Origin of the sequence: Paenibacillus filicis, from assembly GCF_038070315.1 — a bacterium.
In the GTDB taxonomy this organism is placed as follows: Bacteria; Bacillota; Bacilli; order Paenibacillales; family NBRC-103111; genus Paenibacillus_G; species Paenibacillus_G filicis.
The window spans coordinates 1-54507 of record NZ_JBBPCC010000035.1 but is presented as its reverse complement, the minus strand read 5'-3'; the positions used below and the strand labels follow the sequence as shown (position 1 = coordinate 54507).

Here is a 54507-nt window from a genome sequence, read left to right as displayed (position 1 = left end):
AAGCATCTCGGCTTCGACCGAGCAGGCAGCGGCAGCCAGCGAGGAAACCGCTTCGGCCGCTCAATCGTTGGCGCTGCTCGCGGAAGAATTGAACAGTGCGGTGGAAATTTTCAAAATCAGGTGATGGAGGAGGACACCCGGGTGGCAGGGGTTGGACGGGAGCAATACATCGAGGTCGGAATCGAATCAGAACGGTATGCCCTCAGAATCGAAGACGTTCATGAGATTATCAAGATGCAGGCCGTCACGGAAATTCCAGGTACCCGTCAAGATGTAAAGGGTGTGGTGAATGTAAGGGGCAATCTGATCACGGTCATCAGCTTGCGCTCGCGCTTCGGTTACCCGGAGGAGGCATATACGAAAGCGACGCGGATTGTCGTCGTGCCTCACCGAGAAGGCATGATGGGTATTATTGTAGACTGCGTGCATCAGGTCACCTCCTTCAGCCGAATTCAGCCCCCTCCTGCGCAGATTACGGGAGAGGACATGGCGTTTTTCTCAGGTGTGGGACAGGGGGATGCTGGTCTTGTATGCATCTTGAGGATGGATGCTTTGCTGCAGCATTCTTAGATTTACAATGATTTTTTACTTGGTCAAGTGCGGCGGACTCATGATAGAATAGCGGTACGGTAAGAAAGAGGGGGGAAGCATGGGGAAAAGTAAAGCATTGCCGCGTATTCCGGTGGGCGAGTACCTCTCGCTGTTCCGCAACTATCTGAGGCCGCAGCGCAAGCGGATGGCGCTGTTGTCGGTGCTGCTGCTGTTCGGCATAGCGCTGCAGCTGGTGAATCCGCAGATTATCCGCTATTTTATCGATACGGCCCAATCGCTATCAAGTGGAACGCCGCTCATCTGGGCGGCTATTCTGTTTATTGGGGTTTCTTTCGTCCAGCAGCTCGTAACTGTATACGCTTCCTATCTGGGAGCGAATGTCGGCTGGATGGCGACCAATCAGCTGCGGAGCGATGTGGCTGCGCACTGTCTGAAGCTGGATATGGCCTTCCACAAGACGCAGACCTCAGGCTCGATTATCGAAAGGGTGGACGGGGACATCAACAACCTGTCCAACTTCTTCTCTCACTTCGCCATCATGCTGGTCAGCAATATGCTGCTGGTAGCCGGGATGCTGGTGCTGCTGTTTCGGGAGGGCTGGCAGATTGGTGGGGGCATGCTGCTCTTCGTTATACTCGCTCTGCTGGCAATCCGCTACATACGCCGGTTGGCCGTACCTCACTGGGGCAAAGTCAGAGAGGTAAGCGCCAGGTTCTACGGGTTCCTGGGCGAGCACCTGGAGGGGACGGAAGATACGAGAGCAAGCGGTGCGACGGGATACGTGATGCACCGTTTTTTTACCCTGATGCGAGAGTGGCTGCCGCTACGGGTGCGGGCGTTCTTCGGCTGGGCTTCGATGTGGATCACGACGATCATCGTATTTACGATCGGCAACGCAGTGGCCTTTGCGGTCAGTTATTTGTTATTTAAGCAGGGCTCCATTTCGCTGGGTACGGTGTATATGATTTTCTATTATACCGAGCTGATGGCCAAGCCGATCGAGCAGATCCGCACGCAGCTGGAAGATTTGCAGAAAGCCGATGCAAGCATCGGGCGTGTGCGCGAGCTGCTGCAGACGAAGTCGTCTATCCGGGACGGAGAAGGGGCTCCGCTGCCTGCCGGCCCATTATCCGTCGCGATGGAGCGAGTGTCCTTCTCCTACGAAGGAGAACAGGCTACGCTGGCGGAGGTGGATTTCCGTCTGCAGCCGGGTCAGGTGCTGGGACTGCTGGGGCGAACCGGAAGCGGGAAGTCGACGCTCGCCCGGCTGCTGCTGCGCTTCTACGATCCGGCTGGCGGACGGATTATGCTCAGCGGCATCGATATCCGGCAGCCCAAGCTGCGGGAGCTGCGCAGCCGGGTAGGGATGGTCACGCAGACCATCGAGCTGTTCCAAGGGACGATTCGGGATAATCTGACCTTTTTCGACGAGAGCGTTGACGATGAGCGGATCATCGGGGTACTCGGCGAGCTGGGATTGAGGGAATGGCTCCTGTCGTTGCCTCAGGGACTGGATACGAGGCTGGATTCCGGGGGCGGAGGACTATCGGCCGGGGAAGCCCAGCTGCTGTCCTTTGCCCGCGTCTTCCTGACCGATCCGGGGCTTGTCATCCTCGATGAAGCCTCATCCAGACTCGATCCGGCAACCGAGCAGCGCATCGAGCAAGCGATGAACAAGCTGCTGCAGGGCCGTACCTGTATCATCATCGCCCATCGGCTGGCTACGATCGAGCGCGCGGACCGTATTCTGGTGCTGGAGCAGGGCCGTGTCGTGGAGGATGGAGAACGGGCTCGTCTGGCTGCCGATCCCGGCTCGCGTTACAGCCGCATGCTGCAGATCGGAATGGAGGAGATGCTGGCATGACGACATTCCGTTTTTTATGGAAGCTGGTCAGCTACCGCAAGGTGCTGTATATGCTGAATGCGTTGGCCTGGTCGCTCATCTATCTGGCCCCGATCGTGCCGGGACTGCTGACGAAGCAGTTTTTCGACGAGTTATCCGGGCACGCCTCTTATACACTGGGGTTGGGCTCGCTGCTCACTCTGCTGCTGATGGCGGCTCTGGCCCGCGTAAGCTTCGTGTTGTTCGGTTTTGTCACAGACGTGCAGTTCCGCTTCCGGATCGGCGCGCTGCTGCGAAGAAATCTGCTGCGCCATGTACTCAAGGAGCCAGGGGCTCGCGCGATTCCAGTATCGCCGGGCGAAGCGATCAGTTCCTTCCGCGACGATGTCGATCAGGTGGAAGAAAGTGTGAGCTGGTCGGTCGATGTGTTGGGGTTTCTCGTCTTTGCCGCCGTATCCTGTGTGCTGCTGATGCGGATTGATGCGCAGATGACCTTGTGGGTATTTCTGCCGCTCATTCTCGTCGTCTCGGCTGCTCAGCTGTCTACGGCTCTGCTGCAGAAGTACCGGGCAGCCAGCCGGGAAGCAACCAGTCAGGTGACGGGCGCGATCAGTGAGATGTTCAGCACGGTTCAGTCCATTCAGGTAGCTGGAGCGGAGGACCGGATGATCCGCCGGTTCCGCAAGCTGAGCGATGAGCGCCGGCAGGCGATGCTGAAGGACACGCTGCTGACGACTTCGCTGGACTCTATATTCTCCAACGCCGTCAACTTGGGGACAGGTCTGATTCTGCTGCTGGCTGCCGAGTCGATGCGTACGGGAGAGTTTACAGTCGGAGACTTCGCGTTGTTCGTGTACTACCTTAGCTTCGTGACGCAATTCATTCAGAATTTCGGCAAGTTCATTACGTATTTCAAAGTAAGCACGGTAGCGAAGAACCGTCTGATGTCACTGCTGCAGGGAGCCGACCCGCAGCTGCTGACCGAGCATCATCCGCTGTACCTGCGAGGCAAGCTGCCTGATCCACAGGAGGACAGCCATACGGCTGGCGGAGGAGTGGAAGCCGGGCGTCTCGAACGGCTGGACCTCGATGGGTTGACCTATATGCATCCGGAGACGGGACGCGGGATTCACGGGGTGAATCTGAGTCTGGAGCGGGGCTCGTTCACCGTGGTCACGGGAAGGGTGGGCTCAGGCAAGACGACGCTGGTGCGGACGCTGCTTGGATTGCTGCCGAAGCAGGAGGGAGACATCCGATGGAACGGGAGGCCTATCGCCGATCCCGGAACCCACTTTATTCCTCCGCACAGTGCATATACGCCGCAAATCCCCCGGTTGTACAGCGATACACTGCGCAACAATATTCTACTCGGGCTGAATGCCGATGAGGAACGAATGGAGCGCGCGATCCGTTCGGCGGTGCTGGAGGACGATGTGGAACGGCTGCCGGATGGGCTGGGCACCGTGATCGGCCCCCGCGGAGTGAAGCTTTCCGGCGGCCAGGCCCAGCGCTCGGCGGCGGCACGGATGTTCGTCCGCGAGGCGGAGCTGCTCGTCTTCGACGATCTGTCCAGCGCTCTGGACGTGGATACCGAGAGCAAGCTGTGGGACCGTCTGGCCGAGCTGCGCGCAGGGACGACCTGTCTGGTCGTGTCCCACCGCAAGGCAGCCTTGTCCCGAGCGGACCGGATCATCGTGATGAATCAGGGCCGGATCGAGGCCGAAGGGACACTGGAGGAATTGCTGGTTACGAGCGAGGAGCTAAGAAGCATCTGGTACGGCTCGGAAGATCGTGATTCGGATTCGCGGAAGTGATCCGTACGATATTTCCCGGGCAAGCGCAGAAATCGACAGGATCCAAGCACTCGTGGGGAGAGAAAGTCTCTGCTCTGCGGAACATCATGGGAATGGACCCTGGAGTGGGGCAGAATGAAGAACAGGTTTGGTCCATGCCATGAATCTCAATGTAGAAGGATGCGATACTATGCTTACTCCAGTGACGCTTCGGGGCTCTCTAGTCTCCCTGGAGCCTATGTCGATAGACCATGTACCTGATCTATGCTCCGCTGGCTCGGAAGACAGGTCAACTTACGGATATACGAATGTGCCGGATGGAGCGGACGAGACTAAGCGCTATGTCGAAGGCGCGCTACAGTCCTTGGAGAAAGGCCGGGCACTGCCATTTGCGGTTCGCCATCTGGAGACGGGACGTATTGTGGGAACGACAAGGTTTCTGGATCTTGAAGTGTTCTCATGGCCTCCTCCGTGGCCGCCCGGTGTTGCCACCGGACCTTCACCTTCGGATGAGAACCCGCCAACCGTAGCCGAAATCGGGAGCACTTGGTTTGCCTCCTCGGTACAGCGCAGCGGCGTCAACACCGAATGCAAGCTTCTGATGCTTGCTCACGCATTTGACTCATGGCATACGGTTAGAGTTACACTCAAGACCGATGCCCGCAACGAACGGTCCCGTTCTGCTATACAGCGGCTAGGCGCTGCGTTTGAGGGTGTCCGCAGGGCACATGTCCCCGCCAGTGACGGAGGGATCAGGAATACGGCGTATTATTCCATCCTCGCGGAGGAGTGGCCCGCGGTGCGTACGAATCTTCTGGCGCGCCTCCACAGAGCTTGAACCGCGTAACCCCCTGGATATATGTATAAAAAAGCTGGAGATGATTCCTGGATGTTCAGGGATCATCTTTTTTTAATTTCCCTTTGAGCGCTGCATGAATCGTAATTTCCTCACTAACAAAGTTCCTACTTTCTATTAAAAAATTGTCTTTTTCTCTCGTTTAGCGGCAGGATAGCCCGTTTTCATCATATCTTAACATCACCCTCGGAAGTCCTGCGTCTATAATGATTTTTAAAAAGATGAGCATGCATATCCATGATACCGTCGGGTTGTCCAATCACTGGTGCCCTTACGTGCATAGTGAGGATATTGAATCCTTCGAGCGCTTTTTGCCAGCGATCGCAGCAGCCCCGCTCAAAGTTTTTGAGTTAAAACCAAACTGCTCGCCAGAAGATATTAAGACTAGCGTGCAAATGCTGCGAACCCGTCTATCCGCCCGCTAAGTTTTCAAAGGGGAGTAAACCAATGACACAGGAATTATGGCTGCAGTTGGCTGAACTTTACGCACCAACGATGTATTTGGATGAGCATGAGCCTTTCAAGCCGATCCGGGTCGGCATCTCTTATCTGGAAGAGAAGGGGCCTTCTCCTTCCTTTGCAAGACAGCTTAACTTTGAACCGGAACAAGTCAAAGGCGTGCTCGAATATGCTGTTTACTGGGACTATGATATTCAGCATTTGTATGATTTGGAGCATGTCTGGGTAAACATCGGACATCAAGGCGAAGTGGTGCGCTGCGAAGCGAGCTTCCACGGCAAGTACTTCTTGGGATTATTGCCTGACCGCAGCAATCTGGAGCAGGAGACGCATGTGAAGCTCTTGGTTCAGGCAGGCAAGCATGCTTTTTCCCCCATCCCCGAGCTGTTTCAGCTGCACCCGGATGTTCCGGCTTTTACGGACGAAAGGGCTGGTGTAGGCGGTGTCCTTGTACCGGACATGTTTACCGGCAGTTTTGCCGCAGATGAACGGTTAAATGAGCTGGCTGAACAGCATTTGCGGACCTTTCGCTTTCAGGCTGCCAATCGTTATTGGAAATATGAATGGCCGGACGGCATCTTCGTCACGTGGCAGCAGTTGAAGCATGAGATTCCTGTTCGCATGAATGAGTTACTGAGGCGGATTTCGGATGAATCCAATGATTAAACTGGAGGGTAAACCAATGATAATTAAAATGAGAACTTTGACGTGGGCGCTTGTACTGACAATGTTAGCAACGATTCCCTTAGTTCCAAGAGCTGAGGCGGCTGTCATCGGTCATGACCAAGTAACTGGATTCGCAGAAGTGACTCCCACCACGACTACTCAAAAAGCGGCGAAGCTGTTTCAACCTACGTTGAAGGTGACTACCGCATGTGTGCCTTTTCCTGCTGTAGATGCGCAAGGGAATACAAGTGGAGGCTTAAAACCTACCGGAGGGGCTAGCAGCGGCTGCAGTTCCAACACCGGACAAGTATATGCACGTTCAACATGGTACAATGGAGTATGGGCCATTATGTATGCTTGGTATTTCCCTAAGGATGAATCCTCTCCGGGAATGGGTCATAGACATGACTGGGAAGCAGCTGTCGTGTGGGTTGACGATCCAGCCGTTGACAATCCGAAAATACTGTCTATTGCTTATTCTCAGCACGGAAAATTTACAAAGGAAGCTCCAAGCGGATCCAACACGAATGGAACTCATCCTAAGGTTGAATATAAAAGTATTTGGCCGTTAAACAATTGCTTGTATCCTACGAATCAAACCGGCGGAACTCAACCGTTAATCGGCTGGGACGATTTAACTTCCGCCGCAAGGGATGCATTAAATACGACCGATTTCGTGGATGCCAATGTTCCTTTGAACGACACGAATTTTACGAAGAATTTAGGTAAAGCTTGGTTTCAATAAGTAAGACTTAACTTTTATCTAAAAAAAGATACCCACAGACTAGCACTTGTCTCTAAGTGTCCAGTCTGTGGGTATACGTGTTATCGTTGTTCCGGTTTGCCCAAGGCAGGCTGCCCATGTGCCGAATCAAGGCTTTTGGCGCGGGACGACGGTCAGCAGATACGGCTCGGATACATCCAGCACATTCTCCTTGGAGTCGATCGTCTTGATCTCTATCTTCACGGCCCCTGGCTTAGCATAATACTCCTTGGGCAGGCTGATGCTTAGAGAGGATTCGCTAAGCCAATTGGTCGTGAACGGCTTGCCGTTTACGAAGGCAACGGAGCCTTGTCCGAAGCGTCCGCCTTCGATATGTACCATCACAGGACCTTTGCCGTCGCCGCCTTCCGGGAGGACGAGCGGCGAGAGGCTGCGGATTTCCGGCTTGCCGTAGCCGAGGATGAACGGGGGCCGGTTGGCAATCGCCTCTGCTGCGTTCTGCTGTTCGTGCTCGAAGCGCTGCCGCTGGCGGTTCTGCCAGTCATCTGCGAGACCTCGGTCGATGCCCAGCCTGTCGTAATCTTCTTCAGGTGGCAGGATCGGCATCTTCGGGTAAAGTCCGCTCAAATAATCGTTGTAAACGCCGCCCTCCAGGCCTGCCAGCTTCAGAATATACGGTCCCAGGAATGCCGGGCTCATGTCCAGCTGGTCGCGGGGAAGCTCCGGCATGTAGTTGTTCCAGACCAGCACCGGAACCTCATGCATCTTGCGGAGGAAATCAGGATCATCCTCACCGCTGATGTATCCCGTCTCGGTGTAAACCTTATTTTTCTCCAGCGAGGGGAGATGATCGCCGAAGAACACGAGAATCGTCGGCTCCTTCACCTGGCTGAAATGAACGACCAGCTCCTGCAGCATCCGGTCTGCGCCCTGGGCGCCCTGGGCATAGGTCTCCGCGATGCCGACGGCTTCGGCGGAGGCGTGCCCCTTGTCCTTGACCTCGATCGTATTGCTCTTGAATTTACCGGGCCAGTAGTGGTAATGATTTTCCATCGTATTGGCGAAGATCAGATCCGCACCGGGACTGCGCTCGCTTTCCTCAATAATTCGCTTGGCCACTGCATGATCCCCGATATAGGGCCCTACGTATTCATCCGGATTGAAATACTCCAGACTGATAAACTTGGAGAAGCCCATATGTCTGTAAACCTCAGAGCTATTGAAGAACCATTGGTGAAACGGGCTAATCGCAGTCGTTGTGTAACCCTGCTTGGACAGCTGACTGGCCAGTGAAGCGGTCGGCTGCTTGAGAAATTGCTCGTAGACGATCGACTCCGGCGGGAAAAACCGATAGGAGTAGCCGGTCAGCACCTCCAGCTCGACATTGGCGGTGCCTCCTCCGAACATCGGCGAGAGCATCGTGCCGGAGGTGTAGCGCTTGGCCAGTTCGTGGTACATCGGGATCGGATCCCGACTGAACTCGAACGTCGGCAGCTTGGTCACATCCCAGAACGATTCGCTAAGGACAATGATAATGTTGGGCTTCTTGGCCAGCTCCTCAGTTGTCCAGTCAGACACATGCTCGATCACAGGGAGCGGAGGCGGCAGATCTGGCTGGGGTTGCAGCCGTTCCGATGTTGGAAGCAGCAGGAGCACGAGCGACATCACGGTCGCGGACATAGTGCGGATGGAAGGACGCATGGGCTTTCTCCTAGCTGGAATCGTTTTCTTTTATAGACAGACGGACAGGATTCATCCGGGCGAGCTCGCTGTTTCGTAAGATTTATTATAGCATGTCTTGTCAAGAGATAGCGGGAAGATCTTAGGTCTTTAGACTGATCTGGCGCATGGCGTAACCGTTCCGTTACTGTAGCGTCAGCGTGCACACATTTCCCTTCCAACTGAAAATACGATATGATTAAAAATGAGTAAAACTGTATAAACCGAATAAGAGGAAAACGATCATTTCGGTGCGCTTGTGGAGGGGAACGTTCTGGATACTTACGCCTGCCTGTATGTCATCCGTGGGGAGCCGTTTCGCTCGGGTACGTGTCTAGATCTCATTTCGGATGAGACGGTGATCGGACGGGCGACAACCAGCGACGCTCCGGATTTTGCATTTTCTAACGCCTTTATTTCCAGAAAGCACGCGGTAATCCGCCGGGAAGGGGACAAGGCTGTTTTATATGACCTTGGCTCGCGTCACGGGACGGAGCTGAACGGAGCGATGGTAAAGCCGCATGTCGGTTATCCGCTGCAGTCTTTCGATATCGTCAAGCTGGCGAAAGGCATGACCGTGCTTCATTTCTCGTATATATTCGCCGATCAGACTCTGGAATTCGAGCCGCTTAGTCTGACGCAGCATCTGCAGCTGCCGGATAAGCCAATCGCTCCATCTCCCGTTATCGTGTGGGAGAAACGTGAGTGCGTCGTCGACGGCAGACGGATCGCCATGTCGGAGAAGGAATATTTGCTGCTTCAACTGCTGCATGAACAAGCTGACCGGCTTGTAGCCATTGAGGAAATCAAGCGCACGGTCTGGCCTGAGCGCTCCACCGGAGCGGAAGGGGTTCCCGATGTGACGATGGACGAGCTGAATGCGCTGGTCTATCGGATTCGCAAGAAGTTCGGGAAGGATACGTTCGCTATCAGCGCTGTCAGAGGCAGCGGATACATGCTGGAATTAGATTCTATATAAGCAAACAGCCTTCAGGAGGCTGAAGAAGAAGGGAAGGGCGCCTGTGCGTTATATTGAAGTTGAACCATCCGGACCGCTGCAAGGAACCGTAAGCATACCTGGGTCGAAGAACAGCTCGCTGGCTCTGCTCGCTGCAGCATGTCTGGCCGACGATATCGTCAGGCTGGAAGGCATACCGAACATCGACGATGTGAAGGTGATCGCCCGGATCGGGCAGGAGATTGGTCTGAGCCTGGAGAGGAAGGCATCCGGAGAGCTCTGGATAGACCCACGCTACATACATAGCGCCACGATCGATCCCGGCAAAGCCGGATCGTACCGCGCTTCTTATTATTTTGTCGGAGCGCTGCTGGCCAAGTTCGGCAGGGTAAGGCTAGGATTCCCGGGCGGGGACGATTTCTCCAAACGGCCGATTGATCAGCATATCAAGGCGTTCCAAGCGCTCGGCGCTAAGACCGTCTTCGCCGAGGATTATTATGAGGTGGAAGCCAAGGAACTGATCGGCGGAGATATTTACTTCGACACGATCACGTCCGGGGCGACGATCAATGCTATGCTGGCTGCCGTGCGGGCCAAGGGCCGGACCCATCTGTATCACGCAGCCGTTGACCCGGAGGTTGTGGATACGGCGGCATTCCTGAATTCGCTGGGCGCACGTATCTATGGGGCCGGCACCGACCGCATCCGGATTGAAGGCGTGCCTTATCTAAACGGCGGGTTTCATACCGTGATCCCGGACCGGCTGATTGCGGGTGCGTTTCTGATGGCTGCAGGCATAACGGGTGGAACCGTAACCGTGAATGACGTCATCCCGGAGCACATGGGTTCCTGTCTAGCCAAGCTGGAGGAATGCGGTCTGGGGCTGGATGTTCACGAGAACAGCATCACCGCATACGGCGGCGCGCCGATCCGGGCTTCGCGCATTCGCACCTCTATGTATCCCGGCTTTGCTACCGATCTGCAGCAGCCGATGACCGCTCTGCTGACCCGGGCACAAGGCAAGAGTATTATCACCGAGCGGGTCTACCCGAACCGGTTCAATCATGTGCCGCAGCTGCGCCGGATGGGAGCGGACATTGAGGTGCGCCAGGAGAGTGCCTTTATTCGTGGAGGAAGGCCGCTGACCGGCGGCTGGGTACATGCCACGGACGTGCGGGCAGGTACTTGTCTGGTACTGGCGGGACTCGCTTCCGAAGGCAAAACCTTCATCACCGGCGTCGAGCATCTGGAGCGTGGCTACGACGATGCTATCGGAAGCTTCGCCTCCCTGGGCGCGAGCTTGAAGCTGGCCGAGGCCGACCAAGATCCTCTGCAGGCGGCTTATTAATCGTCCTCTCGGGAAAGGGCGGCAACGGAAGGAGGATGGACGTGGCATTTCTATGGGCATACGCCTTGCTGATCAATGCAATCGGACTCATTCTAATGGCCGTCGATAAGGGCAAGGCCAGGAGGAAGGCTTGGCGGATTCCGGAAAAGCAATTGTTCCTGGTAGCCGCTGCCGGTGGCTCGGGAGGTATGTGGGTCGGGATGCGGATGTGGCGTCATAAGACGAAGCATCGCTCGTTTACTTTCGGCATCCCGGCTATTTTTATCGTGCAGGTGGTGGCGATCCTGGCGATATGGGGCAACCAGCTTCCTCACTAAGGAATCGCTGACCAGCAACGACTATACGGATATTTTTCCTTGGCGTATTGTCTATTCGCCCGCTTCCTGAATAGGATGAAGCAATCACTTATTCAGGGAAAGGGAGACAGACCATGCCCGCATACCGTATCATCGTCGATCTGTCCGATAGAAGGCTGCATCTGCTGGATGGCAATCTGGTCGTGCAATCCTACCCAATCGGCGTTGGCACAATATTGACCCAGACACCGCAGGGGGAATATAGCATCATTAACAAGCAGCCGAATCCTGGCGGACCTTTCGGGGTTTTCTGGATGGGGCTGTCCCGGCCGCATTATGGGATTCACGGGACGAATAACCCTGCGTCGATCGGCACGATGGCTTCCCATGGCTGCATCCGCATGTTCAACGAGGATGTGCTGGCGCTAGCTAGGCTGGTACCGATCGGGACCCGGGTAACGATCAGGCAATGATAGCTTCGGCTGTGAGATCGCTCACATCAATTCCTTAACTTTTACTTTACAATAGATTCTATGGTAAGGTGGAGTCAGGTTCTATGACTGCGTATAGCTGTCCTCAATGACGGGAATACTGGTGGACACGCAACCGTTACTTGGAAATTTTTGCCGAATGGAGTGGGTGCGAGTATGCAACATACGTTTTTGATGGTGAAGCCGGACGGCGTCAGACGCCAACTGATCGGTAACATTGTGCGGCGCTTTGAGAACAGAGGTTTTGTACTCGTCGGCGCGAAGATGATGACGATTTCGAGGGAACAAGCGGAACGGCACTATGGGCAGCATAAGGAAAAGCCTTTTTTCGGAGAACTGGTTGATTTTATTACATCGGGACCTGTCTTCGCGATGATCTGGCGAGGCGATAATCTGATCGAGGTTTCCCGGATTATGATGGGCAAGACGAATCCGCTGGAAGCGGCGCCAGGCACGATACGCGGCGATTTCGCGACGTATGTCGGCGAGAACGTCATTCACGGCTCGGATTCGCCGGAAAGCGCCGAGCGGGAACTGGAGAATTTCTTCTCAACGGACGAGCTGCTGGCTGCAGGCGTGCTGTCTTCGGCGACAGACCGGATCGTCATTAATCATGTATAGCAGAGGCTGGCGCCCCAGGGCGCCGGCTTTTTTTGTTGAGGTCGAACAGATCACGTTCAGACTTCGGCCTATTGTTGATTCCCTGTAAAAATCCGGAATCGGCAATGGGAAATTTGAACTTTCCGCCAAAAAGCGATACATTGTAGGATAGGGTTTCCAAACCGTTTCAAAGGAGAGAATGATATGCGTGATCCAAGACTCAAACAATTTGCCAAAAACTTGGTGAGATATTCCATTGACCTGCAACCCGGTGAAAACGTGCTGATCGAAATGATCGGGCTGCGCGACCAAGAATTGACCCGGTGTCTAATTGAAGAGGTTTATGCGGCCGGTGGACATCCGTTCCTGGAGTTCCGTCATCCCGAGGTGACGCGGAGTCTGATGCTCGGCGGAACGGAGGAGCTGTACACGCAGCTGGCCGAGCTGGAGCTGAACCGGATGAAGAAGATGCATGCTTATCTGGCGGTGCGCAGCGGGGATAACATCACGGAGACGTCCGATGTGCCGGCGGAGAAGATGAGCCTGTATACGAAGCTGTTCCAGCGTCCGGTGACCGACTGGCGCGTCAATCATACCAAGTGGTGCATTATGCGCTACCCGAACCCATCTATGGCCCAACTGGCGAATACGAGCACGGAAGCGTTCGAGGATTTCTACTTCCAAGTATGCAATCTGGATTACAGCAAAATGTCGGCTGCGATGGATGCGCTCGTGGCTCGGATGGAACGGACCAAGGAAGTGCGTCTGCTCGGTCCTGGCGCGACCGATCTGACCTTCTCTATCGAAGGAATCCCTGCGATCAAGTGCGCAGGCAAGATGAATATTCCAGATGGCGAGGTGTTCACGGCTCCGGTGAAGACTTCGGTGAACGGCGTTATCGCCTACAACGCGCCAACGATCTATCAGGGGACATCCTTCGAGAACATCACCCTGCGGTTCGAGAATGGCAAGATCGTGGAAGCGACGAGCAGCGATACGAAGAAGCTGAACGAAATTCTTGATACCGATGAAGGCTCGCGTTACATCGGCGAGTTCGCTATAGGCGTCAATCCATATATTCAGAAGCCGATGAAGGATATTTTGTTCGACGAAAAGATCGACGGCAGCATCCACTTTACGCCAGGTAACGCCTATGAGGATGCCGATAACACGAACCGTTCGTCGGTTCACTGGGATATGGTATTGATCCAGCGTCCGGAATACGGCGGCGGCGAGATTTACTTCGACGGTGAATTGGTGCGCAAGGACGGCAGATTCGTCGTGGCCGATCTCGAGCCTCTAAACCCTGAGAACTTGAAGTAATGTGCGGCTGTCCGATAACGAATTGAGGAACTGGGGAGCATCATCATGAGGAAGCTAGTGGAGACCGCTGCCGTTACCGGAGCGGGCGGAGCTTTGTTTATGCTGCTGCATATCCCGCTGCCCTGGATGCTCGGGCCGCTGACGGCCGTGATGCTGTGGCAGGGGCTGGTCAAGCGGCAGGTTCAGTGGCCGGTGGCGATGAGGAACGGTGGCTTGCTCATTCTCGGGTATGGCATGGGGCTATCTGTTACGATGGACAGCCTACGCCAGATCGCGGGCCAGCTGCCCTCCATGCTGGGGGCGACCGTGCTTACCGTCGCCTTCAGTCTGCTGATGGCAGCTTGGATTGCCAGAGCGACGGGGATTACCTTAGCCAGCAGCCTCGTAGGCAGCGTACCCGGCGGGCTGTCGCAGATGGTCGTGCTCGGCGAAGAGATTCCCGGCGCGGACAAGACCATCGTGACGTTTATGCAGACGATCCGGCTGCTCGCCGTTATTTTTATCGTACCATTCCTTGCGGTGCACGGGCTTGCTGGATCTGGCGGACTGTCAGGAACCGCCGGAGCAGCAAGTGCAGTGGCAGCAGGGGCGTCTTGGATGACTGTACCTTGGACGAAGGCTCTGCTCGCACTTGCCGCCGCGGTAGCTGCGGCTTGGGCGGCAGGGAAGCTGCGCATGCCGACACCTTGGTTCTTAGGCCCGATTATCGTACTCGCGGTGCTGACGGTCGGAGGCTGGGAGCCGCCGCATCTGCCGCCATCCGTCTCACTGGTTGCCCAGTGGAGTCTGGGCGTCTACCTCGGGGCAGGCATCCGTCTGCAGTCGCTGGGCTCATGGCGCAGGCTATTGCCTTACTCCCTTGCAGGAGGTATTGCCGTCGTCGGATTCTGCTTCCTGCTCGCGTATGTGTTCAGCTTGTTCCAGCCGATCGGGCTCGGGACAGCGTTCCTGAGTGTGGCCCCCGGAGGTATGACGGAGATGGGCGTGACGGCGACTCTGGTCCAGGCTGATGTTTCGATGGTCGTTGCTTACCAGATGTTTCGCATCTTATTCATCCTGTTTCTTGTTCCTTATCTGATTAGGTGGGCGTTCCGTCATCATGCCAAGTCATCCGGTTAAATGTACACCGATCCACTCAAAAAGGCGCTTGCCCCGATATATGACGGGGCAAGCGCCTTTTTTGACTATTGCTTATACATTCAGCAACAAGAGAACAATCGAGGTTAGGCTGAAGCAGGCATTGATCAGGCATAGAAACAGCACGACCTGCTTAGGGTTCAGACCGCTGCGCAGCAGCCGGTAGTGGGCTTGGGTCGCATCGGCCTGGTAGATAGGCTTGCCGTTGCGAATACGCTTGATCACGACAAAGATATTATCGAAGATCGGGACGCCGAGCGCTAGAATCGGGATGGCCAGCGACAGCATGGTCGCGCCCTTGAAGGCGCCGTCTAGCGCGACGACGGCCAGCAGGAAGCCGAAGAGCGTCGCTCCCGCATCGCCCATGAATACTTTGGCCGGCGGCTTGTTGTAACGGAGGTAGGCAACAGCGGCCCCGACGAGAATGATCGCCATCATGGCCGAGTCCGACTGGCCCTTCGCCAGTGCGACGACGAACAGCGTAACGGCTGAGATGGCGGAAAGTCCGCCCGCGAGCCCGTCCATGCCGTCCATGAAGTTAATGACCGTCGTCACGCCGAAAATCCACATAATCGTCAGTGTGAATTGCAGCCATACCGGAAGCAGCACGTCCTGACCAGTGAACGGGTTATTGAAGCCATAGAACACGACGCCGGATTGATAGACGATAACGGCAGCGGACAATTGAACAATCAGCTTCGGCCACGCCGCCAGCTCCTTGCCCCGGGTCTTGTACCAGTCATCGACGAGACCAACTCCTAGTATTAGCAGAGAAGCGAGGAGCAGGGACAAGGAGCCGTTGCCTTCCAAAGGAACAAATGCCGCATATGCAATGACGAATCCGGCGAAGATGGCGAGCCCTGCAGTCAGAGGGATCGGATCACGATGGATTTTGCGTTCGATGTCGGGTTTGGGCTTGTCCACAAAATCAATGCGGAAGGCCAGCTTGCGAAGGGGAGGAATCAACAGCAGCACGACAAGAAAAGAGACCATAAAGGCGGCCAAGTAAAGAATAGGAATCCCCTCCAGGTTATGTACAAATAGGTGACAATCTGCTGCAAGTATAGCATATCTCCGCGAAGACGTTCCATGAAATGACGGCATTATCAGGATTGCGTCAGAATTCGCGGCAGGAATTCAGGCGAATCAGCGCGGCCAGCCGTAGCAGTCCTCGCTCCAGCTCATCAAGGGAGGCGTACGCGTAAGACAGACGCAGATGCTGCTGATCCTGCCGGTCATATACCGCCCCGGGATTCAGCAGGATGCCTTCCGTCAACGCCTGCTCAAACAACAGGCGCATAGCAACTGGCTGCACCAGCCGCAGCCAGATATAGAAGCCGCCCTGCGGGATGCTCCACTCGGCCAGCTCCTGATAATGCTTGCTCAGGATAGCAAGCATGCTGTCCCTGCGGGACGTTAACGCCGCCCTGGTACGATGGAGATGCTGCTCGTAGAGTCCGCTGGACAGCCATTCGGCGACCGCATGCTGCGATAAGGAGCTGGACCCGTAATCCGTCTGCATCTTGATGTCCGCCAGCCGCTCCATGACCGGTTCGGGTCCTACGATCCAGCCGATGCGCAGACCCGGTCCCAGCGTCTTGGACATGCTGCCCATATACAGGACCAGACCTTGCCGGTCCCCGGCTTTCAATGGAGGCGGAGGCGGGTCGTCGAGCCATAGATCCCCGTACACATCATCCTCGATCACGGGCAGCCGCTCCTGTATGCACGTCTGCAGCAGCTCGCCTCGTCGCTCTGACGGCATCAGAACGCCTGTCGGGTTGTGGAAGGAGGGGATCGTATAGAGTAAGGCTGCGTTATGCTGCCGCTTCAGTCTTCCGATGGATTCGGTTTGTATCCCTTGCCGGTCCATCGGGATGCCGTGTACCTGCATCCCCGCAGATTGAAAGACTTGGACCGAATTCAAGTAAGAAGGGTTCTCGACGAATATGGTAGAACCGGCGTGCAGCAGACCCAGCGAGATGAGCTGCAGACCCTGCAGTGCACCGGAGACGATCAGGATGGAGGCGGGGGAAGCGTCGATCCCTTTCGTCTGCAAATAAGCGCTGATGATTTCTCTCAGGTAAAGGCTGCCCTTAGGCTCTGAATAGCCCAAAGAAAACCGGCTGGACATGCTGCCGCTGAACACCTGCTTCATCTGATCGGTAGGCAGCAGCTCTGGAGACAGCTCCCCTGTTCCGAGGCGCAGAAACCCCGGATTCGCCTCCGCCCGATTGATCTGCTGGATCATCTGGAGATTGGGCTGATGCAAGCCCGATGTTACGTAGCGATTCCAGTCGGGAGGGGGCGAGGCAGCGAGCAGACTCCATGTATTATTGGCCACTACCGTTCCCTGGCCTACTCTAGCTGCGATCAGACCGTCAGCGGACAGCTCGCCCAGTGCATAAACGACTGTACTGCGGTTAACCTGAAACTTGGCAGCAAGATCTCTCTGGGTGGGAAGTCTCGTCCCGACCGGCCATTCTCCATTCATGATTCTGCGCTTCATATAATCATAGATCTGCCGGTGAAGCGGCACCGGCGACGAGGGGTTCAAGCTCCATTCATCGGACATGAAATTTCATCCCGGCTTTCTCTGCATAGTATGATCTGGTCTATTATAACCAATTGGTCGGGCCTGGAGTCAACCAATTGGATGGAGACCTTGGGTGGTCTCCTACTCTAGAATAGGGGAGGACATCCATACAGGAGGCATCGAGAATGTTTGGAGCAATTCTTCATGGTTTTATGCTGGCCTTGGGGCTGATCCTGCCGCTTGGCGTACAAAATGTATTTGTATTTAATCAAGGCGCGCTGCACGCCCGCTTCAGACGTGCAATACCAGCCATTCTGACTGCTTCGTTATGCGACACGCTGCTAATTTCATTAGCCATATTAGGAGTGTCGGTCGTGGTGTTCGAATACGAATGGGTTCGAATTCTACTATTCTCGCTCGGGATCGGATTTCTGGTTTATATGGGCGTTGTGACCTGGAAGAACCGCGCGCATGCGGCAGAGCACAAGCAGGACGCGGCCCGGTCGCTCACTGCGAAGAAACAGGTCACGTTCGCGTTGTCGGTATCGTTATTGAATCCGCATGCTGTACTGGATACGGTAGGAGTCATCGGTACAAGTTCTCTCACCTATGCCGGACCGGTGAAGGCGGCCTTCGCGGTAACCTGCATCGGAGTATCCTGGCTTTGGTTTCTCGGATTAGGCTTGGCAGGGAGGGCAGCGGGCAGACTGGATTCGTCGGGCCGGTTCTTGTCCGGAATCCATGCAGTCTCCGCTGTGATTATGTGGGGAACGGCGATTTATTTGGCTTACAGCCTTCTGCGTATTTGGCTTGTCTAAAACGGTCTCCTCCCTATACAATAGGTGTGAATAGGCTGCGCCTGGAGGGAATGATCGGTGGGGATGAACAAAGCTCGGGAAAAGGCTAGTGTAGAGATGTCTGATAGCGGCGGTGCGGCGGGTATCCGGCAAGACGGCTTCAAGGAGGCGTACAGCGCCCGCCTGCTGGGGGTATTTGCTTCTTCCCTCAAGCTGGGACTCACGTCTTTCGGAGGTCCAGTCGCTCATCTGGGTTACTTCCGGCATGAATATGTCGAACGGAGACGGTGGGTCGATGAGCGGTCCTATGCCGAGCTTGTGGCGATGTGCCAGTTTCTGCCCGGACCGGCAAGCAGCCAGGTCGGGATCGGCATAGGAACCATTCGGGCCGGCTGGCTAGGCGGCGTGGTGGCCTGGCTTGGTTTTACCGCCCCTTCTGCACTGCTGCTTATGCTATTCGGTTTCTATATCCAGTATGCGACGCCGGGATCGATGGGCTGGATCCACGGTCTCAAGCTGGTCGCTGTGGCTATCGTGGCTCATGCCGTACTGGGTATGGGACAGAAGCTGATAACCGGACCTGCGCTGGCCGCAGTTGCCTTGCTGGCAGCAGCGGTATCCCTGCTCTGGCCAAGCGTCTACAGCCAAGTGTCCGTGCTGGCCGCTGCCGGAATATTCGGCTGCTTTCGCCGAGCTGAGCGGACTCAAGAGGGTAAACCGATGTTCGCTGAGTCGCCAATGGGTATTGGCAAGCTAGCTGGGGCCTGTTGTCTGCTCCTATTTGGACTTCTGCTGGTGCTGCTCCCCCTTCTGAGCAGGGCATCCGGTCATCCGCTTCTGCAAATGACCGATGGGGTATACCGTGCCGGCTCGCTTGTTTTTGGCGGAGGCCATGTGGTTTTACCATTGCTGGAGCGGGAGTTTTTGTCTGCCGGGTGGGTGAGCAGGGGAGACTTTCTGGCGGGCTATGGGGCCGCGCAGGCTGTCCCCGGGCCACTGTTCACCTTTGTATCTTATCTGGGAATGGCAGGCTTCGGCGTGGGAGGGGCGCTGCTAGCGACCGCGGCCATTTTTTTGCCGGCATTTCTGCTTGTATTCGGGGTGCTTCCCTTCTGGAATGTTGTGCGCAAGCAGCCGCGTCTGCAAGGGAGCGTAGCGGCCGTCAATGCGGCGGTGGTCGGGATACTGGCCGCCGCATTCTACAATCCGATCTGGATCTCAGCAGTGAACGGAGCCGCAGACCTGGCTGCGGCAGCAGTCCTGTTCGCTCTGCTCCAATTTGCGAAGGCGCCGCCCTGGATTATTGTATTGCTGGGGCTGTTATACGGTCTGGGAAGCTCTCTGGTTGGTTAAGGAGAGAGGGTGAATAGGCACAACGCTCGAACTTACGTGTTATGTTTTTCTTGAGAACTTCTTCAGGATAAAAGAACCGATCTCTGACGCCAGAATAATCACGGACAGAGATGCCAGTGCATAAGGCAGGATAAGCGGAATGGCCCGCATGTCCCAGATATGAATGAGCCGAAGGAATAAGGGATAAAGCAGCAGCAAGACAAGGAAAACGGCGATTTTCATAGGAAGCCTCCTAGATCCGGTACCGCCCCGATCCCCTGATCTGGGGCGGGGCTTGTTGTGTTCTCATTGTACCATGAGGGAGCGGACGATGTAGAAGCAAGTTGCTGGAATGACTGCCAGAAAGAGAGCTTAGAGACACGTTTGCAGAGTGTTGTATTATTTTACAAAAAATAACAAACAAGCTGAATTTTATAGATAAAAACCTGTGGGTTTACCCTGCTTTTCAGCTGTCATCGCATTTGAACGTTAGTTGAATCTTTATTGACGAATCAGGACGGTCCATACTATTATTACAGTATTGCGTTAAAGCAGCTTAACGTTACAACATCTTTACGTTACAAAGATATGGGGGGCAAAATTATGAGAAAATCGTTCAAGCTTTTATCTTTACTCGTCGCCGTGCCGCTCGTGCTTTCTGCGTGCGGGACGAAAACGCCTGAGTCTGGTGGAGCTTCCGGAGGAAGCGCTTCCAATGGTAAAAAAGTCGTGAAAGTCGGTATCTCGCAGATCGTCGAGCATCCTTCGCTCAATGCGACGCGCGAAGGGTTCATCGCAGCGCTCAAGGATGGGGGCTTCATCGACAAGGACACGATGCAGCTCGATTATCAGAACGCCCAGGGCGACTCGACGACGAACCTGACGATTGGCCAGAAGTTCGCAGCGGATAGGAAGGATCTGGTGTTCGCCATTGCGACGCCATCCGCTCAAGCGGTCGTCCAGAACGTGAAGGATGCGCCTGTGCTCTTCGGCGCCGTCACTGATCCGATCAGCGCGAAGCTGGTCACGCAATTGGAGAAGCCGGGCGGCAATGTGACCGGAGCAGCGGATACGCATCCGGAAGCGACTCCGAAGCTGATGGACTTCATCGCAGCGGAGTTTCCTAAGGTGAAGACGGTCGGTATCGTCGTGAACGAGGGCGAGCCGAACGCGGCTTTCATGGTAAAAACTGCTGAAACAGCACTGGCCAAGCACAATATCAAGGTCGTCAAGGCTTCCGTATCGAATGCTTCCGAGGTTAAGCAGGCTGCCGAATCACTGGTTGGCCGTGCGGATGCGATCTTCGTTACCCTCGACAATACCGTCGTGAGCGGCGTAGAATCGATCATCAAGGTGGCCAATGAGAAAAAAATCCCGTTCTTCTCCAGTGACCGGGATACGGTAGAGAAGGGCGCGATCGCGACCTATGGTTTCAAGTATTATGACCATGGCTACCAGGCCGGCAAGATGGCCGTTGAGATTCTGAAGGGAGCCAAGCCGGGCGACATGAAAGTCAGCTACCCGGACAAGCTCGATCTGATCATCAATGCCAGCGCAGCCAAGGCTCAAGGCGTGGAGATTACGGATTCGATGAAGAACAAGATGCAGGATAAGAGCAACCTGCTGAACGCAGGCAAGTAAGCTGGAATTGCCTTCCGGCGAACGCAGCGTGATGGAGTGGGGGCAGCCTCTCTTGACAGAGAGATGTTGCTCCCGCTTTTTTAGGGATAGGAGGACGAACCTTGGGATTTTCAGCATTGGGAACAGCTATGTTAGGTTCATGGGAGCTGGGCACGTTGTATGCCATTATGGCGCTCGGCGTTTATTTGACGTTTCGTATTTTGGATTTTCCGGATTTGACGGTTGATGGCAGCTTTACGACTGGGGGGGCGATCGCAGCCGTTATGATTACAGCCGGCTATTCGCCGCTATTGGCTAGTATTGCGGCGTTTGCCGGCGGTCTGGTGGCGGGCGCCTGCACCGGGCTGCTGCATACGAAGGGCAAGATCAACGCCTTGCTCTCCGGGATTTTGATGATGATCGCCTTGTATTCGATTAATCTGCGGATTATGGGCAAGTCCAATATTCCGCTGCTCGGCATGGACACGGTGTTGACGGATGTGAAGGTATGGCTGGTGATGCCTTTTATTATTTTGCTGGTCAAATTCGCATTGGACTGGTTCCTGCATACGGATACGGGGCTGGCGCTGAGAGCGACGGGCGATAACCCCCGGATGATTCGCAGCTTTGGCGTCAATACCGACAATACGATTATTGTAGGAGTCAGTCTGTCCAACGGACTGGTAGCTCTGTCGGGTGCGTTAATCGCCCAGTATTCCGCGTTCACGGAAATTACGATGGGCGTCGGGATGATCGTCATCGGTTTGGCCTCCGTCATTATCGGCGAAGCGCTGTTCGGCTCACGTACGGTGCTGCGCGCGACGCTGGCTGTTGTGCTTGGCGCGGTGGTGTACCGCGTGATCGTAGCGCTTGCGCTGCGGGTAGGGCTGGAGCCGACGGACATGAAGCTGATGACGGCGCTGATTGTCATCATCGCGCTGACGATGCCGATGGTACGCAAGTCGCTGCGCCAGAAATCGGTGATGCGGCGCCGCGCGGAGGAACTACAAGCCCGAGGCTCTCAGCCGCATCAGGAGGTGAAACGCTGATGCTTCGCATCGATCAAGTGTCCAAGCTGTTTAACCCCGGCACTCCGGATGAGAAGGTCGCGTTGTCAGGGATCAATCTGAATCTGAAGGAAGCGGATTTCGTCACGGTCATCGGCAGCAACGGGGCAGGCAAGTCGACGCTGATGAACATCATCTCCGGTGTAATGGCTCCGGATCTGGGGAGCGTGTGGATCGACGGCAAGCAAGTGGACGCGCTGCCAGAGTTCAGGCGCAGTGCATGGATCGGCCGCGTCTTCCAGGACCCTATGGCCGGTACGGCTCCGACGATGACGATTCAGGAAAATCTGGCGATGGCCTACAAGCGCGGCCAGCGGAGAGGATTGTCGATCGGGGTCACCGCCTCCAAGCGGAGATGGTACCGCGAGCAGCTCAGCCGTCTTGGTATCGGGCTGGAGGACCGGCTGAATGCCAAGGTCGGCCTGCTGTCCGGCGGTGAGCGCCAGGCGCTGAGTCTGCTGATGGCTACGTTCACCGAGCCGCGCATTCTGCTGCTCGACGAGCACACGGCTGCGCTAGATCCATCTAGGGCCGAGCTCATTACCAAGCTGACCGAGAAGATCGTCGCTGAGCTGAAGCTGACAACGCTGATGGTCACGCACAACATGGAGCAGGCAATCCGACTCGGCAATCGTCTGATTATGATGGACAAGGGCGGCATCATCCTGGATGTTCCCGAGCAGGACAAGCAAGGATTGACGGTAGAGGGACTGCTTGAGCAATTCGAGAAAATCCGCGGAGCCAAGTTCGCGGACGACCGGGTTGTGCTGGGCTGAGCCGGCATAGCCCCTACCGCTCATCTATATGGTAAGCTAGCTAAGAACCTGACAAGCTTCGGCGTGATCAGGTTCTTTGTCATTCTTCCGTCACCGTTATGTTTAGATCCGCAATCCCAGATGATTCAGGCTGGTATGGACGGATTCCATCGGGTCTCCGTTGCATCGATCCTGCTCCATGACATATCATTCGATACCGCCGCGCTCGCTCCATTGCAGAACTCGGGAGGAAGTCGATACTATCGCTTCCGACTTCGGCGAATGTTCCCGGTGGTCGCGCGTCATATCCTTCAGATGAATAATCGGCACCCGGTTCTTACGTGTTTTCCGATTGGATGGACATAACTTCGCACGTATCGGGCAATATTGAAACCGCTTTACAGCAGGTGAGGATTCCCCTACAATGATCAGTAATCCATCCCATTCTAGGTGAACGTTTATGAGAATCATGATGACAGGCTATTCCAAGCATACCCGGTCCTTCTACTCACCGAGAACGGTGTCCGGCGAGCATTATCTGCTCCGGCTGCAGACGGAAGGGTTCTGCCAGGCTGCGCTCAACGGGACGGTGTACGATATCGTACCCGGTGATCTTCTGATGTGCAAGCCTGGAGACCGGTACGAGCTGAACATCCCTCTGGAGGAGCTTCACGCGCACCCGAGCGCCGATTATTATCTCGGGCTGGATGCGAACGAGCCCTGGGCGCAGCAGTGGTGGGGGGAATTCAAGGATACCCAAAAGCTGAATATCGGTATTGACGAGATGCTGATCTCGATGTGGAAGCTGCTGATTCACGAAACCCGCAAGGTCAAGGATTCGGATGCGGATATTCTCGATTATTTAGCACGCAGTCTGCTGCTTCACATGAAGCGGCTTATTGCTGGCGGGGACAGCAAGAATAGGTATGAGCGATCGGTATCCAACCAGATCAAGTCGTTCGTCGAAAAAAATGTGACGGAAGCCATAACCCTTCGTGAGGTTTCGGCTTCCGTAGGGTTGAGCGTTTCCAGAGCTTCGCAGATCTTCAAGCAGACGTTCGGCCAGTCGATTATGGATTATGCGATCGAAGTGCGGCTGTCGCTTGCCAAAGAACAGATGCTGATCGGATGCTCCACCCTGCAGGAGATTGCTTATTTATGCGGATTTGCCAACTATACGCATTTCAACCGGCTGTTTCATTCACGCTACAAGATGTCGCCCAGCGACTACCGCAAGCAGCTTCGTCCTTTCGGGTAGCGGCCCAAGCGTCTTCCCGCCGACATGCACGTCTAGGATCACATGGCTTGGTTCCGGCAAAGGTATGAAAAAAGGTCCGGCATGCGCCGGACCTTTTCGGTGTTCAAGGAACTGAAATCTCTGCTTCGCGTCTGTTACACAATGCTGGGAATCACCTTGATTTCGCGGTCAAGCCGCGAGAGGAAGGAATAATTCGGATTAAAGGTGAAGATGCGCTTCATTCGGTAATGAAGCAGTACGACAGCCGTTAACGCTTCATTCAGCGAGAACCGGTAATCGGGATATTCCAGCAGCAGCCGCTTGGACTCATGCTCGAGCTCCGAGCCTCCGGGAATAATGGTCAGGTTGCCCTGCTGCATCGCCTTGTCGATCGTATTCAGGAAAATCTGGGCATCGGCATAATCGAAATGATTGCGCAGCCATTGATGAGTCTCGAACACAACGTAGTTCGTGGTGGCAAGCGGGCGATCCAGGTCGTTCAGATCGTAGAAGAGCGAACGGGCTTTCAAATAATAAGGGTCTTCCGGGTTCATAAAGGCCATCCAGGCGGATTGCTCGAGGAACACAGCTTGTCCCAGGTAGGCTTGATCATGAGAATTCATCTTCGTGTACCTCCGTTTTACGCTCCTCGCGGGATGTCCAGCTATCCGAGCGCTCGCGTTCGCGGCTGTCCCGTTGATCCCGTCTGTCCCGTTTGCCGGTCAGGCCATCCAGGGCAAGCAGCGGGTTTTTCTCTACCTGCTCGACGCTGGCCTGGTAGATCCTCTCGCCTGCCCTTATGGCGAATTGCTGCTCGAGGATGTAATGAACGACGGAGGCTACCGTCGTGTTCTGCGCTTCGGCAAGCTGGCGGCATTTCTGGTAATATTCCGGTTCTAGCTCGACCAGCGTTCCTTCATCGGCTCCGTCTTCATTCAAGATCAGCGAGGAAGCCGCGCTTTTCCATTTTTTGAATTGGCTTTGGACAAAGTCCTTGGAATTGTTCATTGGGTTCATTCACCTTCCACGGCATGGATTTGAAGCTGTTCGACAGGTCGGACTCTTCACAGCATTCGGAAGAAATCTTCGGTTTCAGTCGGACGGTGACGGTCAAGAATCATGATGACAACGGCGTTTCGCCACAGACCGGGCCGTTTCGACGCAATCCCTGTTACCCATCTAATTAAACACTGAAACAGGCAGGTAAAACAAGTTTCCTGTGTATTTCGTCCGAGCGGGCAGCATGCTGGGATGCACGCGTTGACAGACGCAAGCGGATCGTTCAAGATGAAGGGAAGACCGCAGCGGCGGTCCGGCTGTGCAGAGGACAGCCATTCTACCGGCAAGGGAGTCAGGAAGCCATGAAGCGTGTGCTGCGGGGCGGGGTTGTATTTTACCGGAAATTCATATCGCCTCTGAAGCCGCCTACCTGCAGGTTTTATCCGACATGCTCCGATTACGCGCTGCAGGCGCTGGATAAGCATGGAGCTGCCAAGGGCTCGTGGCTGGCGGTGAAGCGGATTTGCAAGTGCCATCCGTTCCATCCCGGAGGCATCGATCATGTGCCTTGACAGCCGGGATGGATTTCGCTATATTTGGCTTACATGATCCTATGAACGGATGAGTACCTGGAGGGAAGCCCTACAGAGAACCGGGGTAGCTGAGAACCGGTAGGCGGAAGACTAGGGAAGATGGTCCCGGAGGATATGAGAGTGAGCTGCGCACAGGCTGCGGGTAAGCTCCCATCGTGATTCCCGCGTTACGGGAAGGTCGATAAGACCGCTGAGCCTTGCAGAGCATGGGCGCTTGTTCCAGCGTTTCGGACAGCGTTATGCAGCGTGCAGGGGAAGTTGGGTGGTACCACGTGAGCGATGCTCCCGTCCCAAGAGGACGGGGGCTTTTTGTATTCTTTTTTTGCCTATCCGGAGGAGGTTTCTTAGCTATGACGAACAGCAATTCTGCAAAACCAAGCTTTTATATCACGACCCCGATCTACTACCCGAGCGATAAGCTGCATATCGGGCATGCGTATTCGACGGTTGCCGGTGACGTGCTCGCCCGCTACAAGCGGCTGCGCGGGTTTGACGTTAGATATTTGACGGGTACCGACGAACACGGACAGAAGATTGAGCGCAAGGCCCAGGAATCCGGCAAGACGCCGCAGCAATTTGTCGATGACATCGTGGCGGGAATCAAGGAGCTTTGGAGCAAGCTGGATATCTCCTACGACGACTTCATCCGGACAACCGAACCGCGCCATAAGCAGGCTGTAGAGAAAATCTTCCAACAACTGCTGGAGCAGGACGATATCTATCTCGGCCATTACGAAGGCTGGTACTGTACGCCTTGCGAGTCCTTCTTCCTCGAGAACAAGCTGGTAGACGGCAAGTGTCCAGACTGCGGACGTCCGGTGGAGTGGGTGAAGGAGGAGAGCTACTTCTTCCGTCTGAGCAAGTATGCGGACAAGCTTATTGAATTCTATGAAGCGAACCCTGATTTCATCCAGCCCGAATCGCGCCGCAATGAGATGATCAATAACTTTATCAAGCCTGGTCTGGAAGACCTGGCCGTATCGCGCACGACGTTCGACTGGGGAATTCGCGTACCGGGCAATCCGAAGCATGTGATCTATGTCTGGATCGATGCCCTGTCCAACTACATCACCGCGCTCGGCTACGGCAGCGAGGATGATGCCAATTACCGCCGTTACTGGCCGGCGGACGTGCACCTGATGAGTAAGGAGATCGTGCGCTTCCATACGATTATCTGGCCTTGCATGCTGATGGCGCTCGGACAGCCGCTGCCGAAGAAGGTATTCAGCCACGGATGGCTGCTGATGAAGGACGGCAAGATGTCTAAGTCCAAGGGCAATGTGGTGGACCCGGTAACACTGATCGACCGCTATGGCCTGGATGCGCTCCGCTACTATCTGATGCGTGAAGTGCCGTTCGGTTCGGACGGTACATTCACGCCGGAGAGCTTCGTCGAGCGGATTAACTTTGATCTGGCGAACGATCTCGGCAATCTGCTCAGCCGTACGGTCGTCATGATCGACAAATATTTTGACGGCGTCGTGCAGCCATACATCGCGAATGCGACTGAATTCGACGCAGCCCTGCTGGATACGCTGGCAAGCTCCGTAACGAAGGTCGAGGAGTCGATGGAGAAGCTGGAGTTTTCCGTGGCGCTGTCGGCGATCTGGCAGCTGGTCAGCCGGACGAATAAATATATCGATGAGACGCAGCCATGGGCGCTGGCCAAGGATGAGTCGAAGCGTCCCGTGCTGGGCTCCGTCCTGTATCTGCTCGCCGAGTCGCTGCGAATCACCTCGGTACTGCTCCAGCCGTTCATGGTGAGCACGCCTCGTGCGATCTGGGCGCAGCTAGGCTTGACACAGGGCGAGCTCACCGCGTGGGATTCGGTGCATGCCTTCGGCTCGCTGCCTGCAGGCACGCGTGTGGTCAAGGGCGAGGTGATGTTCCCGCGGCTCGATGCGGAGAAAGAAGTCGCCTATATCGCTGCCGCAATGGGCGGCGGCAAGAGCGAGGCCCAGGCTGCGGGAGAGCAGCCACAGGGTGCTGAGGCAGCATCGGCTCAGGGTCAGCCTTCGGCACAGGCCACAGCATCTGCCGAGGCTTTGTCCGACGAAGAGCACGCCCCTGAAATCTCGATCGACGATTTCTTCAAGGTGGAGCTGCGGGTCGCGCAGGTTATCGCCGCCGAGCCGGTCAAGAAGGCGGATAAGCTCCTGAAGCTTCAGCTCGATCTAGGCTTCGAGCAGCGTCAGGTCGTCTCGGGCATCGCCAAGTTCTATACGCCAGAGCAGATGGTCGGCCGCAAGGTGATTTGCGTAACCAACCTGAAGCCGGTCAAGCTGCGCGGAGAACTGTCGCAAGGCATGATTCTGGCAGCCTCCCAGGGGGACCAGCTGACACTGGCGACTGTGGCCGAGGATCTTCCGAACGGCTCGATTGTGAAGTAATAACTGGATAGCAAGGTCTTAGACGTCTTCTGTTCCGCGGGATTTATCGACCGCGGGGTAGGAGGGCGTCTTTTCTTTTTCGTAAAATCTACTTTTAGCGTTGACAATAGCGTACAGGGGCTATATAATCAGCCTAGTTAATGAAAATTATTACGATTTACATGGTGGAGGTATTGAATTAATGTCACGATCGTTGAATAAGAAAAGAAACGTAGGGTCTATCGTGCTGCTGTTGATGCTTGTTATGGCTTTGACCGCTTGCGGCCAGTCCAAGTCTGCCCTGGTAAGCGGCAAGGTCAATGTTGTAACCAGCTTCTATCCGCTGTATGATTTCACTTCCAAAATAGGTGGAAGCCACGTCAATGTTATCAATCTGGTTCCGTCGGGCGTCGAGCCGCATGACTGGTCCCCGAAGAGCCGGGATATTCAAAATCTGACCAATGCCGAGGTGTTCGCTTATCTGGGGGCAGGCTTCGAGGGTTGGGTAGGGCATACGCTGGACAGTATGAAGAAGGATGCGAAGGTTCAGGTGGTCGAAGCGAGCCGCGGGATTACCCTGATCCCGGGCGGGGACGAGCATGAGGCTGACCACGATAAGAAAGGCAAGAAGGATGATCATGACCACGGGTCCAACGATCCGCATGTCTGGTTGTCGCCCGTTAATGCCAAGCAAATGGCACTGAACATCAAGGAAGCCCTTGTGAAGGCCGACGCTGCGCATAAAGCCGACTACGAGGCCAATTACAAGCAGCTGGCCGATAAGCTGGACGCGCTGAATAATCAATACAAAACCCAGCTGGCTTCGACCTCGAAGAAAGAAATCGTGGTGACGCACCAATCGTTCGGATACTTGGCCAAGGATTTCGGATTAACCCAGAAGGCCATCATGGGATTGTCCCCGGATGCCGAGCCGACATCCAAAGATATGAAGAACATCCTGCAGTTTGTGAAGGACAATGGAGTGAAATATATTTTCTTCGAAGAATTGGTCTCCGATAAAATGGCCAAAACCTTGGCCAAAGACGCCGGTGTCGAGACGCTTGTGCTGAGCCCGATTGAGGGACTGACCGAGGAGCAGCTTAGCAAGGGCGAGGATTATATTTCGCTGATGGAGAAAAATTTGAATAATTTATTAAAAGCGTTAAAATAGAAAGGACACCTTCAGTTAAGGAGCCTTGCTTATGGAATTGAACGCTCATTCCGGATGTCATCAACAGATCGTCACGATCGATGACATCTTTTTTTCTTATGAGAACAAAACAGTGATCGACGGCCTGAGTTTTTCAGTCCTGGAACGGGATTTTGTCGGGATCGTCGGCTCGAACGGAGCGGGCAAAACGACGCTGCTCAAGATGATCGTCGGATTGCTCAAGCCGACCCGCGGCGAGATCCGCATGTTCGGCCAGCCCTTATCCACGTTCCGCGATTGGGACCGGATCGGTTATGTCCCGCAGAAGAATGCGCTCAATCCGCTCTTTCCTGCGACCGTACGTGAGGTAGTTACCTCCGGCCTGTATAACAAGAAGACGCTGCTCCGGCGGCTGAGTCCGTCCCAGCGGAGCAAGGCCGACGATGCGCTGTATGCGATGCGTATTGAGGATTTGGCCGACCGCCGCATTGGCCAGCTGTCAGGCGGCCAGCAGCAGCGCGTATTTCTGGCGAGGGCACTCGTTAACAATCCGGAGCTGCTGATTCTCGACGAGCCGACGGTCGGCATCGACGCGGAGACGCAGGCGGGATTTTTCCGGATGATCCGGCATATGCATGAGCATCATCATATCGCCTTCATGATGGTATCGCATGATCTGGATATGGTACGCTCGTATCTGGGGCCAGAGCCGGAGCACCAAAGCCGCGGGCTGGGCTTTTATGTGAAGCATACACATGCCCCTGAAAATTGCAGGGAGACGGATTTGTCTCACTCCAGGCAGCAATTGCGGGAAACCGCGGAAGCTTGGTCGTAGGTACAGTTTTAGTTTGGGAGAGAAAATCACTTGGATATTGTACATGAATATTTTTTTCAACGGGCGTTGATCGGAGGCATTCTAATCGGTCTGACAGCCCCTCTGATGGGCGTCTTCCTCGTCCTGCGCCGCCTATCGATGATTGGAGATACGCTCGCTCACGTGTCGATCGCAGGCGTAGCCTTAGGCTTTCTGATCAATGTGTATCCGATCGGCGTCGGCTTGTTATTCGCCTTGATCGCCTCCTTCGCCATCGAGCGTCTCCGCAAAGCGTACAAGACGTATGCGGAGCTCTCGATCGCTATCATTATGTCAGGCGGCGTCGCGCTGGCGACCTTGCTGTTCACGCTCGGCAGAGGCTTTAACATCAATGTCATGAGTTATTTTTTCGGCAGCGTGTACACGCTGGATAACACGGATTTGTGGGTTGTCGGCGGCGTAGCTGTGCTCGTGACTGCGTTTGTGGCTATCAACTACAAGGAAATGTTCCTGTTGTTCTTCGATGAGGATGCCGCCGGAGTCAGCGGTCTGCCGCTGCGCTTCTACAATATCATGATCACGATGCTGACGGCGCTCGTCATCAGCGTGTCGATCAAGATTGTGGGCGCGCTGCTGGTCTCGTCGCTGCTGACGATTCCTGTAGCCTGCAGTCTGCTGATCGCCCGCAGCTTCAAGCGGTCGATCTTCTGGTCCATTCTGTTCTCGGAGGCCGCCGTTATTCTGGGGCTGTTCTCGGCAGGTATCTGGGATCTGGCTCCAGGGGCAACGATCGTGCTGATGCTTATTGCGATGCTGATCGTTATTATGTTCGTCAAACGAGGTCTGCGCTCCTGACAGGGAGTGCAGGACACGGGGAGGGAGAGTCATGGAGTTAAATTTCTGGATAGCGCTATGGGCCGGCTTGATCTCATTTATCTCGCCTTGCGTGCTGCCGCTATATCCATCGTTCTTGTCATACATAACGGGTGTCTCTGTCGGCAAGCTGAAGGACGAGCAAAGCTCGAAGGAGATCCGCTTTAAGCTGGTCACACATACGCTGTGCTTTATCTTAGGCTTCAGCATTATTTTCTACAGCCTCGGGCTTGGCGCCAATATTGTCGCGTCGGCCTTCTTCGATAACCGGGAGCTGCTGCGGCAATTGTCCGCTATATTCATATTCGTAATGGGGCTATTCCTGCTCGGCATATTCCGTCCGCAGTGGCTGATGAGAGAGCGCAAGCTGCAGATCAAGTCGCGGCCTGCAGGCTATCTGGGTTCTCTGTTGATCGGCATCGGATTCGCGGCCGGGTGGTCGCCTTGCATCGGCCCGATCTTGTCAGCCATGCTGGTGCTGGCTGCCAGTGAGCCGAATTCCTGGCTGCCGCTGATTACCGCATACTCGCTCGGCTTCGCAATTCCGTTCTTCGTACTCGCGTTCTTTATCGGGTCTACAAAGTGGATTCTGAAGTACTCATCGGCTATGATGAAGGTAGGCGGGAGCGTCATGCTGCTGATTGCCGTGCTGCTGTATACGGATCAGATGACCCGCATCACCATCTGGCTGCAGAGCATCACCCCCGCCTGGATCGGCTAAGGCATTAGGTGAAGTAATCGATCGTGGCCTCAGGGAAGCTTTCGAAGATGCGCTCGGTGATGAATTCGCGCAGCGCATTCGCTTGCTCATCAGGATATACGTACTTGCCCTGGCCCCAGCGGCCCCACTTATATTTCCGCTTCGCTTCATCCATCTCCAGCTTGGACTTCGGGTATCGCTGCTCGATGATCGTTTTGGCGGTTTTGGTGAAGCGGTGCTGAATCAGCTCAAAAGTCAGATTAGAGGTCGCTTCCGGCGGGAGCGCCTCTTTTAATTTATGCAGCAGAGCCGCGTAGCCGTCCTCCCAGCCCTCATGCCAGATAATCGGGGCGATGATGAAGCCGAGCGGGTAGCCGGCCTTGGCAACCTTCCCTGCAGCGGTAATACGCTCTTGGAAGCTGGAGGTGGCGGGTTCGAAGTTTTTGATCACGTAATCGGCATTGACGCTGAAGCGGAAGCGGGTGTGCCCGTTGTGCTGTGCATCCAGCAGCGGCTCCACATGATGGAACTTCGTGACAAAGCGAAGACGGCCTAGCGGCTGCTTGCCCATGAACTCGATGTATTCCTTCAAGGAACCGGAGATATGCTCCAGACCGACCGGGTCGGACGTACAGGCGGCTTCGAAGCGGGTGATCTCCGGTGCGCGTTCATTGATGTAGGTCTGTGCCTGAGCCAGGATCTCGTCCGTATTGACATATACCCGTACATAGGGCTTAGCCCCCAGAGTCGTCTGGAGATAACAGTAATGACAATGGGCCATACAGCCTGTAGCGACCGGGATGGCGTATTCGGCAGAAGGCTTGGAGGTATCGAACTTCAGCGTCTTGCGGATACCGACCACCAGCGTCCGCTTGGCGATCCGGTACTTCTCCAGATCGCTCTCGCCGGGCAGGTTCGTGATCCGGTTATGCGACGAGGTCATCCGGATCGGCAGCCCTTCGCGGAGCGCCCATTCATGGATTCGTTTCCCCTTGGGGTATTCGAGGGCGTCGGGCTCAAAATAAACGAGCTCAGGTACGAACACCTGCGTTTGCCGAGGAGTAGGGGGAGAGAGCAGCTCGGTCGTCATGAGAAACCTCCCTTTGCCATAGTTAGATGGACTTGCTTTACGCCAGAAGGCTGTGATATAGTTAGTAACGCTAATTCCGCCCCCTCTAGCTTGCTTCGGCGATACACATTCCACACATGGGAATTTTGAGCGGGATAACCGGCTTTAGCGCCGTTTTAAGATACTTTGGTTTGAATTACAGGAGGATACCAGATGGCTACGCCGAGTATGGAAGATTATTTGGAGAAAATATACAAATTGATCGACGAGAAAGGCTATGCGCGCGTATCCGACATTGCCGAGGGACTGGAAGTGCATCCTTCATCGGTAACGAAGATGATCCAGAAGCTGGACAAGGATAACTACTTGATCTATGAGAAGTACAGAGGTCTTGTCCTGACCTCCAAGGGACAGAAGGTGGGTAAGCGTCTGGTAGACCGCCATCAGCTCCTGGAGCAGTTTCTGGAAACGATCGGCGTGTCGGAAGAAAATATATACAAGGATGTCGAGGGCATCGAGCATCATCTGAGCTGGGATTCGATCACTTGCATCGAGACGCTGGTCGAATATTTCAGACGGGATGCTTCGCGCGGAGAAGAACTGCTGAGACTTAAGTCTGAGCTCGAAACCGAATAGCTTACATAAAGAATTAAGCCTTGATCCTGCCTGGATCAAGGCTTTTTTGGCATATGTCCAAGCCCTTCCCTCATACATTACATCACGGTGAAATGTCGCTAGGGTTACGGGAAGAGGGGATAGCGGATGAACATCAATGCGGTATTTCAGGGCGGAGGCGTCAAGGGTATTGCACTGGCTGGAGCCGTTTCGGCGGTGGAGAAGCTGGGCTACGGTTTTAACCAGGTTGCGGGCACGTCGTCGGGAGCTATCGTCGCTTCACTGGTCGCGGCGGGATACAAGGCCGACGAGCTGCGTGCGATTATTGAAGGGACTCCGTTTCATTCCTTCCTGCAGCGTGCGCCGATTTTCAATACGAAGCTGATCGGCCCGCTGGCCCGGTTATTCATCAAGAAGGGGCTTTATTCGGGCGAGGCCCTAGAGCATTGGGTGCACCGTCTGCTGCTGGCCAAGGGCATCCGGACCTTCGGGGATCTCCGGCCGGAGCAGCTGCGGATTATCGCCTCCGATATTTCTGGGAGGAAGCTGCTGGTGCTGCCTGACGACATTGCTCATTACGGCATCGATCCGAAACGGCTGCTTGTTGCCAAAGCCGTACGGATGAGTACAAGCATTCCTTATTTTTTCGACCCCGTTATTATCCGGAAGAGGAAACCTATGCGATCGCAGGGGGCAACCTTCGCCGACCAGTTTGTGTATATTGTGGATGGGGGACTGCTCAGCAACTTTCCACTATGGCTCTTCGATAATGTCGATCCTGTAAGCGTCGAATCGCTGACTCCGACGATCGGGTTTCAGCTGGTCGGGCGCGGCTCGGCAAAGCCTAACCCTGTATCAGGTCCACTATCGATGCTGAAAGCTTTGTTCTCGACGATGCTGGATGCCCATGACGATCATTATATCCAGGAGAACAACCGGTTCCGTACGGTCAAGATTCCGACGCATGGGATCGGGATCACAGACTTTGATCTGACTGCCGAGCAAAGCGTCGAGCTGTTCAATGCGGGTTTGCAGGCGACGAACAAATTTTTCGGCAAGTGGAAAGTGAGCGATTACAAGGATCAGTATTACACGCAGGTATGCCGCATGCCGGCTCCGCGGAGGCCGGGGCCGCCTGTCATTCAAGGCCCTGTCCCATGAAAAAAAACTGGCCGCGAGGGCCAGTTTTTTTCGAATTGCGGGTCAATGATACTTGGGAGGGTCATCCTGCTGCTTGTCTTTGCTTCCAGGGATAACACGGAACGTGGCGTTCTTCCTCTTCCCCTTGGCGAACCTGCTGCTGCCCCGCGGAGGCGGGGTACGGTTCTGACGGTTCCACGTATTCGGAGGAAACCTGTACAGCAGGAAGATAGCCCCGAATACAAGGAGCGGTACCAGAAACGCTGTGGGGTTCGTAAGCAGGCTGGCAAGCACTCCAATGGCGATCAAGCCGAAAATGATATAAGCAATCGTGTTGTTTCGGTTTCTCATTCCTTGCGGCCTCCTTGCCCAAAAATAGGATTAACTCGTCTGACGGTCGATCTCGCGCATCCGGTTGAACGATGCAATCGAAACCTCGACTTGCGAATCATCGGGTTCCTTGGTCGTCAGCAGCTGGAGCCAAAGCCCAGGGTAGCCAAGATAGCGGAGAACGGGCACTTCTCTGAGGGAGTTCGTGAATCGAAGAGCCTCGTAGGATACGCCGATCACCACGGGAAGCAGGATGATCCGCTGTACGATGCGCTCGATAAATGAATTATATTCGAAGAACGAATAAATCACGACACCGATCAGCACGGTAAATACGATAAAGCTGCTGCCGCAGCGGTAATGCAGGGTGTTGAACTTCTGGACATTCTCTACAGTCAGCTCCATGCCGGCTTCATAAGCGCTGATCACCTTATGCTCGGCTCCGTGATACTGGAACAGCCGCTTGATCATCGGAGTTAGGGAGATGAAGTAGATGTACCCGACGAGCAGGATAATCTTGATCAGTCCTTCGATCAGGTTGTGACCGATCTGATTGTCGAACATGTGACCGAATATGACCTGCTCGACAGCCGTCGGTACGAGGGTGAAGACGAATTTGCCGAACAGAAATGACACGATCCCGATGAAGGCAACGCCCAGAATCATCGTTAACCGGCTGCCGGCGGAATCCTTCTTCTCCTCCTTCTCTTCGCCTTCCTCTGAGGCGAACACTTCGGCTGCGAAATTCAGATGCTGAGCTCCCTTGGCGCTGGCCTCCACGATGCCGACGATGCCGCGGACAAACGGGATTTTTTTCAACGTCTGCACCCAGGGAATTTCTTTCTTAGGCACTTCCAAGTATTCAATGGTCTGGTCCTTGCGGCGGACGGCCGTGACGTGAACCTTCTGCCCGGCGAACATGACGCCTTCGATGACGGCTTGGCCGCCATACACCGCTTGCTGATTATTATCCGACAATGGAGACACCTTCTTCGACTTCATTCTTAAACTATTTATTTATTGTACCGAATCCAGGCTTATAATGCCACTTGTTTATAGGACCCGGTTTTTTGACATACTATGCACAGCATCCAGATTCAAACTTGTGAGGGAGGCGGCGAAGGCATGGAGCGGAAGCCGGAGACCAGGAAGAAGACGGGAAAGTGGTCGTTCGCCCTATATATTGGGGTATTTGCAGGGATTCTATGGGGCGGACTCAAGATCATCGAAAGCTATTTTCATTTTACCACACTGCCTCCGGGCTTTATGCTGGAGCCCTTTTTTCTGCATGAATATTTAACCTCGGTTGCAGGTTATTGGCTGGGCTGGGGAGCCTTTACGCTATTTTCCATCGTCGCCTCCTTGCTGTACGCGCTCCTGATGGCCAAGACCAGAGGTCCTTGGTTCGGTATCGGCTACGGTGTGGCATGGTGGGTCTTTATTTTCTTGCTAATCGGACCGCTGACGGGCATGACGAAATGGATTGCCTACATGGATCTGAATACGGTTTTATCGGATTTCTGCCTATTCGTCCTATGGGGACTGTTCATTGGCTACTCGATCAGCTTCGAGTTTACCGATGAACGCAGCCGCGAGCCGGTAGCCCAGAAAGACGAGCGTTCGCCCGAGCCGGTATGAGCCGGAACCGTCCCTGAAGTCCGGTCAAAAAAAAGTTCTCAAACCGGGGAAACATATGGTAAAATGTCTAAGCGTATGCGGTTTGGCTACGGTTAGGAGGACTTTCTGGTGAAACAAATATTGCTGTTGAACGGACCCAACCTGAATATGCTCGGCATCCGCGAGCCAGGCGTGTACGGGACGCTGACGCTGCAGACGATTATTGACAAGCTGGACATGCTGGCTGAAAGTCTGGGTGTCGGTCTGGAGAGCTTCCAGTCCAATCACGAAGGGGAGCTTATCGATAAAATTCATAGCGCCTACGGGGTGAAGGACGGCATTCTGATCAATCCCGGAGCGTTCACCCATTACAGCTATGCACTGCGCGACGCGATCAGCACGGTCGCATTGCCTACCGTCGAGGTACATATCTCGAATATTCATCAGCGGGAGGCTTTTCGCCACTTGTCGGTCATTGCACCGGTTGCCGTCGGACAGATCGCGGGCTTCGGTGCGGACAGTTATGAATTGGGTCTTCAGGCGTTAGTCCAATATATAAACCGTTCGGAGGGATAACGATGCAAAGCAAGCGAATCAGCCAGCTGCGGACGCTGATGGAGCGGCAGGGCCTGGAAGCCTTGCTGATTACCAACGCGACGAACAGGCTATATATGACCGGTTTTACGGGGTCTGCAGGTTATGTGCTGCTGACAGGCCAGCGCGCCGTTCTGCTGACGGACTTTCGTTATATGACGCAAGCCCCTCAGCAGGCTCAGGGGTATGAAGTCATCGAGCATGCGCCAAGCCCGCTCGAGACGGTACGCAGCCTGCTGCAGTCCGAAGGGCTGTCCAGACTGGGATTTGAACAGCAGGACGTATCTTACGGAGCTTATCTGGCATATAGTCAGGTACTGTCAGGAATTGAACTGGTCGCTACGGACAAACTGGTCGAAACGCTGCGTATGGTGAAGGACGATACGGAAATCGCCGTGATGCAGGAAGCGGCCGATCTGGCGGACCGTACGTTTCATCATATCGTGGGCCTGCTGAAGCCGGGTGTGAGCGAGCGTGACATTGCGCTCGAGATCGAGCTGTTCGTGCGCCGCAACGGCGCGGCATCTACCTCGTTCGAGACCATCGTCGCCTCCGGTGAACGTTCTGCACTTCCCCACGGGAAGGCGAGCGACCGGATTATCGGCACGGACGAATTTGTCAAACTCGATTTCGGCGCGTATTATAAAGGATACTGTTCCGATATTACGCGTACGGTCGTAGTGGGCAAGCCTAGCGACAAACACCAAGAGATTTATGGGATCGTGCTTGAAGCTCAGCTCGAGGCACTCTCCCGCATCCGCCCCGGCATGACCGGACGCGAAGCGGATGCCGTCGCTCGCGATGTCATCAAGCGCCATGGCTACGGAGATTACTTCGGGCACGGTCTGGGACATGGTCTTGGGATGGAAGTTCATGAAGCGCCCCGCTTATCTACGCAAGGTGATATCGTGCTCGAGCCGGGCATGGTCGTTACGGTGGAGCCCGGTATTTACTTACCCGGCTTCGGCGGCGTAAGAATCGAAGACGACATCGTCATCACAGACACAGGCAATCGCAGGTTGACCCAATCAAGCAAAGACTTGATTGTGATTCCATAAGGGTTACCATTTCAGGGAGGTTTTTTGACAGTGATTTCAGTTAACGATTTCAAGACAGGTTTGACGATTGAAGTAGAGCATGATTTGTTTACGGTGCTGGATTTTCAACACGTAAAACCGGGCAAAGGCGCAGCCTTCGTTCGCTCCAAGCTGAAAAACCTGCGTAACGGCAATACCGTAGAGCGTACATTCCGCGCTGGCGAGAACGTAGCCCGCGCTCATATCGAGAACCGTCAGATGCAGTACCTGTATGCCAGCGGCAAAGAGCATACGTTCATGGATACGGAAACCTTCGATCAGATCACGCTCGATGAGAAGCAAATCGAGTGGGAGCTGAATTTCCTCAGAGAGAACATGAACATCAACATCATGAGCTACCAAGGCAGTGAAATTCTCGGAATCAACCTGCCGAACAGCGTTGAGCTGAAGGTTATCGAGACCGAGCCAGGCATCAAGGGTAATACCGCTCAAGGCGCTACGAAAAATGCGAAGGTCGAAACCGGCCTCAACGTTCAAGTGCCGCTCTTCATCAACGAAGGCGACGTGCTCCTGATCGATACCCGCGAAGGCGACTATATCTCCCGCGCATAACATCTTAGAATAACCTACGAAGAGAACAAGCCGCACCCTGTCCGGGTGCGGCTTGTTTATTTGTTAGCGTCAAGATGATCCGGGAGGTGAACATATGGAAAAAACATTGATCAAAGGCGCTATCTACAGCTTTCTGATCGCGACGCTTGTCGGACTGCTGCTGTTCCCGGATTGGGGAACAGAGCCTAGCGGAGGACGCAGCCTTATTCCCCCAGCTTGGAGCGCAAGAGAGTATATCCTGCGGCTGCTCCGGTTCGACGCCCTGGTCACTCTTATGACCCTGGCTGTATTGTGGTTCAGAAGCCGCATAGTCCTGACCGACAAGCGGACGAGCATGCTCGATTTTTTGAAGGGCATTCTGCTCGCATTTTGCGTTGGCCTTGTCATTCTGTTTGTGTTCTCTTTCCTGCTGGGCGGCCTCCGGTAGTGACCTAGCGCCAGGCCGCTGTCAGGCTTGTTCCGCCAGGTGTGGCCCCTCCGAGCGCAGACGGCTCGATGGTCAAAGCCGAATCCGAAGAACAGCAGGGTCATCACGCTCAGGCAGAAATAGCTCGGAGGGATGAACAGCCTTGTTGAAATACTAGACCCGTTTTCTGCCCAGAACGAGGAAGAGCAGATTAAATAAAAGCGCCGACAGCGAGACGAGCAGCACCGCGCCGACCGAGGTTGTTCCGCTGAACACAAGACCGGACAAAATCGAAATATGAAATGGCGATGAATAGATCGTCGAACATAATTGACTTGTGCCTGATGCCGGGCAGATCGGTTTATCTAGGATCCAAGCCGTTCCTCTGCGTTTCGGATCGCATAGTCTTCGGCAGCAGGATGGATGTGTTCAATGCGAACATGCAGAGTTTCGAGATTGGTTTCTATGGCAACTACATCACCCGGCTTGCGGAGCAGGAGCTGCTGTACGACGGGGGACAGGAAAGAAACCCGGTAAGCCTCAGGATCGGCTTCGTCAGGAAAAACAATGGTGAAGGTATCGGAGATGCCGTCTTCCAGATAAGTGACGGTTACCCGGCTGCCGATCAGGACCGTGGAAGTCCATGCTTCGCCAGGCGAAGCCAGCAGCTGTTGAAGGCCATCGGTATAGGAGGAAAGCAGCTTGCCCGTCTGGGTTCGCTTGCTCCCGAAGTCGGGGAAATAAGCGTCGAGAAAGCGATTTCTCTCGTCGCCAAGCGTAAGAAGCTGGTGCACGTATTGTTCCCGCTGCGGATGGATGTGTCTACTAGGGTTCATAGTAGATATCACCTCCTATGCATTTTGTACGCACTTTGACGATGCTGGTTGCCAGTCTTTTCATTGCTGGTTCCTCCCTGATATAGAAATAGAAGACCTCTGCGGAACAGAGGCCTTATCGCTTATTGTAACAGATCGCAAGCGGAAGTCCAGTTGGATCGGACATTGGATGACAAATAAATCCAAATGGTTTATTCTGATTATACTTCGCAGATGGAAGGGGCGCATTGGATATGGGCCGGACTGCCATCCGCAAACTTGTGGAACTGCTCGGGGTAGGCTACACGCTGCTGCTGCTTTATTGGATGTTCCGGGGCTTCGGCCGCTCGGACTTGGGGCTGGAGCGGATTCAATTTAATTTGATCCCGTTCCGCACGATATGGCATTATGTAGGAAGTGTTGGCCCAGGCAACTGGCTGCATCCGCTTATCAATATCGGAGGCAACATCGGGGTGTTTGTGCCATTTGGACTGCTGATCCCGCTTTGGCTGCGAGGCTGCTGGAGCTATCCGGGCTTCCTCTACATATTTACTGCAGGAATCGTCGTCCTCGAAGTGGCGCAAACCTTCCTAGAGGTAGGAACCGGGGACATCGATGACTGGATATTGAACACGGTGGGCGGCTCGATCGGTTATGTTCTGAGCAGACGTTATGTTTCTCATAGGTTGGATCTATAAAGGCTTGAAGGAGGACGGAAGTTGACGCTACTATCCGAAGCAACGATCCGAATAGTGGAAAAGTCCGAAATCGACTATATGACAGACCGTATGTCTGCGATCCGGGAGCGCGAAGGCAATCCGGAAGGAGTGGAGCTTCGAAAATTCGGCGAAGCCACGGCTTTCTACAGCCGGACGATGGCATGGCCGTCCTTCAATACGGTCAAGGGACTCAGGGATGCGGAGCTTCCCTTCCTGGAGGAAATCGTATCGTTCTTCAGAGAACGGGAGCGCAAGCCGCAGATTGAACTTGTGCCTTCCCAGTGTGGTCAGCCTCTGCTGGCCAGGCTGCATGAGCTTGGATGGCGTCAGACGGGGTTTCATACCTCTTTGTATGCAGACCCGCAGGCTGAGCGTCCGAGCCCTCAATTCCATTCATCCTCGCTTGTGGAAATCCGGGAGTTGAAGGAAGAGGAGTCGGACCTGTACGCGGCCATCCATTGTAGAGGGACGGGGCTACCCGAGGAAGGCATCCCCTATGTGGCAGCGAATAACAGGGTGCTGATGAAGCGTCCGGGATGGACCTTTTACCTCGCAAGTTATGAGGGCGTGCCTGCGGGTGTCGGTGTGATGTACACGCAAGACTTAACGGCTTCCTTTACATTTGCCGCGACTCTGCCGGCCTATCGGAACCAGGGTGTTCATGCGGCTTTACTGCAGCGCAGGCTGGAGCAGGCGGCGTCACAGGGCTGTACGCTTGCCGTCGCTCAGGCTGCCTTCCTGTCGGTGAGTCACCGGAATATGGAACGGATGGGCATGAGGACCGCCTATACCAGAGCTATCTGGACGGAGTAGGAAATCTGCTGGATCTCTACACAGGCCTAGCCCGTATCCGCAGATGAAAGGAGAAGCTATGAGAAGCGGTAAGCTGAAGCCGTACGCTATCATTGCCATATTGCTGGTTTTTACTGTATTTTGTACTGGCGCGAGTATGTATCTTCGGTTCAGAACGGGAACCATCGTATACCAGTCCTGGGTGTGGGATATTTTCCTGGGCTGGGTGCCATTGACGCTTTCCCTGATTTTGCTGGAAATTGCGGGCAGGAAGCGCACGCTGTTTAGTCGCTTCCTACTGACTGCAGTAGGTCTGGCCTGGTTCTTCTTCCTGCCCAATGCCTCTTATCTCGTAACGGAGCTTATCCATGTCTTCCGGGATTTCAAGCCGATCCCGCATACGACCTTCTGGCTCCATACCGATTTCTGGCTCGGCCTCGTTGTGGCTTTCTCGACAGGCTTGCTCGGTCTGATGCTATTTTCTTTGTCGCTGTACATCGTTCACCGCATAGTAAGCGAGACGCTGGGGGAATGGTACGGCTGGCTTGGGGCAGGCTTGGTCGTCGGGGTCAGCAGCATCGGGATTTATATCGGCCGGTTTATTCGCTGGAACAGCTGGGATGTGATATCAGACCCTCAGGCGATTCTAAGGGATTTGCTCGAAATCGTCTCGGATGACCGGTCCCGTAGGTTTATGCTGGCGTTCACACTGCTTATACTTGTCGTACAGACGGTGATGTATTTATTTTTCTACGCTGTAGCTGCTATGGGCAGCCGGCAGAGCTTCAAGTCGTCCTAGCTCTGCCGGAAGAATGACAAGTGAAGGGGAGGGTGGAGCCTAATGATACTGGAAGTAGCCATGCTTCAAGTCAAGCCGGGAATGGTGAACGAATTTGAGTCGAGCTTTCGCAAGGCTTCCGTCATTATTTCATCGATGAGGGGTTATATTCATCATGAGCTGCAAAAATGTGTGGAGACGGAGAATAAGTACGTGCTGCTTGTCCGCTGGCAGACGCTGAAGGATCACACGGTGGGGTTCAGAGGTTCTCCGCAATATCAGGAATGGAAGACATTGCTTCACCACTTCTACGATCCGTTTCCTACGGTGGAGCATTATGTACAGATTAATCTGGGGGAGGAGCCTTTATCGGTCCAGCCGCCATTCGGAAAGGAGTAGGTAGGTATGGAAGTCGTCTATGGCCCTTATACCATCAGTGATGACAAGTCGAGACTCGACGTGGATGCGGTGTGCGCGTTTCTCGCGAGAAGCTACTGGGCGAACCAGAGGCCAGAGGAGCGCACGCGCATGGCGATTGAACATTCGCTATGCTTCGGCATGTACGAGCAGGAGCGGCTCGTTGGCTTTGCCCGGGTGGTGACGGACGGAGCTACGATCTTTTACTTATGCGATGTGTTCATCGACGAGGCGTACCGGGGACAAGGACTCGGCAAGCTTCTCGTCGAGACGGTGCTGCAGGCACCGGAGCTGGCCGGGATCAACGGTCTGCTGGGGACGCGGGACGCGCATACGCTGTATGAGCGCTACGGGTTCGAGCGGGACCCTGACCGCTTCATGAGACGTCCTGCTGCAGCTAAGCTATAAGCCGGAGCTGTGCCTCACCGGTTCCTTGAATCAAAGACTGACAGCCCTATGCGCTGTCAGTTTTTTTATCGTTCTCGAAAAGCCCGAAAACCCCTGGATTTAAGCAGCGAAAAGGCAGAAAAAATGATTGTTGACAATGATAATCATTATCACTTATTATCATAGTTAGCGTTGACGCTTTCGTCGAGAGCGGCAAGCCATCGCCTGCGCAGCCGATGATATATTGGGGAAGCGGACTTCCTTACATTTGGAGGGTATCATGAGTTCAGTAATCATTATTTATGCGAGCATGACTGGGAATACGGAAGAAATGGCTGAGCTGATCGCAGACGGAGTAAGGTCGGCAGGCGTTGAGCCTGTGCTCAAGTCTGTCATGGACGCGAGTGCATCGGAGCTGGAGAAGTACGACGGCATTATTCTCGGAGCCTATACCTGGGGAGACGGCGATCTGCCGGATGAGATGCTGGATTTCTATGAAGAGATGGATGATATCAACCTGAACGGCCGCAAGGCTGCAGTATTCGGCTCGGCAGACTCCTCGTACCGTGTATTCGGGGGAGCTGTGGATACGCTGGTTGAGAAATTAAAGGAAACCGGTGCGGATGTGGTGCTGGACGGCTTCAAGGTCGAATTGAACCCGTCGAATGACGAGAAGAACGAGTGCCAGGAATTCGGAAGCAAGCTGGTCGCTTCGCTAGACTGAATCTGACCTTGTTCGCGCAATGTGCTTCTGGTTGCCGGCTGCTGCAACTCTTACATACCAAGTCGTTGTGGATGCGCCGCTGCAAGGCGGCAGACTCCGCACATAGACAATGACCTCGGCCGCCCGGGGTCATTTTTATTGTCTGCGCGCTAACGCCCCGGCATACACTAGTAGCACGAGACAGCCGAGGTGAGCGAACATGAGAATGATGATTGTGAGTTGCCCGGGAGGCGGGCATAAGACGTTGACGGCAAGAGGGCGGGAGCAGGCGCTGGACTTGGCCGAGCGAATGCCGCTGGACGAAGGGGATGTGATCGTGGCCGGACCTTTCCCCGGCATGCTGCAGATGGCCGGGCTGTGGGCGGGGGAAGGCGGGGCATCCCGCTTCATCCATCCGCTGGCGGAAACAAGAGCCCATCCGTTCCGCCTGAATCGGTCGGCGAAGTCTCAAGGGCTGCCAGTGGAGCCTACCGAGCTCGTGCGCCGGTTTCCAGAGTGGCTTCCAGCGAACGGACTTCCGGAGCATCTGTGGCTGCAGGGCGTCCATGCGCTTCCGCCGCTGCTGTTCGGGCAGCATGCGGGCCGATTCGCAGTCTGGTGCCGGACGCTCGGCAAATCCCGGATTGCCGTCGTGACAGACGAAGGAATGCGGATGGCGCTGCTGGAGGCACTCACAGAGGAGGAAGATTTCAAGAATTGTCTATTTCTATGAATGCAGGCCTTATGGTATAATTCATGTTTAGTTATATAAAGTTTGTGTAGGGAGTGAGCAGCTTGGCTCTGATAGTGATGAAATTCGGCGGTAGCTCGGTTGGAGACGCCGAACGAATGAAGCGGGTAGCCAGACGTGTAATCGAACGTCACCGCGAAGGGCATCAATGTGTCGTTGTTGTGTCCGCGATGGGGGACACGACAGACGATTTGATCGATCTGACGAAGCAGATCGGCGCCGTGACGCCTCCGGCCAGGGAGATGGATATGCTGCTGTCTACAGGCGAGCAGGTATCGGTGGCGTTACTCGCTATGACGATACATACGCTCGGCGAAAAGGCCGTATCCTTCACCGGATGGCAGGCAGGCATCCACACGGAAGCGGTTCACGGGAAGGCGAGAATCTCGGATATTCAGCCGGGGCGCGTGCGCCAGGCGCTGGATGACCGCAATATCGTCATCGTTGCAGGCTTCCAGGGGATGACGGAAGCAGGCGAGATCACGACGCTGGGCCGTGGCGGCTCCGATACGACAGCCGTGGCGCTGGCGGCGGCTATTGAGGCTGACGTCTGCGAAATTTTCACTGATGTGGACGGTGTGTATTCGACTGATCCGCGGATCGTCAAGTGCGCGCGCAAGCTGAACGAGATCTCATACGATGAGATGCTGGAGCTTGCGAACCTCGGTGCAGCGGTGCTTCATCCGCGCGCGGTTGAGTACGCGAAGAACTACAAGGTGCAGCTGGTGGTCAGATCCAGCTTCAATCATAATGAAGGCACGAATGTGAAGGAGGAAGCAGTCATGGAGCAAGGGATCGTAGTCCGCGGGATCGCATACGATAAGAATGTAGCCCGCATCAGCATTTTGGGTGTGGAGGAGAAGCCGGGGCAACTGGCCAAAGTATTTACCGCACTGGCCCAGGAGCAAATCGACGTGGACATCATCGTCCAAAGCGGCGTGACGAACGTCTCGGCCGACTTCTCATTCACGGTCTCGCTGAGCGATCTGGACAGAGTGCTTCAGACGCTGGAGAACATCCGCAGCACGGTCGGTTTCCGCGAGATCACATCCGAGAACAATCTGGTGAAGGTGTCCATCGTCGGCGCAGGCATGGTCAGCACACCAGGGGTTGCCGCCAAGATGTTCGAGACAATCTCTGACCTTGGCATCAGTATTCTGATGGTCAGCACGTCCGAAATCAAGACGTCCTGCGTCATCGAGAATGAAGGCCGTCTGAACGAGGTTGTCCAAGCGCTGCACACAGCTTACGGATTGGATACCGATTCGACTGTATTCGTCGGCGGACCGGCAGACCGCCGCTAAGCTAGCGCAGCTTGTCAAACAAAAAAGTAAAAGCCTTCAGCAGGAAGGCGGTAATCCCGGCGGCCATCAACGGTCCGACCGGGATTCCTTTTAGGAAGATGATCCCGAATATAGAACCAATCACCAGACCCACGATCATTTGCGGGTCTATTTTTAATAGATCCAGACCTTTGCCGTTCATATAGGTGGCGATAGCGCCTCCCAGCAGGGCGAGAATACCGGGCCAGGTCGTGAACATCGCGGTAACGTCCCGTATCGATATTTTTTCGCTGGCGAACGGCACCAAAACCCCCATGGTCAAAAACAATAGCCCCAGCTCAAGCCCTCTCCGTTCAATCGTAGGCAAATACCGTTCCAGACTGATCAGCTTCACAATAAGCAGCACGCATGCAGCCGTCGTAATGATAGGCGAGCGTCCGATTAATCCGATGATAATCAATGCGACGAGCAGGATATCTCCGTTCATACGTCAGGCCCCTTATCTCCAGTGTTTCTTCTCCAGTCTATGAGAAAGACACGGGAATAGAACAAGCTATAGAGGCAGGGACATGCCTGCCTCCAGCCGGCCGTTGCGGACGACAGGCGCCTGATCCAAGATACTGACCTGCGCGCAGTAAACGACGTCGTCATGAAAGCCGATTCGGCTGAGACGCTTGCCGCCCACGCCCGATAGTAGTGCCCCCTCCAGGTTGCCCCGGACGTGGCGGTAAGCCTGCAGCATGACCAGTCCGAAGTCGTCTACCGTCAAACTGCCGCCGCCTGTCCCAGCAGCGCTGCGGATAAGCCCCTCCGCCTGCAGCTTCAGCAGCTCCTCGATCAGCAGGCCTGCGCATAACCCGTCCTCCAGCGAGAACACATCCTGCGTACCCGCACACAGCATGACGATATCGCCATACAGCATGGCCGCCTTACGTGCACACGCCTCGGCGTTCAGCATGCCGCCGATCAGAATATGACCGGCTTTGGACGCCTTTTGAATCGCGCGCGTGCCGTTGGTTGTGGTGAAAATAATCGTTTTGCCGTCCACTAGCTCGCTCGTATACTCCAGCGGGGAGTTGCCGAGGTCAAAGCCCGGAATTTTCTTGCAAAAGCGCTCGCCGCCCAGCAGCTCTCCCGGCCGGTGCAGGCTTTTGGCCTGGTTGACCGTCTCCACAGGAATCACCTGGCTGCATCCGGCGTCCAGTGCTCTCAGGATGGTTGAGGTGGCCCGAAGCACATCGATGACAATGACCGTTTTGTGCTGCAGGTCATCCGTCCTGGCTTCATTGACACTGGAGATCACTTGAATATTCACGTCTTATCTGACCCTCCCTTCGATGAATGCTGTCTACTCAGATCTGATAGAACCATGCAGCTCCGGCAGGTTGTGTGTGCTGCCGGCTTGCGGCTTGCACATGCCGGTAAGGCTGAGCCGTGTCCAGCCTCTCCAGAGCCAAGGTATCGGAGCGTAAGCCCCTGCGCAGGGCTTCGAGGCTGATCACATCGGATGGCAAAATATTGCCCAGATGAATATGGCTCCCTATCCGCTGCAGCAGATGCACCTGCTGGTCCTTATGCGGAGCCTCCCATAGCAGCATGCCGGGATGGGGCACCTGGGAAAGCACACGCTCAAGCTCCTCGTCCTTACAGCCCCCGCTCTCATCGTAGATTCCGACGCCTTTACCGGATTCCCGCCCTTCGATCGTCACGAGCTCGGCACCTAGCTCCGCGTCGATCACGGCTGTCTCCACAAGCTCTTCCAGCTCGATGGCCGATCCCCAGCCTTTCTTGCCGTATTCCGTAATGACCGTGAGTCCGGCGTCCCGGCCTCTTAGGATCAGCTCGCTACGCAGGCTGCGGGGGACTTCGATCGTCCCATCCGAAACCTCAATGCCCGTGAAGCCCAGATACGCCAGCATATCCATATAATGATCTACGCTTTGCTGCACGATAGCCACCTCGAGAAAGGTTCCGCCAGGGTAAATGAGGATATCATGCGCTTTGACCATCTCGATTTTTTTTCTCAACAAAGACGTGTCGTACAAGGGGGAGGTACCGAAGCCGATCTTGAGCATATCCATGTGTCGCCCTGCCGTCTGCAGCAGGTCCTCCAGCGCATGAAGCCCAAGTCCTTTGTCGATCACCATGGTTTTCCCGGTGGTACGCGGTTTGCCGCTTCGCAGCCCTGTCGGATCTCCGAGCCTAGGCTGCCATTGCAGCGGTGTTGAAACCTCCATTACTTATCGCCTCGCTGTACATAGAGTGATGGTCGAATGCCTGAGTCATCATATGCGCTGACGGATGGGGAGGTGCCCGGTAGCCTAAATGTAGACGGGCTTGCATACAGTGATAAGGAAAACCAAGGGTGAGGGGAGGGGAAGCATGCTTTCACTGATTCATAAAGTCGTGCTGGGCATGGCCGCATTGCGTGTACTGTCCGGGTGCATCGAGATTTTCGCTGCTCTATTGATGCTGCGCTTCAATCAGATCGAGAAGGCGCTGCTTGTCAACTCGGGCCTCGCGCTCGTCGGACCGCTGATTCTGCTGGCGACGACGACGCTCGGGCTGGTTGGACTTGCGGATAAGCTGTCGTGGGGGAAGCTGGCTTGGGTGCTGGCGGGTGTCGGCTGTCTCTTTATCGGAATCTTAAAAAAGTAATCTGTCAGATTTCATCCTGTCATAGTTTCGGGAGGGCGTGCATACACATGATTGTAAAAGATGGACAGCTTGCCGCAGGTACCGCCGGATCCGTCAAAGGTTGGGAGGACGAGTCATGCAGTCGCTATTCGGTTATTTCTCCGCCCCTTTAAAGCAAATTCTAGCAGTTCTATCAACGAGGCTGACCCAGCCTCTGCAGGAAATCCGCATCCGCGAGGGCCGGCCGCTCGAAGCCTCATGGGGAAGCGGCTTCGGCTTTATCTCCCCGGAGGGCACCTGGTGTCCGTCGCCGGAGCAGGCTTACCGGCCGACCCGTCAGGATTGTGCCTCGCTGCTGGAGCTGCTGACCCAGCATTCGATGTACACCTTCGAGGAAGAGCTGAAGCGCGGCTTCCTGACCGTGCAGGGCGGACACCGGGTCGGACTGGCTGGGCGCACGGTCATCGAGCAGGGCAAGGTCAAGTATATCAAGGAAGTCAGCGGCTTCAACATCCGGATCGCCCGTGAATGGAAGCAGGCCGGGAGGCTGGTCTTGCCCTATCTGATCGATCAGAGGCATGGACAAGTATACCGGACACTTATCGTTTCGCCTCCGCAGCTCGGGAAGACGACGCTGATCCGCGACATCGCCCGCCTGCTAAGCGGAGGTGAAGCGGCAGAGGCTGCAGCGGGATGGGAGGGGGGTGCGCCGTTCCGCAGAGTCTATAAGGTCGGCATCGTCGATGAGCGGTCCGAGATCGCGGCTTGCGTTCGGGGGGTGCCGAGCTTTGATGTCGGACCGCGGACCGATGTGCTGGACGGCTGCCCGAAGGCGGAAGGGATGATGATGATGATCCGCTCGATGTCGCCGGAGGTGCTGATTGCCGATGAAATCGGACGGGCCGAGGACGCGGCGGCGCTGCACGAGGCGCTGCATGCGGGCATCAGCGTCATTGCTACCGCCCATGGCCGGGATGTGGAGGATGTGAGGCGCCGGCCAATTCTGAAGGATCTGATTGAAGAAGGCGTATTCGAGCGCTATGTGGTGCTGTCTCCGGCTCCCCAGGAGTCAGTGCCTGGACCCGTCTCCGCTGTCTATGACGCCGGGGGACGGCGGCTAGATGAACGCCTGGCGCTGCGGGGAGGGTCAAGCTTATGAGACGGCTTCACCGGAGCAGTCTCAGGCGAAGAGGGAGCCCGTCATGATCAAGCTGCTTGGAGCAGGCATGATTTTACTGGCCGGTACGCTGCTGGGCTTCTACCAGGCATCGCAGTTCGCCAGACGTCCCCGGCAGATCGGAGATGCCATCAGACTTCTGCAGCGTCTAGAAACCGAGATCGTCTATGGCTTCACCCCCCTGCCGGCCGCTCTGCAGTCAACGGGACAATCCTGCGCCACCGAGGTCGGGCTGCTGTTCACGCGTACCGCAGGAGAGCTTCATCGCTCCGAGGGTAGGTCGGTGCAGCTGATCTGGCGGGAGACGCTGAATGCGTCGTGGCGGAACTTGTCTCTGAAGCAGGGAGAGAAGGAAGTGCTGCTGCAATTCGGCGCCACGCTGGGACTGACGGACAGAGAGGATCAGGTCAAACATCTGCGGCTGGCCGTCAATCAGCTCTTGGGACAAGAAGAGGAAGCCAGGGCAGAGCAGCAGCGGTATGAGCGCATGTGGAAGAGCCTCGGTCTGCTGATGGGGGCGCTGGTCGTCGTATTGATGTACTAGCCATGTCCGGCTTATAGGGTTCTAAGGATGGGGTGCCTCTCATGAATGTGGATGTGAATGCGATATTTCAGATTGCCGGGATCGGCATCATTATCGCCATGATACACACGGTGCTGAAGCAGATGGGCAAGGAGGACATGGCCCAATGGGTCACGCTGATCGGATTCGTCGTGGTGATGTTCATGGTTGTCCGTTTGTTGAACAGTCTTTTTCAGGAAATCAAAACGATCTTTCTCTTCCAATAAGGAAGCGTAAGCTCAGGCGGCGGGGCGGGTGCGGCCGGTGGAAATCATTCAGATTGTAGGACTGGGGCTCCTTACGACCGTGCTGGTCCTGGTCATCAAAGAGCAGAAGCCGATGTTTGCCTTTCTGCTGACGACCTTTACGGGAATTGTCATCTTCCTGTTTCTGATCGGTAAAATTTCGGCCGTGATCCAGGTACTGGAGGATCTGGCCACCAAGGCAGATATTAATGTCATCTTTCTCAAAACAATTCTCAAAATCATCGGGATCGCCTATATCGCCGAATTCGGCGCCCAGATCGTCCGCGATGCCGGCCAGGAGTCGGTAGCCGCCAAGATCGAGCTGGCAGGTAAAATCCTGATTATGGTGATGGCTATCCCCATCGTATCCGTCATTATCGAAACAGTCGTTAAGCTGCTGCCGGCCTAGGCGTGGAGCCGTTAATCGGGAAGATGCGCGGCATGGAACGGTTGCGCAGAAGAACAGCCGGAAGCTGAACCGGGAGTTGAAGCAGATGTCGCACCCTATACGTAGCAAGCCGGCAGATGAATTGCCGCTGGTGCGCTGGACGCGTCTCGATCGGGGCGGGACCCGCGGCCGGGTAGATTGGATGGGGCTGGAACGGTGGATGATTGCAGCCGCGCTGGTTGTGGTGTTCTTCCTCGGAGGCGATGCCGGAATCGGATGCAGCGCAGGCATGGGCTGCGGAACAGCCGTACAGGCCTCTGCACCGGTGGAGGAGCTGGTGCGCCAGCAGGCCGAACGGCTGCCGCTCGACCAGGTGGAGCAGTTCTGGAGCAGCCTGATGCAGCAGTACGGCGGATACTTTCCCGACAGCCGGGCTCCGACTTTCATGGATTTGCTGTTGGGGGCCAAGGAATTCGGCATCGGAACTCTATTCGCCGCTCTATTCAAGTATTTTTTCCATGAGCTGATCTATAACGGCAAGCTGCTCGTATCCATCGTCGTGCTTACGGTATTCAGCATGCTGCTGGAGACGCTGCAGAGCTCGTTCGAGAAAAACGCCGTCAGCAAAATCGCTTACGCGATCTCGTTTCTCGTGCTGATGATCATTGCAGTGAACAGCTTTAACGTCGCCATCGGCTACGCCAAGTCGGCCATTACCGATATGATCCACTTCATGATCGCCGTCGTCCCTCTGCTGCTTACGCTGCTCGCTTCGATGGGGAATGCGGTGTCGGTCACGGTGCTCCATCCGCTGATCGTGTTCATGGTGCATGCGGTGGGAACCGCCGTCCATCTGGTCGTCTTCCCGCTCTTGTTCTTCTCGGCCATCCTGCACATCGTCAGCGGCTTGTCAGACAAATACAAGGTGACGCAGCTCGCGAATCTGCTCCGAACAGTCAGCCTGGCCTGCCTAGGCATCTTCATTACCGTCTTCCTGGGCGTGATCTCGGTTCAGGGTGCTACGGGGGCGGTGGCCGACGGCGTGACCATCCGGACGGCCAAGTATATTGCGGGTAATTTCGTCCCGGTCGTGGGCAGGCTGTTCTCCGATGCTTCGGAAACCGTTATCGGCGCATCGCTGCTCGTGAAGAACGCAGTCGGTCTGGCAGGCGTTGTTGTCATTATGGTGTTATGTGCCTTTCCGGCGCTGAAAATAATGGCGTTAGCCTTCATATATAACATCTCTGCTGCCGTGATGCAGCCGCTTGGAGACAATCCGATCATTGCTTGTCTCGAGACGATCGGCAAGAGCATGATCTATGTATTTGCCGCCTTGGCGGTCGTGGGTCTGATGTTTTTTCTGGCGATCACGATTATGATCGCAGCCGGCAATGTATCCGTCATGATGCGTTAACGGTCCGGGCGAAGCGACAGGAGGTGCGGCGTGGAATTTTTGAGTGAGTGGCTAAAATCGGTCGTGCTCGTCATTCTGATCGCCACCTTCGTCGATCTGCTGCTGCCGAACCGGTCGATGCAGCGCTATGTGAAGACGGTTATGAGCTTATTTCTGCTGATGACGCTGCTGCAGCCGCTCCTGACCTTGCTCCGGCCTGACTCCTCGATTGAGGAAAGGCTCACGGCAGCACTGCTGCGGCCCGAGGCTGTGCAAGTGAATGGCGGCATGGAATCGCTGGAAGCGATCCGGCAGCGGGGGCAGGCGCTGCAGGATCGGCAGCAGGAGACGGCGAACCGGCTGGCCCGGCAGAAGGCAGGCGAGCTGATGAAGCGCCAGATTGAGCAGAACGCCCAGGTCAGCGTGCGCAGCGTCCAGGTGGACACGGAAACGGACGGACAAGGCCAAGCGGTGATCCGCAAGGTCACAGTGCTGGCTGAAGCGGTTAAGCCCCAGCCAGCTGCGGTACAGCGAGTCTATGGCGGCGGAGTCGGTTCATCCGTCGAGACGATGAGCCCCATAGAGCCTATGAGACCCGTCGAGCCGCCAGCGGATGTGCATATCGGTTCTGCAGCCGCTGCTGCCGGGAAACCGGACAAGACTGCGCCAAAAAACGACAAGGATTCCCCGGCCTTGCTGCAAACGAAGACGAAAATTATACACATGCTGGAGCAGGAGTGGGCGCTCCGCGAGGAACAAATCGAGCTGACCATAGAACCGGCCCCGGGGAGGTGAGGCGATGGAGGAAAATCCGAAGAAAAACCGTTGGCTGGCCTGGCTGGACGGCGGTCCGGGCGGACCCAAGCGGGTTCAGGCCGTCCGCTGGCTGCTGCTGCTCGGCCTGGCTGGAGCCGCCTGTATGATTATCAATTCCTTCCTCACGGTGAAGGATATCGACCCGGCAGGCTCGGGCCGCGCCTCTCCGGAGGCCAAGTCGAGCGCGGTGTTCGGCAGCGCCAGCAAGGAACAGACGAGCTTCCGGGAGTATGAGGAAGCCTACCAGACCAAGCTCCGCGAGATGTTGACCCAGATCGTTGGCGTCGGCGAGGTGGAGGTGCTGGTGACGATCGAATCGACGGAAGAAATTCAGACGGAACGAAATATGAAGGAGACTCAACAGGTGACCGATGAGAAGGATCAGCACGGGGCTACCCGGCATATTACCGATGTGAGCCGAAGCGGCGAGGTCGTCATCTACGAGGCCGGGGGCAACGGGAAGCAGCCGCTGATCGTGAAGACGATAAAACCGAAAATCCGAGGGGTGCTGGTCGTAGCCAAGGGAGCGGATAACCTGACCGTCAAGAAGATGATGATCGAGGCGGTGGAACGGGGATTGGACGTACCGGCGCACCGGATATCCATCCTGCCCCGCAAGCAATAGAGCCGAACCATGAACACAATTATGAGGAGGAATATTCCATGAATTCCAAAAAACAAACGATCTGGCTGGTGTCCATGCTGAGCTTGATGGTGGTCCTGTCCGCCTATTACTTGTTCACGGAGGATGTCAAGGAACTGGACGTAGCCACTTCGGCTACGGGGATCAAGACCAATGAGATCGTGGTGAACACCGGCCAGTCCGATGTCAGCCATCCCGCAGGCAGCGACGCCAAGGCCGTTTCGGGCCATGCAGACAACAAGACAACCGCCAAAGCAACCGACCCGAAAGCAACCGATCCAAAGGCAGCCGATCCGAAGGCGGGCAGTGCGAAAGCCGAGACTCCGGCGGGGGCCACGGACGCAGCCAAATCTAGTAAATCCGCGGCAGCGGGCGACAAAGCGGCTCAGCCGGTGTCGAAAACAGAGAAATCCGACTCGACAACAGATGCCCAGGCGCTACAAAATGTGCAAGGCGCCGCAAAAGCCACGTCCGGCACAGACTACTTCCTGACTGCACAGATGAAGCGCCATGATGAGCTGTCTAAGCAAGTGGAGGCACTGATGACCATTGCCCTGGATAAGAATAAAACCAAGGAAGAAGCAGCCAAGGCTCAGGAAGAGCTCGCCAAGCTGCAAGACACGCAGGATAGGGTGGACAGCCTCGAGGAAAGTCTGATGAAGGACTTCCCTCAAGCCATCGTCACGCAGGATGCGTCCAAATGGAAGATTACCGTACAGGCGACAAAACTGGTACCGAGTCAGGCGGTGACGATCGTCGACAAAGCGATTCAGGAGCTGGGCATCAGGCCCGATCAGATCAAAGTTGAAATGAAACCTTGATGGATGTTAAAGCCCCCAAAGAGCCCTGATGTGCACCCCTTAGAATAGACATTGGAAAAACCCCTGGGTTTAGCCGATGAAATTCTAGGGGGTGCATTTTTTATGGCGATCAAGGGACAAACGTTTAAGCATTATCCAGAATCGGTGAAGGCC

General features: G+C 55.3%; 65 protein-coding genes (1 of these 65 only partly in view). 51 read left to right on the top strand and 14 right to left on the bottom strand.

Going from position 1 to position 54507, the window contains the following annotated elements; translation table 11 throughout:
- From WMW72_RS33500 to WMW72_RS33465, 8 genes are all read left to right on the top strand, one after another.
- Positions 1-124 carry the final stretch of a methyl-accepting chemotaxis protein gene (locus WMW72_RS33500; RefSeq protein ID WP_341419931.1) on the top strand. The gene continues 1445 nt to the left of window position 1, outside the view, so 124 of the gene's 1569 nt are visible here — the last part of the coding sequence; its start codon lies off the left edge, out of view; its stop codon occupies positions 122-124.
- Between the two features lie 17 nt (positions 125-141).
- The gene (locus tag WMW72_RS33495; RefSeq protein ID WP_341419930.1) at positions 142-570 is read left to right on the top strand and encodes a chemotaxis protein CheW; all 429 of its coding nucleotides are present in this window, start codon (positions 142-144) and stop codon (positions 568-570) included.
- Positions 571-649: 79 nt separating this feature from the next.
- Entirely contained in the window at positions 650-2416 is a 1767-nt protein-coding gene (locus tag WMW72_RS33490) for an ABC transporter ATP-binding protein (protein WP_341419929.1), read from the top strand.
- The gene (locus WMW72_RS33485; protein ID WP_341419928.1) at positions 2413-4209 is read left to right on the top strand and encodes an ABC transporter ATP-binding protein; all 1797 of its coding nucleotides are present in this window, start codon (positions 2413-2415) and stop codon (positions 4207-4209) included. The genes WMW72_RS33490 and WMW72_RS33485 overlap by 4 nt, the downstream gene beginning before the upstream one ends.
- Before the next feature lie 169 nt (positions 4210-4378).
- Positions 4379-5026: a GNAT family N-acetyltransferase gene (locus tag WMW72_RS33480; protein WP_341419927.1), complete on the top strand. Its 648-nt coding sequence runs from the start codon at positions 4379-4381 to the stop codon at positions 5024-5026.
- A 245-nt stretch (positions 5027-5271) separates the two neighbouring features.
- Positions 5272-5469, top strand: coding sequence for a hypothetical protein (locus tag WMW72_RS33475; protein WP_341419926.1), 198 nt, complete (start codon positions 5272-5274; stop codon positions 5467-5469).
- A gap of 22 nt (positions 5470-5491) precedes the next feature.
- Positions 5492-6169 (top strand): NPP1 family protein, encoded by a 678-nt coding sequence (locus WMW72_RS33470; RefSeq protein WP_341419925.1) that lies wholly within the window; start codon positions 5492-5494, stop codon positions 6167-6169.
- A 28-nt stretch (positions 6170-6197) separates the two neighbouring features.
- Entirely contained in the window at positions 6198-6914 is a 717-nt protein-coding gene (locus WMW72_RS33465) for an NPP1 family protein (RefSeq protein WP_341419934.1), read from the top strand.
- Between the two features lie 126 nt (positions 6915-7040).
- Here WMW72_RS33465 and WMW72_RS33460 read toward each other — a convergent pair whose 3' ends face one another.
- Positions 7041-8594, bottom strand: coding sequence for an LTA synthase family protein (locus WMW72_RS33460; protein ID WP_341419924.1), 1554 nt, complete (start codon positions 8592-8594; stop codon positions 7041-7043).
- A gap of 277 nt (positions 8595-8871) precedes the next feature.
- Between WMW72_RS33460 and WMW72_RS33455 the strand changes: the two genes are divergently transcribed.
- From WMW72_RS33455 to WMW72_RS33425, 7 genes are all read left to right on the top strand, one after another.
- Positions 8872-9591, top strand: a complete 720-nt coding sequence (locus WMW72_RS33455; protein WP_341419923.1) for an FHA domain-containing protein — start codon at positions 8872-8874, stop codon at positions 9589-9591.
- Between the two features lie 43 nt (positions 9592-9634).
- Complete coding sequence (gene murA, locus WMW72_RS33450; RefSeq protein ID WP_341419922.1) at positions 9635-10918, top strand: UDP-N-acetylglucosamine 1-carboxyvinyltransferase; 1284 nt, start codon at positions 9635-9637, stop codon at positions 10916-10918.
- A gap of 41 nt (positions 10919-10959) precedes the next feature.
- A complete protein-coding gene (locus WMW72_RS33445) occupies positions 10960-11235 on the top strand; it encodes a DUF1294 domain-containing protein (protein ID WP_341419921.1) in 276 nt (91 codons plus the stop codon).
- A 113-nt stretch (positions 11236-11348) separates the two neighbouring features.
- Positions 11349-11687, top strand: coding sequence for a L,D-transpeptidase (locus WMW72_RS33440; RefSeq protein ID WP_341419920.1), 339 nt, complete (start codon positions 11349-11351; stop codon positions 11685-11687).
- 174 nt (positions 11688-11861) lie between these two features.
- Entirely contained in the window at positions 11862-12326 is a 465-nt protein-coding gene (gene ndk, locus WMW72_RS33435) for a nucleoside-diphosphate kinase (RefSeq protein ID WP_341419919.1), read from the top strand.
- 183 nt (positions 12327-12509) lie between these two features.
- The gene (locus tag WMW72_RS33430) at positions 12510-13628 is read left to right on the top strand and encodes an aminopeptidase (RefSeq protein WP_341419918.1); all 1119 of its coding nucleotides are present in this window, start codon (positions 12510-12512) and stop codon (positions 13626-13628) included.
- Between the two features lie 45 nt (positions 13629-13673).
- Positions 13674-14747: an AbrB family transcriptional regulator gene (locus WMW72_RS33425; protein ID WP_341419917.1), complete on the top strand. Its 1074-nt coding sequence runs from the start codon at positions 13674-13676 to the stop codon at positions 14745-14747.
- A 72-nt stretch (positions 14748-14819) separates the two neighbouring features.
- Here WMW72_RS33425 and WMW72_RS33420 read toward each other — a convergent pair whose 3' ends face one another.
- Positions 14820-15758, bottom strand: coding sequence for an MraY family glycosyltransferase (locus WMW72_RS33420; protein ID WP_341419916.1), 939 nt, complete (start codon positions 15756-15758; stop codon positions 14820-14822).
- A gap of 124 nt (positions 15759-15882) precedes the next feature.
- Positions 15883-17340: a MocR-like pyridoxine biosynthesis transcription factor PdxR gene (gene pdxR, locus WMW72_RS33415; RefSeq protein ID WP_341419915.1), complete on the bottom strand. Its 1458-nt coding sequence runs from the start codon at positions 17338-17340 to the stop codon at positions 15883-15885.
- Between the two features lie 146 nt (positions 17341-17486).
- Here pdxR and WMW72_RS33410 point away from each other — a divergent pair, with 146 nt between their 5' ends.
- Both WMW72_RS33410 and chrA read left to right on the top strand, forming a co-directional pair.
- Positions 17487-18119, top strand: coding sequence for a LysE/ArgO family amino acid transporter (locus tag WMW72_RS33410; RefSeq protein ID WP_341419914.1), 633 nt, complete (start codon positions 17487-17489; stop codon positions 18117-18119).
- 63 nt (positions 18120-18182) lie between these two features.
- Entirely contained in the window at positions 18183-19451 is a 1269-nt protein-coding gene (gene chrA / locus WMW72_RS33405) for a chromate efflux transporter (RefSeq protein ID WP_341419913.1), read from the top strand.
- Between the two features lie 39 nt (positions 19452-19490).
- On the opposite strand, the gene WMW72_RS33400 is transcribed toward chrA, so the two are convergent.
- Positions 19491-19673: a hypothetical protein gene (locus tag WMW72_RS33400; RefSeq protein WP_341419912.1), complete on the bottom strand. Its 183-nt coding sequence runs from the start codon at positions 19671-19673 to the stop codon at positions 19491-19493.
- A 360-nt stretch (positions 19674-20033) separates the two neighbouring features.
- On the opposite strand from WMW72_RS33400, the gene WMW72_RS33395 reads away from it, so the two are divergent.
- From WMW72_RS33395 to WMW72_RS33385, 3 genes are all read left to right on the top strand, one after another.
- Positions 20034-21071, top strand: coding sequence for an ABC transporter substrate-binding protein (locus WMW72_RS33395; RefSeq protein WP_341419911.1), 1038 nt, complete (start codon positions 20034-20036; stop codon positions 21069-21071).
- A 128-nt stretch (positions 21072-21199) separates the two neighbouring features.
- Positions 21200-22099 carry an ABC transporter permease gene (locus WMW72_RS33390; protein ID WP_341419910.1) on the top strand — a complete coding sequence of 300 codons (900 nt, stop codon included), beginning with the start codon at positions 21200-21202 and terminating at the stop codon, positions 22097-22099.
- Positions 22099-22893: an ABC transporter ATP-binding protein gene (locus tag WMW72_RS33385; protein ID WP_341419909.1), complete on the top strand. Its 795-nt coding sequence runs from the start codon at positions 22099-22101 to the stop codon at positions 22891-22893. Before WMW72_RS33390 ends, WMW72_RS33385 begins: the two co-directional genes overlap by 1 nt.
- Before the next feature lie 186 nt (positions 22894-23079).
- Here WMW72_RS33385 and WMW72_RS33380 read toward each other — a convergent pair whose 3' ends face one another.
- The gene (locus tag WMW72_RS33380) at positions 23080-23343 is read right to left on the bottom strand and encodes a hypothetical protein (protein WP_341419908.1); all 264 of its coding nucleotides are present in this window, start codon (positions 23341-23343) and stop codon (positions 23080-23082) included.
- Here WMW72_RS33380 and WMW72_RS33375 point away from each other — a divergent pair.
- A complete protein-coding gene (locus WMW72_RS33375) occupies positions 23333-24130 on the top strand; it encodes an AraC family transcriptional regulator (protein WP_341419907.1) in 798 nt (265 codons plus the stop codon). The two genes, WMW72_RS33380 and WMW72_RS33375, sit on opposite strands and share 11 nt — an antisense overlap.
- Before the next feature lie 134 nt (positions 24131-24264).
- Here the strand turns inward: WMW72_RS33375 and WMW72_RS33370 are convergent, their stop codons facing one another.
- The gene (locus WMW72_RS33370; protein ID WP_341419906.1) at positions 24265-24732 is read right to left on the bottom strand and encodes a type II toxin-antitoxin system VapC family toxin; all 468 of its coding nucleotides are present in this window, start codon (positions 24730-24732) and stop codon (positions 24265-24267) included.
- Entirely contained in the window at positions 24719-25117 is a 399-nt protein-coding gene (locus WMW72_RS33365) for a hypothetical protein (RefSeq protein ID WP_341419905.1), read from the bottom strand. Before WMW72_RS33365 ends, WMW72_RS33370 begins: the two co-directional genes overlap by 14 nt.
- A 353-nt stretch (positions 25118-25470) precedes the next feature.
- Here WMW72_RS33365 and yidD point away from each other — a divergent pair, with 353 nt between their 5' ends.
- From yidD to WMW72_RS33335, 6 genes are all read left to right on the top strand, one after another.
- Positions 25471-25680 carry a membrane protein insertion efficiency factor YidD gene (gene yidD / locus WMW72_RS33360; protein WP_341419904.1) on the top strand — a complete coding sequence of 70 codons (210 nt, stop codon included), beginning with the start codon at positions 25471-25473 and terminating at the stop codon, positions 25678-25680.
- A gap of 371 nt (positions 25681-26051) precedes the next feature.
- On the top strand, positions 26052-28091 hold the full coding sequence (gene metG, locus WMW72_RS33355) for a methionine--tRNA ligase (protein WP_341419903.1): 2040 nt from the start codon (positions 26052-26054) through the stop codon (positions 28089-28091).
- A 181-nt stretch (positions 28092-28272) separates the two neighbouring features.
- Positions 28273-29241, top strand: a complete 969-nt coding sequence (locus WMW72_RS33350) for a metal ABC transporter substrate-binding protein (protein ID WP_341419901.1) — start codon at positions 28273-28275, stop codon at positions 29239-29241.
- Between the two features lie 31 nt (positions 29242-29272).
- Entirely contained in the window at positions 29273-30055 is a 783-nt protein-coding gene (locus tag WMW72_RS33345; RefSeq protein ID WP_341419900.1) for a metal ABC transporter ATP-binding protein, read from the top strand.
- A 30-nt stretch (positions 30056-30085) separates the two neighbouring features.
- Entirely contained in the window at positions 30086-30889 is an 804-nt protein-coding gene (locus tag WMW72_RS33340; protein WP_341419899.1) for a metal ABC transporter permease, read from the top strand.
- A gap of 31 nt (positions 30890-30920) precedes the next feature.
- Positions 30921-31628, top strand: coding sequence for a cytochrome c biogenesis CcdA family protein (locus WMW72_RS33335; RefSeq protein WP_341419898.1), 708 nt, complete (start codon positions 30921-30923; stop codon positions 31626-31628).
- 4 nt (positions 31629-31632) lie between these two features.
- Here the strand turns inward: WMW72_RS33335 and splB are convergent, their stop codons facing one another.
- Positions 31633-32697: a spore photoproduct lyase gene (gene splB, locus WMW72_RS33330; RefSeq protein WP_341419897.1), complete on the bottom strand. Its 1065-nt coding sequence runs from the start codon at positions 32695-32697 to the stop codon at positions 31633-31635.
- A gap of 192 nt (positions 32698-32889) precedes the next feature.
- On the opposite strand from splB, the gene mntR reads away from it, so the two are divergent.
- Both mntR and WMW72_RS33320 read left to right on the top strand, forming a co-directional pair.
- Positions 32890-33312 carry a transcriptional regulator MntR gene (gene mntR / locus WMW72_RS33325; RefSeq protein ID WP_341419896.1) on the top strand — a complete coding sequence of 141 codons (423 nt, stop codon included), beginning with the start codon at positions 32890-32892 and terminating at the stop codon, positions 33310-33312.
- A 126-nt stretch (positions 33313-33438) separates the two neighbouring features.
- Positions 33439-34452: a patatin-like phospholipase family protein gene (locus WMW72_RS33320; protein ID WP_341419895.1), complete on the top strand. Its 1014-nt coding sequence runs from the start codon at positions 33439-33441 to the stop codon at positions 34450-34452.
- A gap of 42 nt (positions 34453-34494) precedes the next feature.
- On the opposite strand, the gene WMW72_RS33315 is transcribed toward WMW72_RS33320, so the two are convergent.
- Together WMW72_RS33315 and WMW72_RS33310 are read right to left on the bottom strand one after the other, a co-directional pair.
- Positions 34495-34782, bottom strand: coding sequence for a hypothetical protein (locus WMW72_RS33315; protein WP_341419894.1), 288 nt, complete (start codon positions 34780-34782; stop codon positions 34495-34497).
- A 30-nt stretch (positions 34783-34812) separates the two neighbouring features.
- Positions 34813-35739, bottom strand: a complete 927-nt coding sequence (locus WMW72_RS33310) for a DUF1385 domain-containing protein (protein WP_341419893.1) — start codon at positions 35737-35739, stop codon at positions 34813-34815.
- A 147-nt stretch (positions 35740-35886) separates the two neighbouring features.
- Here WMW72_RS33310 and WMW72_RS33305 point away from each other — a divergent pair, with 147 nt between their 5' ends.
- From WMW72_RS33305 to WMW72_RS33285, 5 genes are all read left to right on the top strand, one after another.
- Positions 35887-36399, top strand: a complete 513-nt coding sequence (locus WMW72_RS33305) for a YqhR family membrane protein (RefSeq protein WP_341419892.1) — start codon at positions 35887-35889, stop codon at positions 36397-36399.
- A 108-nt stretch (positions 36400-36507) separates the two neighbouring features.
- Complete coding sequence (gene aroQ, locus WMW72_RS33300) at positions 36508-36954, top strand: type II 3-dehydroquinate dehydratase (protein ID WP_341419891.1); 447 nt, start codon at positions 36508-36510, stop codon at positions 36952-36954.
- 2 nt (positions 36955-36956) lie between these two features.
- Positions 36957-38030 carry a M24 family metallopeptidase gene (locus WMW72_RS33295; RefSeq protein ID WP_341419890.1) on the top strand — a complete coding sequence of 358 codons (1074 nt, stop codon included), beginning with the start codon at positions 36957-36959 and terminating at the stop codon, positions 38028-38030.
- Between the two features lie 30 nt (positions 38031-38060).
- Entirely contained in the window at positions 38061-38621 is a 561-nt protein-coding gene (efp, locus tag WMW72_RS33290; protein ID WP_341419889.1) for an elongation factor P, read from the top strand.
- Positions 38622-38715: 94 nt separating this feature from the next.
- Positions 38716-39048 carry a hypothetical protein gene (locus tag WMW72_RS33285; RefSeq protein ID WP_341419888.1) on the top strand — a complete coding sequence of 111 codons (333 nt, stop codon included), beginning with the start codon at positions 38716-38718 and terminating at the stop codon, positions 39046-39048.
- 344 nt (positions 39049-39392) lie between these two features.
- Here WMW72_RS33285 and WMW72_RS33275 read toward each other — a convergent pair whose 3' ends face one another.
- The gene (locus WMW72_RS33275; protein WP_341419887.1) at positions 39393-39863 is read right to left on the bottom strand and encodes a GreA/GreB family elongation factor; all 471 of its coding nucleotides are present in this window, start codon (positions 39861-39863) and stop codon (positions 39393-39395) included.
- A 233-nt stretch (positions 39864-40096) separates the two neighbouring features.
- On the opposite strand from WMW72_RS33275, the gene WMW72_RS33270 reads away from it, so the two are divergent.
- The 8 genes from WMW72_RS33270 to WMW72_RS33235 all read left to right on the top strand — a co-directional run bounded on the left by WMW72_RS33270 (position 40097) and on the right by WMW72_RS33235 (position 45693).
- Positions 40097-40540 (top strand): VanZ family protein, encoded by a 444-nt coding sequence (locus WMW72_RS33270; RefSeq protein WP_341419886.1) that lies wholly within the window; start codon positions 40097-40099, stop codon positions 40538-40540.
- Between the two features lie 21 nt (positions 40541-40561).
- Positions 40562-41374: a GNAT family N-acetyltransferase gene (locus WMW72_RS33265; protein ID WP_341419885.1), complete on the top strand. Its 813-nt coding sequence runs from the start codon at positions 40562-40564 to the stop codon at positions 41372-41374.
- Between the two features lie 58 nt (positions 41375-41432).
- Positions 41433-42152: a DUF1361 domain-containing protein gene (locus tag WMW72_RS33260; RefSeq protein WP_341419884.1), complete on the top strand. Its 720-nt coding sequence runs from the start codon at positions 41433-41435 to the stop codon at positions 42150-42152.
- Between the two features lie 42 nt (positions 42153-42194).
- Positions 42195-42530 carry an antibiotic biosynthesis monooxygenase family protein gene (locus WMW72_RS33255; RefSeq protein WP_341419883.1) on the top strand — a complete coding sequence of 112 codons (336 nt, stop codon included), beginning with the start codon at positions 42195-42197 and terminating at the stop codon, positions 42528-42530.
- Positions 42531-42536: 6 nt separating this feature from the next.
- A complete protein-coding gene (locus WMW72_RS33250) occupies positions 42537-42956 on the top strand; it encodes a GNAT family N-acetyltransferase (protein ID WP_341419882.1) in 420 nt (139 codons plus the stop codon).
- Between the two features lie 259 nt (positions 42957-43215).
- Positions 43216-43659, top strand: a complete 444-nt coding sequence (locus WMW72_RS33245; RefSeq protein WP_341419881.1) for a flavodoxin — start codon at positions 43216-43218, stop codon at positions 43657-43659.
- A 199-nt stretch (positions 43660-43858) separates the two neighbouring features.
- Positions 43859-44371 carry a histidine phosphatase family protein gene (locus tag WMW72_RS33240; RefSeq protein WP_341419880.1) on the top strand — a complete coding sequence of 171 codons (513 nt, stop codon included), beginning with the start codon at positions 43859-43861 and terminating at the stop codon, positions 44369-44371.
- 62 nt (positions 44372-44433) lie between these two features.
- On the top strand, positions 44434-45693 hold the full coding sequence (locus tag WMW72_RS33235) for an aspartate kinase (protein ID WP_341419879.1): 1260 nt from the start codon (positions 44434-44436) through the stop codon (positions 45691-45693).
- A 1-nt stretch (position 45694) separates the two neighbouring features.
- Here WMW72_RS33235 and WMW72_RS33230 read toward each other — a convergent pair whose 3' ends face one another.
- The 3 genes from WMW72_RS33230 to comA all read right to left on the bottom strand — a co-directional run bounded on the left by WMW72_RS33230 (position 45695) and on the right by comA (position 47909).
- Entirely contained in the window at positions 45695-46159 is a 465-nt protein-coding gene (locus WMW72_RS33230; protein ID WP_341419878.1) for a DUF441 domain-containing protein, read from the bottom strand.
- 66 nt (positions 46160-46225) lie between these two features.
- Positions 46226-46987, bottom strand: a complete 762-nt coding sequence (locus WMW72_RS33225; RefSeq protein WP_341419877.1) for a 2-phosphosulfolactate phosphatase — start codon at positions 46985-46987, stop codon at positions 46226-46228.
- Between the two features lie 37 nt (positions 46988-47024).
- Positions 47025-47909, bottom strand: coding sequence for a phosphosulfolactate synthase (gene comA / locus WMW72_RS33220; RefSeq protein WP_341419876.1), 885 nt, complete (start codon positions 47907-47909; stop codon positions 47025-47027).
- Between the two features lie 145 nt (positions 47910-48054).
- Here comA and WMW72_RS33215 point away from each other — a divergent pair, with 145 nt between their 5' ends.
- The 9 genes from WMW72_RS33215 to WMW72_RS33175 all read left to right on the top strand — a co-directional run bounded on the left by WMW72_RS33215 (position 48055) and on the right by WMW72_RS33175 (position 54354).
- Entirely contained in the window at positions 48055-48330 is a 276-nt protein-coding gene (locus WMW72_RS33215; RefSeq protein WP_341419875.1) for a YqhV family protein, read from the top strand.
- A gap of 115 nt (positions 48331-48445) precedes the next feature.
- Positions 48446-49468 (top strand): stage III sporulation protein AA, encoded by a 1023-nt coding sequence (gene spoIIIAA, locus WMW72_RS33210; RefSeq protein WP_341419874.1) that lies wholly within the window; start codon positions 48446-48448, stop codon positions 49466-49468.
- A gap of 43 nt (positions 49469-49511) precedes the next feature.
- On the top strand, positions 49512-50030 hold the full coding sequence (spoIIIAB, locus tag WMW72_RS33205) for a stage III sporulation protein SpoIIIAB (protein WP_423227635.1): 519 nt from the start codon (positions 49512-49514) through the stop codon (positions 50028-50030).
- Between the two features lie 41 nt (positions 50031-50071).
- Entirely contained in the window at positions 50072-50275 is a 204-nt protein-coding gene (gene spoIIIAC, locus WMW72_RS33200) for a stage III sporulation protein AC (RefSeq protein WP_341419872.1), read from the top strand.
- 37 nt (positions 50276-50312) lie between these two features.
- Positions 50313-50702, top strand: coding sequence for a stage III sporulation protein AD (gene spoIIIAD, locus WMW72_RS33195; protein WP_341419933.1), 390 nt, complete (start codon positions 50313-50315; stop codon positions 50700-50702).
- 181 nt (positions 50703-50883) lie between these two features.
- Positions 50884-52095, top strand: a complete 1212-nt coding sequence (gene spoIIIAE, locus WMW72_RS33190) for a stage III sporulation protein AE (RefSeq protein ID WP_423227634.1) — start codon at positions 50884-50886, stop codon at positions 52093-52095.
- Positions 52096-52125: 30 nt separating this feature from the next.
- Positions 52126-52869 carry a stage III sporulation protein AF gene (gene spoIIIAF, locus WMW72_RS33185; RefSeq protein WP_341419871.1) on the top strand — a complete coding sequence of 248 codons (744 nt, stop codon included), beginning with the start codon at positions 52126-52128 and terminating at the stop codon, positions 52867-52869.
- 4 nt (positions 52870-52873) lie between these two features.
- Positions 52874-53515: a stage III sporulation protein AG gene (spoIIIAG, locus tag WMW72_RS33180; RefSeq protein WP_341419870.1), complete on the top strand. Its 642-nt coding sequence runs from the start codon at positions 52874-52876 to the stop codon at positions 53513-53515.
- Positions 53516-53553: 38 nt separating this feature from the next.
- Complete coding sequence (locus tag WMW72_RS33175; RefSeq protein WP_341419869.1) at positions 53554-54354, top strand: SpoIIIAH-like family protein; 801 nt, start codon at positions 53554-53556, stop codon at positions 54352-54354.
- Positions 54355-54507 lie beyond the last annotated feature (153 nt).

Excerpts from the sequence above, each read along its gene's own strand:
- WMW72_RS33490 (WP_341419929.1), top strand. The coding sequence starts at position 650 with ATGGGGAAAAGTAAAGCATTGCCGCGTATTCCGGTGGGCGAGTACCTC.
- WMW72_RS33485 (WP_341419928.1), top strand. The coding sequence starts at position 2,413 with ATGACGACATTCCGTTTTTTATGGAAGCTGGTCAGCTACCGCAAGGTG.
- WMW72_RS33480 (WP_341419927.1), top strand. The coding sequence starts at position 4,379 with ATGCTTACTCCAGTGACGCTTCGGGGCTCTCTAGTCTCCCTGGAGCCT.
- WMW72_RS33475 (WP_341419926.1), top strand. The coding sequence starts at position 5,272 with ATGCATATCCATGATACCGTCGGGTTGTCCAATCACTGGTGCCCTTAC.
- WMW72_RS33470 (WP_341419925.1), top strand. The coding sequence starts at position 5,492 with ATGACACAGGAATTATGGCTGCAGTTGGCTGAACTTTACGCACCAACG.
- WMW72_RS33465 (WP_341419934.1), top strand. The coding sequence starts at position 6,198 with ATGAGAACTTTGACGTGGGCGCTTGTACTGACAATGTTAGCAACGATT.
- WMW72_RS33460 (WP_341419924.1), bottom strand. The coding sequence starts at position 8,594 with ATGCGTCCTTCCATCCGCACTATGTCCGCGACCGTGATGTCGCTCGTG.
- WMW72_RS33440 (WP_341419920.1), top strand. The coding sequence starts at position 11,349 with ATGCCCGCATACCGTATCATCGTCGATCTGTCCGATAGAAGGCTGCAT.
- ndk (WP_341419919.1), top strand. The coding sequence starts at position 11,862 with ATGCAACATACGTTTTTGATGGTGAAGCCGGACGGCGTCAGACGCCAA.
- WMW72_RS33430 (WP_341419918.1), top strand. The coding sequence starts at position 12,510 with ATGCGTGATCCAAGACTCAAACAATTTGCCAAAAACTTGGTGAGATAT.
- WMW72_RS33425 (WP_341419917.1), top strand. The coding sequence starts at position 13,674 with ATGAGGAAGCTAGTGGAGACCGCTGCCGTTACCGGAGCGGGCGGAGCT.
- WMW72_RS33420 (WP_341419916.1), bottom strand. The coding sequence starts at position 15,758 with ATGGTCTCTTTTCTTGTCGTGCTGCTGTTGATTCCTCCCCTTCGCAAG.
- pdxR (WP_341419915.1), bottom strand. The coding sequence starts at position 17,340 with ATGTCCGATGAATGGAGCTTGAACCCCTCGTCGCCGGTGCCGCTTCAC.
- WMW72_RS33410 (WP_341419914.1), top strand. The coding sequence starts at position 17,487 with ATGTTTGGAGCAATTCTTCATGGTTTTATGCTGGCCTTGGGGCTGATC.
- chrA (WP_341419913.1), top strand. The coding sequence starts at position 18,183 with ATGAACAAAGCTCGGGAAAAGGCTAGTGTAGAGATGTCTGATAGCGGC.
- WMW72_RS33400 (WP_341419912.1), bottom strand. The coding sequence starts at position 19,673 with ATGAAAATCGCCGTTTTCCTTGTCTTGCTGCTGCTTTATCCCTTATTC.
- WMW72_RS33395 (WP_341419911.1), top strand. The coding sequence starts at position 20,034 with ATGAGAAAATCGTTCAAGCTTTTATCTTTACTCGTCGCCGTGCCGCTC.
- WMW72_RS33390 (WP_341419910.1), top strand. The coding sequence starts at position 21,200 with ATGTTAGGTTCATGGGAGCTGGGCACGTTGTATGCCATTATGGCGCTC.
- WMW72_RS33385 (WP_341419909.1), top strand. The coding sequence starts at position 22,099 with ATGCTTCGCATCGATCAAGTGTCCAAGCTGTTTAACCCCGGCACTCCG.
- WMW72_RS33375 (WP_341419907.1), top strand. The coding sequence starts at position 23,333 with ATGAGAATCATGATGACAGGCTATTCCAAGCATACCCGGTCCTTCTAC.
- WMW72_RS33380 (WP_341419908.1), bottom strand. The coding sequence starts at position 23,343 with ATGATTCTCATAAACGTTCACCTAGAATGGGATGGATTACTGATCATT.
- WMW72_RS33370 (WP_341419906.1), bottom strand. The coding sequence starts at position 24,732 with ATGAATTCTCATGATCAAGCCTACCTGGGACAAGCTGTGTTCCTCGAG.
- WMW72_RS33365 (WP_341419905.1), bottom strand. The coding sequence starts at position 25,117 with ATGAACAATTCCAAGGACTTTGTCCAAAGCCAATTCAAAAAATGGAAA.
- yidD (WP_341419904.1), top strand. The coding sequence starts at position 25,471 with ATGAAGCGTGTGCTGCGGGGCGGGGTTGTATTTTACCGGAAATTCATA.
- metG (WP_341419903.1), top strand. The coding sequence starts at position 26,052 with ATGACGAACAGCAATTCTGCAAAACCAAGCTTTTATATCACGACCCCG.
- WMW72_RS33350 (WP_341419901.1), top strand. The coding sequence starts at position 28,273 with ATGTCACGATCGTTGAATAAGAAAAGAAACGTAGGGTCTATCGTGCTG.
- WMW72_RS33345 (WP_341419900.1), top strand. The coding sequence starts at position 29,273 with ATGGAATTGAACGCTCATTCCGGATGTCATCAACAGATCGTCACGATC.
- WMW72_RS33335 (WP_341419898.1), top strand. The coding sequence starts at position 30,921 with ATGGAGTTAAATTTCTGGATAGCGCTATGGGCCGGCTTGATCTCATTT.
- splB (WP_341419897.1), bottom strand. The coding sequence starts at position 32,697 with ATGACGACCGAGCTGCTCTCTCCCCCTACTCCTCGGCAAACGCAGGTG.
- mntR (WP_341419896.1), top strand. The coding sequence starts at position 32,890 with ATGGCTACGCCGAGTATGGAAGATTATTTGGAGAAAATATACAAATTG.
- WMW72_RS33320 (WP_341419895.1), top strand. The coding sequence starts at position 33,439 with ATGAACATCAATGCGGTATTTCAGGGCGGAGGCGTCAAGGGTATTGCA.
- WMW72_RS33315 (WP_341419894.1), bottom strand. The coding sequence starts at position 34,782 with ATGAGAAACCGAAACAACACGATTGCTTATATCATTTTCGGCTTGATC.
- WMW72_RS33305 (WP_341419892.1), top strand. The coding sequence starts at position 35,887 with ATGGAGCGGAAGCCGGAGACCAGGAAGAAGACGGGAAAGTGGTCGTTC.
- WMW72_RS33295 (WP_341419890.1), top strand. The coding sequence starts at position 36,957 with ATGCAAAGCAAGCGAATCAGCCAGCTGCGGACGCTGATGGAGCGGCAG.
- WMW72_RS33285 (WP_341419888.1), top strand. The coding sequence starts at position 38,716 with ATGGAAAAAACATTGATCAAAGGCGCTATCTACAGCTTTCTGATCGCG.
- WMW72_RS33275 (WP_341419887.1), bottom strand. The coding sequence starts at position 39,863 with ATGAACCCTAGTAGACACATCCATCCGCAGCGGGAACAATACGTGCAC.
- WMW72_RS33270 (WP_341419886.1), top strand. The coding sequence starts at position 40,097 with ATGGGCCGGACTGCCATCCGCAAACTTGTGGAACTGCTCGGGGTAGGC.
- WMW72_RS33260 (WP_341419884.1), top strand. The coding sequence starts at position 41,433 with ATGAGAAGCGGTAAGCTGAAGCCGTACGCTATCATTGCCATATTGCTG.
- WMW72_RS33255 (WP_341419883.1), top strand. The coding sequence starts at position 42,195 with ATGATACTGGAAGTAGCCATGCTTCAAGTCAAGCCGGGAATGGTGAAC.
- WMW72_RS33250 (WP_341419882.1), top strand. The coding sequence starts at position 42,537 with ATGGAAGTCGTCTATGGCCCTTATACCATCAGTGATGACAAGTCGAGA.
- WMW72_RS33245 (WP_341419881.1), top strand. The coding sequence starts at position 43,216 with ATGAGTTCAGTAATCATTATTTATGCGAGCATGACTGGGAATACGGAA.
- WMW72_RS33240 (WP_341419880.1), top strand. The coding sequence starts at position 43,859 with ATGAGAATGATGATTGTGAGTTGCCCGGGAGGCGGGCATAAGACGTTG.
- WMW72_RS33230 (WP_341419878.1), bottom strand. The coding sequence starts at position 46,159 with ATGAACGGAGATATCCTGCTCGTCGCATTGATTATCATCGGATTAATC.
- comA (WP_341419876.1), bottom strand. The coding sequence starts at position 47,909 with ATGGAGGTTTCAACACCGCTGCAATGGCAGCCTAGGCTCGGAGATCCG.
- WMW72_RS33215 (WP_341419875.1), top strand. The coding sequence starts at position 48,055 with ATGCTTTCACTGATTCATAAAGTCGTGCTGGGCATGGCCGCATTGCGT.
- spoIIIAA (WP_341419874.1), top strand. The coding sequence starts at position 48,446 with ATGCAGTCGCTATTCGGTTATTTCTCCGCCCCTTTAAAGCAAATTCTA.
- spoIIIAB (WP_423227635.1), top strand. The coding sequence starts at position 49,512 with ATGATCAAGCTGCTTGGAGCAGGCATGATTTTACTGGCCGGTACGCTG.
- spoIIIAC (WP_341419872.1), top strand. The coding sequence starts at position 50,072 with ATGAATGTGGATGTGAATGCGATATTTCAGATTGCCGGGATCGGCATC.
- spoIIIAE (WP_423227634.1), top strand. The coding sequence starts at position 50,884 with ATGGGGCTGGAACGGTGGATGATTGCAGCCGCGCTGGTTGTGGTGTTC.
- spoIIIAG (WP_341419870.1), top strand. The coding sequence starts at position 52,874 with ATGGAGGAAAATCCGAAGAAAAACCGTTGGCTGGCCTGGCTGGACGGC.
- WMW72_RS33175 (WP_341419869.1), top strand. The coding sequence starts at position 53,554 with ATGAATTCCAAAAAACAAACGATCTGGCTGGTGTCCATGCTGAGCTTG.